We start from the raw sequence: 57,671 nt of genomic DNA, 5'->3' as shown, positions 1-57,671 counted from the left end.
ATACTTAAAAATATATAAATGAATTTTGAGAGTTCAGATCATCGTCAATTTCTATTTAATTGATGATGTTCAATTTTGGTGAAAACTGTCGGATAAATCTCTTCTGGATAGTTGAATAATAATGATTTAGTTGTCATATAGTGGATGATCATTAGTTTTACTTTGCCATTTATTCTTTTTGAGTAATACTGTTAGTGGCTTGCTGTTCCAGGGGCGGATCATTATGGCAGATGGGATGGATTTTCCGGGGTATATACAACTGAAGTTTCGAGTTTGACCAGGAGAAAGTGTAAAATAGTTGTCTGACCATCTGCTATAGGGAACAGGAAGCCCTTTGGCATTAAGTAATACCAATTCAATAAAGAAGGCCAAGTTTTTATCAGAGTTGTGAATCTTTACGCTTATTTCTCCATTATAGGTTGAAGTCGAAATTTTCAGTTGACTTGAAGGCAAAGATAAAAGTGCTTGATAGGATGCATAATGAAGAATAGGTGTAATATACCAGTTTCCCTTTTTCCAATCGTATGTATCACTATCTGCAGGAACCCAATATTCTCCTCGGGATGTTACACCATTTTGGTCTGTCAGTTTCAGAAAAAGTTCACCGTTCATTTTAATGTCATTCAGATCGAAAACTTCTTGGGGATGATGGGGGGACAGGGTTATTTTCTTGACCAGATTCTTTATGAGATGAGAGTGAAGGTCATAAAACTTCATTTGTGCATTGCCTGTTACATCTTTTAAAGATTTATTGACTGCATAGACTTTATGGCAACCATAATTATAAGTTAGCTGAAAGACTTGATTTGCCTTTTTCGTACCATAATAGGCCGCAGTAGGCACGCCGTAGTAGTCATATAGTTGCCAGTAGAAAGATGGCCAGGCTGAATTTAATTTCCATTGTATGATCCCTGTTGTAAGAGGTTCTGCCGTACGGTATGCTTCATACATGGCTTGAGTGCTTTCATAAGAAAGCAAGTTGGCACATTGAAGATATTTCCTGAGATTACCGATTTCCCCGAAACGATTTTGTATTACGGAACTTATTACATTTAAATCTTTCATGGCAATGCTTGATGCAGTGCAATGATAGTTGTAGTAAATGTTGTCTTTCACAGGCCAGTCCTCATCTTTTCCAACGATCCGGTCCACATCTTCTTGTACGGGCATGGATGCACCGATGCTGGTCTCAGTATTAAAGCCGAAAGCTCCCCCGGACTTATGATCGGTGAAGTAGTAAGACGGACCGACATATTCGTAAGGGCCGGTCATCTTCACACCGGATGGCCCTGAAATTTCACTCGTTCTATTGGCGGCACTAATCTGCAGGGGCCGGTCATCAAGGCCATTCAACATTTCATGATAAGATTGTTCCCAAGAGGTGTAAGGGCATTTATCACTACCAATGAACCAACAGATGATTGACGGATGTTGCCGAAGAGCCAGTACTTGATCTCGTAGTGAAAGCGTCAGTAGACGTTTCATCTCCGGAGTGTCAGGTATACTACTATGTTCATTCTGTACCCCGGAATGTAGATCTGCATTCCATTCCCATTGACAACTCCAGCCTGCCATAATCATGAGTCCTAAACTGTCACAGATAGAGAAGGCTTGATCACAGGTACCCCAGAAGCCTTCCATTCTGATGGTGTTAAGTCCCATGTCATGAATCATTATCATTTGCTGGCGGTATGATTCCGGTGTGTCCTGCATGAAAATATCATCTGTCCATCCGCCTCCATTGATCATTACTTTACGTCCATTGAGTAAAAATGCCCGATAGCCGTCTTCTGTCAGATAACTGTCTATTTGTCTGATACCAAAGGTGCAATTCTTGCTATCGAGCGTTTCTCCACTCGCCACGAACCTTAACCGGAGATGATAAAGTTCCGGTTCTCCCATTCCTGTACACCACCATAGCCTTGGATGATCTATATTAAGGATGGGAAGGACAGAAGTATCAAGGGTGATGGTACGTTCCTGGTGAGGTTGAAGAACAACCGGTACCCTGAATTTTCCAGCCTCAAATGAGCCTTCAAGAAGTCCGAGCAGTTTCTTCCCTGTGACGTTCCTGAGGGTGGTCGTTATGGTAAGAGCAGCTTTCGATAGGGTTACTGTATTGACCTTGGAAAAGACTGCTGTATGTTCAATAACTACCCGATCGGCTATTATCAAGTTTATGTTTCGAGTAATACCCATACTTTCATCTGCTGGCCGGATATTCCAGTCTGCATAGCCATAGTTCGGATCTCCGTCTTGGGCGCGGTAAACCGTTATATCGATACGGTTTTTCTTTCTTACGGAAGGTGTAATATCCAATAGAAAGTGCCTGAAGGGACCTTCTAAAGTGTCATGTGAAGCTACAAGGTGCCCGTTAATTTTTATATCAGCCCGATAATCTATTCCTGAAATTTGAAGCAGGATCCTCTGATCGGATGTCAAAGCCGGCAGGTCGAAATTCCTTGAAAAGATCCAGGGGTGATTGAATTCGGTCTTATCAATTTTATTGTAGTTTAAACCGGAAAGAATATTTTGATAGAGCCCATTCTTTATCAGAACCCCCATGGCTGTTGTAGGTATCGTCGCTTTATATTTTTTCTCACCTTCTGTGACTGTCCATCCTTGATGCATGGAAAAAATCCTTGAATGAGAAGAGGCCGGTGTAAGAAAAAGAATGCCTATGATAAGTAAAAGTAATTTTTCATTATATATTTGTTTGTTCATTTCTTGAAAACTTTAAGATCATTCTTTATCAAAGTTTTGAAGCTCCTAATAAATTTGCATTCTGCAATTTTGTAAAGATAATATGTATGTGCCTAAGAGTATTTGGATATGGGAAACCATCTGCTAATGATTCCCTCATCTGGGGCTCATATAAAAAAGCTGCATGACTTAGTCCTCCTCCTAATATGATAGCTTCCGGATCATACGTCAGGAGAACGGCTTGAAGGAGATGCCCTAAATGTTGCCCAAACTCATTCCATATAGACAAAGCTGACCCATTACCTTCTGCAGCTGCCTCTGCAAGTTGCTCTCCTGTCAGTGTGGACCTTTGTGCTAGGAAAAGGCTACTGGTATAGTGCTCAAAGTCAGCATTTAAATAAGGTAAAGCACCGATCTCACCCGCATCTGCATTGTTTCCCCTGTACAGTTCTTTGTTGATGATGATGCCTGATCCCAAACCGGTACCTAATGTGATGCCTATAAAGTTGCTGAAGTCTTGTCCTTCGCCATAATATTGTTCACCTAAAGCAAAGCAGTTAGCATCATTGTCTACATGTGTCTCAATACCGAAATGCTGTTGGATAATATCTTTTAGATGTACTTCGTGCCACGAGGGAATATTTGTGACGTTATAAACGATGCCCTTATTGATATCCACTACAGAGGGGACGGCGATACCTATCTGAGAGACATTCTCCGTGGAAAGACATTCGATAAGATCTTCTATTTGCTTAATAACATCATCAACGTTTCCATCCGAATGACATCTTATCTTTTTTATATTTCCCATAGGCGTGTCGCCATTTATGCGCATGGCACGTATAGATGTACCTCCCAAGTCGATAACTGTTTTCATTGTATTCCTGATTAATAGTTGTTAATTCTCCATACCATCCAATACAAGATAGATCTAAATTTTAATAATCGATTTGTAAATCATTCGTTTTTGCATTTAAATAACCAGAAGGTCCCGCTATCCCAGCCTACAGCGTTAGCAGGAGCTGCACAGAGGGTCATCTTGTTATCGGTAAGCGATAGAATACAAAAACGGTATACAGGAGCCGTATCTCCGTATAAATGTCCATTGAGTACGGTAGCGCCCGATAATGTCAGTTCTCCTGTTGACCATTGTGATCCGTCATCAGTATTATTAATTTTATTGGTCATATCGAATGAGAACGTGCCCTTTCCGATAATTTTCCCTGTACTGTCATAACAAGTAAAATTAGGTCCTCCGTTCAGATCAAAAACCATGTATCCACCGGGATCTTCTGTCTGACTGATAGGGACGGGATCCCAATCGGGTACAAATTCTGCTTCCCAGCCACCGTCACCATAACAGCCGTCAACAGTATCGTCCCATACCCATTTTTTCCCTGTAGCAGTTTCTCCTGCAAAAAGTGCCCAGGTGGAATCTACAGGATGATCTATTCTTGTAATATTGACGGTTCTTGTCGTACTGACAGTGCCACCGTCACAAAGCCCCGTAAATTTAATGTCCTGTTGGCCGAGGAAGGGAAGAGAAGCTGTAACGGAGTCGCGGGAAGATTTGCCCACAATATAGTCCCAATAGGAACCAACTCCTTTTGTCTTATTGACCATGACAATTTGATTTCCCCCCGATGATGTGGCATAAACTTTCAGTTTTAAATCGCTCTCTTTGGTTACACCTCCTAGTGAGGTCTCATCAGTAATTGGATTACAGGCACAAAAGAGGCCAACTATACAAGTTGCAATGATTATTATTTTTTTCATAATGAATCCTTCTATTATCGGTTTTACTTTTATGGTGAATGTTTTTACCATCCTTTATTCTGTTTCAGGACACCATTAGACAGATCAATCTGTGTCTGAGGAATCTGCATGAATCCCCCCGTATCTTTAACCCGCTGCCCAATATCAGACATATCTATTTTTGTCTTGACACCATTTTCCTCTACATCTGTTCCATCTTCTTTTTGTAAAGCATCTGCTGCAATGTGCCATCGCAGCAGGTCATACCAGCGCAGCCCTTCAAAGGCAAGCTCCCAATGGCGTTCATTGCGTAAAGCCGCATCCGTATAATTGGCCACAGGTGCTAAATGTACCCTTGCCCGAACTTGATTGATGCCTCCTGTGGTATGGGTCAGTTCGCTATACATCAAGAGAATATCTGCATAGCGTAGCACGACGATATCCTGAATATTATTGAGTTGATAATCAGTACTCAGATCTGGATATATCCTGCGGGCAAAGTTTTCATAGATTGTATCTCCGTCCTGAACGGTTTTTACATTGATGGCACAGTATTTCTTTTCCCAATAGCCAGTCTCGTCCTGTTGTTTATCCGCTCCCCAGACATAATTTGGCGCTTCTTCAGACACATCGAATACAGAGGCTTTCAGACGTATATCTTTTGGTTCAGCGGTTTCCCATTCTTCGATCATCTTCGGACTGATGGTTCCGGCACCCCATCCTATGCCAAGCGGGAAATTATTTTCTACACTTCCGTCGGACTCTCTGGGTGAAAAGAACAGGTCAACCTGATTACTACGCCAGCTACTTTGATCATCCCAACTGGCTTTCGCGCTATAGCGGATGGAAAATATTGTTTCGAGGTTTCCTCCATCCTCTCCGTACCAGTTGAGGTCATTAGCCATGGAATAAGGATAGTTAGGTTTTGTATAGGAATTTGAATAGGGCCACAGGTTACGGAAGTCTGGCATTAGTTTGTGGCCACTGTTATCAATACAATCTTTCAGGTCTGTGATGACCTCATCTTTTGTAACTGCTCCCTTGTCTGGTGCAGGAAGGGAAGTCTGGCTATAATAACCTGTGTAGAAAAGGAATACGCGGGCAAGCATACCTTCTGCTGCCCATCTCGTGGCATGTCCCAACTGGCTGGCAGGAATATCTGGAGCTTTAGTCGTTGGAAGATCCTTGATGGCCGTAGTTAAATCATTACCAATCTGACTATAGAGTTGTTCTGGGGTAGCCTGTGGAGGATCCTCTTTTGACAAGGATGTTGTGATCAAAGGAACATTACCAAAGGTTTCGCAGAGACAGAAATAGTAATAAGCTCTTAGAAAACGGGCTTCTCCATCTATCTGATTCCGAGAGTCATTACTTGAGAAGCTGATATTAGGGATAGACTCAATAAGCATATTACAACGGTGGATGCCAGCATAGCAATCTTTCCAAATCTCTTCGAACATATTATTCCCATATTTGCTGAGGTGATCCACGGCATGCAGGAAAGCATCATCAGGTCCCCCTCCTGCAAAACGATCATCAGATAATATTTCTGAAACAATCATCTGGTTCTGTGCCTCATTTCCAGAAGTCTGATAGCGCAGCATGGCATAACAACCTGCCAGTGATTGCTGGGCATCAGATTCTGTTTTGGGGAAATTAGCAGAATTTTTCCTAGTAAGGTCGTCTGTATTCAAAAAGTCATTACAGGCGGTGAGTGCCAGCACGGAGAAGATCAGTAATAGTATATTTTTAGTTTTCATAATTTCCTAAAGTTTAATGTCAAAACCAAACATATAAGTACGGGGGCAAGGATAGAATCCAAGGTCTATACCGGAAGACCAGGAGTTAGAACCTCCATATCCGACTTCCGGGTCCATTCCGGAATACCCCGTGATTGTAAAGAGATTGTTTGCTGAAAAATAGAAACGCAATTGCTGAAAAGGAATCTTATGGAAGAGATATTTGAAGTCGTATCCAATAGAGATATTTTGCATCCTCAGATAGTCTCCGTTTTCCATAAACAGATCTGATATCCATTGCCAATTATTTGAGGTTCCGGAAGTTAGTCTGGGCCATCTTGTTGAGGTGCCGTCTCCATGCCAACGCTTTAAGATGTCAGTTGTAAAATTATCGGTAGGATAGTCGACAAAAGACCTATATGATTTCATGATCTGGTTGCCGAGGACTCCATTGAGTGATGCATTCAGATCAAATCCTTGCCACGAGGCGTTGAGATTCAGTCCAAGTGTACAGTCAGGATGCGGATCACCGATCATTGTCCGGTCATCGAGGTCAATCTTGCCATCATGATTGGTATCTACCCAGATGACATCTCCGGGACGGGCATCATCCAGTTTTGCTCCCTTATAGTTGTCTATCTCTTGCTGGTTTTGGAAAATTCCGGCTGTTTTGAAACCATAGAAGAAACCTATAGGTTTGCCTACCTGTGCACGGTACATCTCATCAGTTGCCTGACTCAAGACATTTTCTTCACCATGGATGATTCCTTCTCCATTGGCAATACGAGTTACTTCATTTTTGTTATAGGCAAAATTGAATTCTGCTCCATAATGGAAGGCTGATACATGGTCATTCCATGAAAGAGAAAGTTCGATACCGGTGTTTTTAACGTCACCACCATTAATATAGGGCGCATTTGTACCTGCTGTCGCAAGAATGGGGGCTTGTACCAGCCAATTTTTTGTTTTCTTGATATAGTAGTCAAAAGTAGCTCCGAAACGACTGTCGAAGAATCTGGAATCAAAACCAATATCCGTTTGCTCGGAAGTTTCCCACGTAATATCAGGATTTGCAAGAATATCTGCGTAAGCTCCATTTGTAAGAACAGACTTGTCGGGTCCGAAGGTATAATCTGCGCCACTGAACGCGTAGGTGGAAAGGTATTGGTATCCGGGGATATTCTGGTTTCCGTTTTGTCCCCAACTGGCACGAATCTTAAAGAAATCCATCCATCTTCTTACTTTAGCCATAAAGGGTTCTTCCGTGATGGTCCAACCTGCAGATACGGAGGGGAAATATCCCCATTGATGGCCCTTAGCAAACTTGCTTGACCCATCGGCACGTAGAACGACAGTTGCCATGTAACGATCAAGATAATCATAGTTGATGCGCCCGAAGAAAGAGGCAAGGGTCGTCTTTCCTTCAGGATAACCTGAAAGGGTGGTACGAGAGGAAATGATGGGCGTGTTTTTTAGGTAAGCATGCTTGAAATCATTGAAGATGCTATTGGTGTTTGAACCTTCCATTCCGTCTCCAAGTCCGTCAGCTTCAATGCTTTGACCTGCAAGGACATCAAAATGATGGTTCTTATGGATACTGAAAACATAATTAGCGGTATTTTCCCACTGCAGTTTGTAATCAATACCGGAACTCTGACTGACGATGTTCTGGTCATTTTCCTGATTGGAAGAAAGATCATAAACGGGAATGAAACTGCGGTAAGAATCTGCGCTGAGGGCAAAGCCAAGATTGGTCTTGATTTTTAAATTGTGGATGGGTTGCAGAGTGGCATATAGAGAAGCGCGGATATAATGGGACTTACTCTTATTCTGACCGCTCCGATAATCCATCAAAGCAATTGGATTGGGTTCTCGTATTTCCCAGGGGATAGCATAGTGATAGTTGCCGTTTGAATCTAAGTCGGGTAAGAAGGGGGAGGTCTTGAGCATGTTTCGAATATCATTGCTGAAATTGTCACCCATTTGAATACCTCTGCTTTGGGAAAATGTGTAGGTGAGCCGTTCTCCGATAGACAATACACTGAAGTCGTGATAACGGATTAAACTGTTGTCCGAATTTAGGCGGGCTGTATAACGCTTGAAGTTAGGCTCGCAAGGTTTACCCAGAATGCCATCCTGATAAGTATAGGAGACACCTGTTGAATAGGTATTGTATGTAGTACCGCCTGTAATATTAATAGTATGATTTGTTTCCAACGCATTTTTGTTGCGAATTTCTTCCATCCAGTTTGTCCCGTTCCATTTCCCATTTACAATCTTGTCCCAGTCGGGAACTAATTTTGAAAAATCGTATGGCTCTAGTCCGTCTTCATAGCGTTCTTCATTCATAATCATTGCATACTCTTTGGCATTAAGCAGATCCGGCATTTTATATACGTTCTGCAAGCCGATGTATCCGTCATAAGAGATTTGGGCTTTTCCACTATGTCCCTGTTTTGTGGTTACGAGAATGACCCCATTAGCTGCACGTGAACCATAGATAGCAGCAGTTGCTGCATCTTTCAGAATATCAATACTTTCAATATCGGCAGGATTTAAGGTGTTGATATCTGCTTCAATTCCATCAATCAGGCAGAGAGGTGTAGCATCTCCGGTGGTGCCTAATCCCCGAATGTAGATCTTATAGCCATCGCCAGGCATGCCTGAAGATTGCGTCAGGCTGACACCAGGAGAACTGCTTTGAAGGGCTGTTAAAGGATTGATTACATTTCTTTTAGCAATATCGTCTCCCTTGATTTGTACAGTCGCACCGGTCACCAGCTTTTTTTGTTGGATTCCATAGCCGATTACGACGACATCATTAAGTGTCGTATTCTGATCGACTAATTTAATGGATAAATTTGTTGAGTTGACTTTTACGTTCTGGGTAATGCAACCGACATAAGAAATACGCAGAATGCTGCCTATAGGGATATTAATGGAAAAATGGCCATTAACATCGGTCACTGTTCCTTTATTAGTACCTGTTTGCTGGATCGTGGCACCAATTACAGGACTGTTACCGGAATCCGTAACAGTACCTTGTATCACTTTTTCATTTTGTGCTGAAATGGCAATAGAGATGAATACTGCCAGAAGAATTAATAAATCCCTTTTGGCAAAAAGCCCGAAGAGGGCATTTTTAAGTTTCCTGTTTTTTGTCATAGGTCTTGTTATTATTAGATATGATAATTACTATGGCAAAAATAGTTTGTTTATGATGATCTCTTGTAACGAAATAACGTATTTAAGATATGATTTTGCGTATATTATTTATGCTCGTAAAATGTTTCTTCCTGAAGAAACGAAAAAGATGAATCGATAAAGGGATTCGCAGATGATCGTTCCGATTAGAGAAATCAGTAAAATAAAGATCCTCTAACCGTACTCTTCCTATTTGTTCATACGTTTATTTCTTGTTCGGTATTCGGTAGGGGTACATCCTTTTTCTTGTCGGAAAAGCCGGATCAGGTTACCGTAGTTCTCAAAAGAGAGATCCAGCGCAATTTCTTTGATAGGACGTGAACTTTCCAAGAGTGCAGAAGCAAAGAGATTGAGTCTGTTTGTGATAATGTAATCGTGTATGGTGCTGCCTGTGGCCTGTTTGAACTTGATTTCCAGCAGGCGCCTGGATAATGGCAGATGCTGGAGCAGATCATTTACGCAGATGGCATGTTCCAGATGGCCATGAATAAAGTCTATCGCTTTCTGTATGTAAGGATCATCTGTAGCAAACGTGTTGGTTGAGGCCCGGCTTACAATAGATAAGTTGGGAATGATTACATCTTTCTGATGCCTGGCATGGCAGATTTTTATATTTTCAATCATTTCTGCCAGTTCATATCCTCCACGTTCTATATCCAAGTTGACTGAAGATAGTGTGGGTTCACAAAGTTCGTCCCGCAACTCATCATTATCAACGCCCAGTACGGCTATTTCTGAGGGAACGTTGATGCCTGCTTCGTTGCATGCCTCCAAGACCATCGAACCTTGTCGATCATCACAGCAGAAAATGGCAGTGTGACGGGGCAGACTACGCAACCACTGCATTAATTTGCTGTCATCAGGTTCCCAGGGCTGGTCAGCGTTATAGTCAAAGAAAGCACTGAACTGGCAGTCGGGATTAATGGAGAAGATACGAGATCTGAATCCTTTGTAACGTTCGTCGGACCAAATGGTAGAATAGTAGCCGGTAAAAGCGAAACTGCGGAAGTCCCGATTGAGGAAAAAGTCTGCGGCCATCCTCCCTGTAGCCAGATAGTCGCTGGTTACATTGGGTACAGAGTCAAACTGTTGCTTATGGTCCTGGGCCAAGGTCACGATACCGGCCTGGACAAATAAGGAGAGGTCATCGCTCTGGTCGAATTTACCTACGATAGCATCAGCATTCCAGTTCTCTGCCCAGTCAAGGACACCTTTGATGCCATGCTTCTCCTTAAACGAAGGGGGCATGCGGCAAACAACCCAGCGTTGCTCCTGGCGTTCTTTGGAGTATTGGAGAATTCCATACAGGAGCCGATGGGAAAAGGCCTCTGTAAAATCAGTCAGCATAATAAGACGTATCATATCATGATCATTTTATAATGGGGGCAGGTTATAATGGGGGCAGGCGGAGAGCTCGGACGTTTCAGATTATGCCTGTCCTTCTCCTTTCTGCTCCTTGAAATCTTTAGGAGAGCAATTATGTATTTCCGTAAATTTCCTGTAAAAGTATGCCCGGTTCCGGAATCCACATGCAACAATGATTTCAGAAACGGTATGGTCGGACTGAATGAGCATCCTTTCTGCCTGTTTCATGCGATAAGTGCGGATAAAGTCTCCCGGCGTCATACCTGTTAATCTTTTCATCTTCCGGTAAAGTTGTGTGCGGCTTATGGTAAGATCCTTAGAAAGGGTGTTCTGATCATAATCTTCATCGCTGAAATTTCTGCTGATTACTTCTATGCTCTGTTTAAGGAATTTTTTGTCCTGTTCTGTGACAGAGATATTGTCATACTTCTCACGAAAAGCCAATGGCGAACTGGAAAAGTTCTTCATCAGATCATTCTCTTGAAGAATTCTTCTCACTGCCGCCTGCAAATAACTGGGATAGAAAGGTTTTTGTATAAACATACTGGCTCCATTTTCCAGGATCTTAATATGGTTTTCCGTACTGGGGTCTGATGATAAGACGATGATCGGAATATATTTCGTGTCGTTGCCATTTTTCACGTCATTGATCAATTCCTCTGCCTTCACGTCTGAAGATAGATCATAAATGATCAGATTCATGGAGGTCTTTTCTATGAGGTCTTTTGACTCTTTGTCCGTTGAGGTTACGAAGACATCATATCGTTCCTGAAGAGCGTCTTTTATTAAATCCGCCATCTCTTTTTGCTTTTCGACGATCAGTATCTTTTTCAGTTTTTCAGTAAAGATGGTCGCAACGGTGTCTTTTCTGCTCTCTTGCATCAGCACCGGAGGATTAGAAGAAGCCTTCATCTTCCGGGGAAGTGTTAACGTGAATACCGTACTGGTCCCCTTTGTATCTATGGAAAATGTTCCATCCAATATCTTGATTAAGTCATTGCAAACGGCTAACCCGATGGAGTCGTAAGATTTGCTGCCGTTTGACATATCCTTTTCAAATTTATCCAATGCTGTATATTTGTTATATATATTTGCCAGATCTTCCGGATCCGGCCCCATACCTTCATAGGTACATTCGATGATGAGCTCTTGTTTATAAACTCTTGATAGGATGATCATCTGACCGTTTTTGATGGTCGATTTCACTGCGTTTGAAAAGATAATGTAAGTGATTTTTTCCAATATGCTCCTGTCTGTGGACCAGCACAGCACCGGAGGTGCAGCCTTGAAAGACAGGTTGATTCCTTTGATTTGTATAGGATCAATGAAATTGTCTAATATGTATTTTTCAAGTTCTGCTATATTAACTTCTTCGAGGAAAATCTCTATGCTTTTGGTCTCTATATCTTGAAATTCGGTAAGTTGCTGGATCTGCTTATCCATGATGTTCGTGTTTTTATCGATGACACTGATCATGCCTCTGTCAAGCTTCGACATGATCTTGTTCTTCTTTAATTTTTCTACTGCTCCATAGATTAAGGTAATTGAATTAGAGAAGTCATGTGTGGCATTGGTGAAGAATCTTAACTTTGCATGGTGGATGTCCTCGCGTTGCTGCTGCTGTTGCTCCTGCATCTCCAGTTTATGCTTGATGATGAGCTTTGCTTTTTTGGAATGATAGACCCATCGGATTATTCCTGCACCAAGCAGGATATAAATGAGGATCGCCCACCATTGCAGCCATAATGGAGAATGGACGACAATGCGTAAGGTATATGGATGTGAGGACCATTTCTGATTGGCGTTGCTTTGTATGACACTTAGCAGGTACGTCCCGGGAGGGAGTTTGTTCAGTATAATTTCCTTGTTGTTGTTATTCAGGAAAATCCAGGGTTGGTTTTCTTTTCCAAATAGAGTCTTGCGGGTTAAATGGTAAGCAAGCCGGCATTTATCATTGTCAATATAGTCCAATATTGAGAATGAAAGCCGTATGGATCCTGTATTATAATTTGCGTCTATCGTTTTTGAGAAACATTTTATTTCATTATCGATCCAGACTCTGTCTGGAACGATCCGGGGCATAAAATTGTCCTTTTCCATTAGAGAGGGATAGATGACGTTCAGTCCGTTGGTGCCCCCGAAATATAATTGCTTGCCATCTTTCGTCCCATAGCTGGCTCCATCTGAAAATTCATTCCCCTGTAATCCGTCTTTATAATTGAAATTGATTACTTTGAAATTGCGCCTGCTGATTCTGGCTAACCCTTTGCTGGTGCTCACCCAGATATTTCCGGAGCGATCTTCTTGGATGCCATGGATATTTGCGTTTGCTAGTCCGTTGCGTTTGTCAATACATCTGAATCTTATCTGTCCGTTTCTTATCACCATCAGGTTCAACCCTTGAGTGGTTCCTGCCCATATTCGTCCCTGCCGGTCTTTTAACAGGGATATTACGTCATCACTGCTTAGGCTGTTGCTGCTCATGGTGTTATAGAATGTCGTAAAGGTTTGTGCTTTCTTATCAAACCGTTCAAGGCCTCCACCACGTGTCCCGATCCATAAATAATGGCCATCATTTATGATCGAGTACACAATATTACTTTCTATGGTGTTCCTTCTTCTGTCGTTAAGATATTCTTTCACCTGTATGACCGATTCTCCTTGAGGATCAAGGAGTAGTTTCAGGAGTCCTCCTCCGCTGCTGCCAACGTATAAGACCCTTTCGCCGTCTTGGATAATTGCGTATATAGAATAGACTTTTTCTCTGTCTGCCGCCGAGCGGAACTTTACCGGCCTTATTCCCGGCAGCCCCTCTTTACCCATCAGAAGGCCATAGCCATCTGTGCCGATCCATATCCTTCCCCTTGTTCCATTACAAAGTGATAATACTGAATTATTGGTTTTGCCCGGTCCTACGTTATAATCTCCTCTTTTTTGAAATTTCTTTTCTTTGTTGATCGTCATGCATGCCAGCCCTCCTCCTTTGCTTCCTATCCATAGGTTGTCTTTTCGGTCGAGGAGGATGGATCTGACCGGGAAATTGACAGGTACTTTTCCATCGTTTAGCGTTATTTTATGGATAAAGGACGAGTGCCGGTAATATTCATATATCCCGTGACCATCGGTACCGATCCACAGGATGTCCCTTTCCCCGGCATATAAGGATAAAACGGATACTCCCGTGATCAGACCCTCTTTCTTGTTGCCGGATAACTGCCAGCATCCGTCAGTCGTTCCTGCATAGATGGCCTTCGTAGTTATGCATACGGCATTTAATGTGCCCTCTATGCTCCACGGGGTGACCGTGAAACCCTTGCCTTTTGTGAACGTGTCATATTTATAAAGCCTTTTTCCGGCTTGTGCCCATATATACCGTTTCCCGTCAAAATGAACCCGTTCTGTCCCCTTCGCTGGATTTATGATGTTTATGAGCCTACAAGATCCATTCCTTCCGATGTTGACCTTGTATAATCTTTTATTGCCTTGAATCCATAAAAAGCCGTGGGCATCGAAAAACAGATTTTCTATTTCACTGATATGCAGATAAGGCATTCTTAATTTGTCGAAATGCTTGGCTTGGGGATTAAATTTATAAAACTTATTGCTTTCTAAAGTTGCGATGATCCCCTTTCTCTTGTTTGCCACACATTTGAATTCATTTTCTTTGTAAATATAATTTTTCCTGTTCTGAAGATAATATCTGTCAACATTCCCGCTTTTGATATTGAAACGGTTTAGCCCACGGTCGGTTACTATCCATAAATAGGTGTTGTCTTCCTCTGCAATATTCCTGATTACCGGATGTGATAAAGAATGAGGATTGTTATGCTCCGGCCCGTATTGCCGGAACTCATTGCCATCAAACCTGTTCAAGCCGTCCCAGGTGCCGAACCACATCACGCCGGTATGGTCCTGGAATATCGTATTGATGGAACTATTACTCAACCCGTTGTCATTATCCAGGTGGTAGTATTTCCATTCCTTAGCATAGAAAGTCAAGCTGAACAGGATAAGGATACAACTTACTGATACATGCAGTTTACCGCATAAACTCCTTTTCATAATATGTATATGGTGTTTTCATGTCAATGTTCTTAGAGGGTACAAATATATAAAAAAAAGTACGGTTATTTTATTTATTGCTGATATTTTTGCCTTGTATTCAGGTGGAAAGGTATAGAGTTGTATACTATAATACCAAAACTATATGCTTTTCTGTCGGATCGAAAATTTGGTTACGCTGTATACCCTTTTGATGTTTGCATAGACATAAGCTGTTTCTCAATTTCTTAAATTTGTGAGCGGAAAGCAGAATATTGATGATAAACACAATTAAATAGTATACAATGGATATAGCTAAAAGATGTAAACAAAACCCTATTTTACGTCCATCTGATTTGCAACCTTATATTAAGGGAATGGAAATCTCTTGTTTGTTGAATCCCGGCGTATTTAGGTATGGCAATCGTATCGGATTACTTTTAAGGGTCGCCGAGCGTCCTCGCCAGCAGACGGGGAAAATAAGTTTCCCGGTGTATGACAAAGGCTGTTTTAAGGTCTTGGAGTTTGATAAGGATGATCCTGAGTTGGATGCTTCTGATCCACGGGTAATTAATTACCGGGGGACGGATTATCTGACGACACTTTCTTATTTGAGGTTCGTATGGAGTGATGACGGAGTGCATTTCCGGGAAGATCCCGACTATCCACCGATCTTTGGCAGCCGGCCTCTTGAATCCTTTGGGATAGAAGATTGTCGTGTGGCGACGATGAAGGATGGCTATTTCCTCACCTTCACGGAGGTTTCTCCTGTAGCTGTTGGTGTCGGTTTGATGCAGACGACAGATTTCCGGCATTTTAGCCATAAGGGAATGATCTTCCCGCCTCATAATAAGGACTGTGCTTTATTTGAAGATAAGATAGGGGGGATGTATTATGCCCTTCATCGTCCGAGCAGTCCCGAATTAGGCGGTAATTATATGTGGATAGCTGAAAGTCCTGATCGTGTTCATTGGGGAAATCACCGTTGTCTGGCTACAACACGACCACGGTTGTGGGATTCTGAAAGGATAGGTGCGGGTGGTCCTCCTATTAAGACAGATAAGGGATGGCTTGAAATCTATCATGGCGCCGATGCTTCTAATTGTTATAGGCTGGGTGCTATGTTGCTTGATGCCGATCAGCCTTGGAAAGTCCTGGCACGTACAACCGGTCCTATTATGGAACCCACTGCTTCCTACGAGAAGAACGGATTTTTCGGGAATGTGGTCTTTACAGATGGCAGTATTGTGGAGGGTGACAGGGTTACTTTATATTATGGGGCAAGCGATGAGGTCATTTGCTCTGCGGAACTGTCGGTCAAGGAAATCCTGAAAGCGTTAGAGGCCTGTTGAATGTCCTTTCATATAGATAAAAGAGAACACAGATGTTTGAAAAAATAAAAAAAGAATATCTCGTATTTGAGTCATGTCCGTATGATATGCGGGTGTTGCTGATTACCAATCTGCTGTATGCTTTGGTACAACCGGTGGTGGAAATCTTCGTCGGGGCTTATATTATGCGTAATTATGGAAAGCCTTCTTATGTCGCTCTTTATCAGTTAGCCATGTATTGTGGGATTGTGCTGACATCCATCATCAACGGGAGTTTGCTGAAGTACATCAAAGTAGCGCACCTGTATTGTATAGGGATATTGTTTTCTTCCGTCGCGATGGTCGGCATGATGTCAATAAGAAATCTTGACCTTTTTGAGCTTTTCATAATTGGCATGATCATGGGAGGGGCATCCGGCTTTTTCTGGACTAACCGCTATCTGATCGCCTTGGATTCAACTAATGACGACAACCGTAATTATTTTTTTGGATTTGAGAGTTTCGGCTTTACGTTCGGCCAGATCGTTGTCCCTCTTGTTGTAGGAGCCATGATTGCCCAGTTGCAAGGGGAAAGGATAATGGGCTTCACTTTTGATGTTAATTCTGTCTATATCCTCGTAGCCCTTCTGTCTACGATCATATCGATTATTGCTTGTGTGAATATTCTCAGGGGACATTTCAGAAATCCTGAGGCAAGGAGGTTCTTGTATTTTCGGTTCGATAAACTCTGGAACAAAATGTTAGGTCTGGCATTCCTCAATGGGATGGTGCAGGGCTTCCTGGTAACCGCTCCGGCTATTTTGGTCATGAAGTTTGTCGGGGGAGAAGGAATTCTGGGAGTGATCCAGAGCATCAGCGGAGGATTAACTGCTATTCTGGTCTACGTCCTGGGACGTACGGCTAAGCCTCAGCACAGGATTTATATCTTTGCCGTAGGACTGTTGATATTCTTCATGGGCACCCTGGCGAATGGTATTTTATATTCAGCTCTTGGTGTAATCTTGTTTATATTATGCAAGGTCATTTTCCAGCCCCTTCATGATCTGGCATATTATCCGATCATGATGCGTACCATAGATGTGGTGTCGGCAAAAGAGCACAGGAATGAATATGCTTATATCCAAAGTCATGAGGTCGGCCTGTTCCTTGGACGCAGTTTCGGTCTTCTCCTCTTTCTGGCCCTGGCCGTCTATGTGTCAGAGGATTTTGCGTTGAAGTTTGCCATTCCGATTGTAGGTGGAATCCAACTATTATCTATACCTTTGGCTAAGAATATCATTGCTTCGTGCAATGGTTGTAATCTCAAATAAATTAACTATGAAAAAGACATTAATATGTATTTGTGCTTTCGGACTTATTTTCAGCAGGCCGTTGAGTGCTCAGAATTATGGTGATCCTGTCAAACAGATTCCTGTCAAGAGGATTGAACTCATGCCAGATGTCCCAGAGCCTTATAAGATGCTTGACTGGAAAAAGAAAGCTTTGGATTTTGATGCCTATGTGTTCAGTGAGAAAACCCGTGTTGAGGGAAGTCCGCTTATTTGGTTTGACGACTCTCATCGCAATGTCGCGCAGAGAACTTTTGGGTTGTATACGGCAGTGGGTGATGCTCGCCAGGGACCTCATCATAATCATGGCGAGTTCCATGAAAGTTTGAATTCTCTCTCGGCATTAATCGGGGCTACACTGTGTGGCGTGGATAAAAGTTGCCAGAACGGATACAATTATGTGAAGATGGAGCAGAATTATTTTAACAGCGACAATGGATGGAATATCGTCATGAATAACACGAATGCCGGGTCTGGCAAGAATGGCGGGGGATATGGCCGTGACTGGTGGTATGATGTCTTCCCTAATGTCCTTTATTATGCCCTGTGCGACCTTTATCCGGAGATACCTGGCAATGACCGCATCCTGCGGTCTGTAGCCGATCAATTCTGTAAGGCTGATTCTGTCCTGGATGGTGATTATGACTATTCCTATTTTGACTATAGCAAGATGAAGGGCGGACGTAATGCGATTCCTTTTGAACAAGATGCGGCCGGCGGCCATGCGTGGGTGTTGTATGCTGCTTATAAAAAGTTCGGTGACAAACGATATTTGGTTCATGCGGAATCTGCCTTGAATGCACTCCTGTCTCAGAAGGAAAGTCCGTTTTATGAAATCTTACTTCCTATGGGGGCTATTGTTGCGGCTCGGATGAATGCAGAGCTGGGGAAATCGTATGACGTCGGGAAGATCCTCGATTGGACATTCGATGGATGCAAGAAGAAAGACGGGCGGACAGGATGGGGCGTGATCGTCGGTCGCTGGGGGAAATATGATGTGAGTGGTCTTCAGGGAAGCATAACCGATGGGGGAGGGTATGCATTCTTGATGAACAGCATTAAACTCTCCTGGCCTCTTGTTCCCATGGTTAAGTATGAGCCTCAGTATGCACGGGCTGTTGGAAAATGGATGCTGAATATGGCAAATGCGTGTCGTCTGTTCTTCCCGGATCAGATAGATGCAGACCATCAGGAGCTTCCAGAATTAAGGGATTTGACTCATGGAATCATTGCATACGAAGGTCTCAGAAAACAGGATGATTATGGAAAAGCTTCATTGAAAGGGGTGTCTCCGGTCGCCTTGGGGGATGGACCTAAGTGGACCTCGAATAACCCCCCATGCACGATGTTTAGCCTCTACAGTACGGCTCCGGTGGGTATCTTAGGTGCCATAGTCCATACTACTTCGGTTAAAGCGATTCTACGGCTGGACTGCAACGCTACTGATTTCTATGCTGCCCGTCCCTGGCCTGTGTATTTGTTGTATAATCCCTATAAGACGGAAAGGAAAGTGGTCTATCATGCCATCCACCCTGTGGATCTTTTCGATATTGTCTCTAAAACCTATTTGGCTAAGGATAAAAGTGGGTATTTTGAAATTGTGCTTCCTGCTGACAACGCCGTCGTCGTGGATGAGTTGCCAGCCGGTACTCTGATCAAGAAACAAGGCTCTCATTTGGTTACTGAGTTTGGTTCTATCTTAACATATAGATAATTAACCTTTATGCTTACTAATTATGAATAAACGAATTCTTTTATTATGTATCTTGCTGTCGGATTTCCTGTGTATTTTCGCGCAGCATCAATTCAGCGTTTCTGGAACTGTGCGTGATGCGAAGACGGGTGAGGCTCTCATCGGGGTTACCGTGCGTGATGCTGCTTCTTCTTCGGAAGGGACGGTTACGGACCTGAATGGTAATTATGCTCTGAAAACTTCATCAGGAAACATCTTGTTTTCTTATGTGGGCTATCAGTCTCGTTCTCTAAAGGTCAATGGTGACGGGGTCTTTAATATCACCTTGGACGAAAATGCCCTGTCTCTTAATGAGTTGGTCGTCATCGGCTATGGTACTCAGCGCAAGAGTGATCTTACCGGTTCTCTGGCATCGATCAGCAGCAAGGATATCAAGGACTACCCTGTGTCCAACGTGTCTAATCTTCTTGCGGGGAAAGCTGCCGGGGTCTATGTCTCTACAAGTTCCGGACAGCCGGGAGCATCTGCCGTGGTACGTATCCGTGGCTTGGGTACGGTGAATGATAATACTCCCCTTTATGTGGTTGACGGACAATTTATGGATAATATCAATAACCTCAATCCTGATGATATTGAACATATTGAAGTGTTGAAAGATGCCTCAGCCTGTGCAATCTATGGCTCACGGGGGTCCAATGGAGTGGTTTTGATTACTACTAAGAGTGGTGTGAAGGGGAAGACGATCTTGTCTTTTGATGCCTATGTCGGAGTGAAGGATAGTTATAAGACGCTCAAGATGATGAATAGTGAACAGTATTACAATTTCATCAATGAGGCGTATGCGGAGGATGCTTCTTTTCAGTCATCAATGAAGCAGAAATTTATGAATCAGTATAAAAAAGGTTATAATACTGATTGGTGGAAAGCAGTTACCCGTTCTGGTTTTAATCAGCATTATAATTTAAGTATCCGGAAGGGTAATGATAATTCCCGTTCTGCTTTGAGCGTAGGCTATGTCGGAGAGCAAGGATCAATTATTGATACTGAATTTAACCGGTTGTCTGTGAGGTTAAATCAAGAATATGATATTAATAAATACCTGACCCTTGGAGTAAATGTTAATGGGGTAACGATGCGCCAGCGTGATACGGGCAATTTGCCTTCGTTTGATTTTATCCTCAAGGCTGATCCTTTTACTCCTGTTATCAGTCCGTTGGTTGATCCGTCATCGGAAAACTATCGTTATAATAAGTATGCTCCCACAGAATGGTCTTTTGATCCTAACCCTGTTTCCTTGCTTGAACTTCCTGACCGGTATGATGACATCTTCAATGTGTTCGGGAACGCCTTCGCACAACTCAAACTGGCTAAAGGGCTGACTTATCGTGTCCAGTTCAGTTTTGAACGTGATCATGATACGTTTAAGAATTTTATCCCGGTGTATACTGCTACTTTCTCTGATGATAATCTTGCCAATATGGAAAGTAAATACAATACGGATACGAAGTTGACTGAAAACAGTTCTGTGGTTTCCAATTATCTTACGGAACAGCGGTTGAATTATCAAGTTGCTTTCGGAAAAGCCAATCTTGATGCAATGCTTGCTATGACGTATGAGAAAAATACCACTGAGGGTATTAATGCCTTTAAGCGTGCGGCTCTGGGGAATGATGCGATATACCGGATCCTGAGTGCGCAGACTACGGGGGATCAGGTGTCTGGTGACAAGACCCAGACGGCTATGCTGTCTTATCTGGGGCGGGTTAATTTTTCCTATGATGAGCGGTACCTGGCGACTGTTAATTTCCGTGCTGACGGCTCTTCACGCTTTGCCCGGGGGAATCGCTGGGGATATTTTCCTTCTTTCTCTTTAGGCTGGAGGATTAGCAGTGAAAAGTTCTTTGAACACTTGAATCTGGATAAGGTCATTTCCAACCTGAAACTGAGAATAGGATGGGGACAGAACGGTAATCAGCGTATTGATGACAATGCGTCATTGACACTGATAGGAACAGATAATGAGAAGCAATGGTACTTTGGTACGGGCTATTTACAGGGGTATGTCCCGATATATGCCGGGAACTCAAAGGTAAAATGGGAGACCAGCCAGCAGTCTAACCTGGGCTTGGATATGACACTGTTTGGCAACAGCCTTGATGTCAGCATGGACTATTATATTAAGCGGACTCAAAATATGTTGCTTACGATGCCTGTGCCGTCCTTTGGTGGTTTTGCCAATAATCCATATTTCAATGCCGGTGATTTACGTAATACAGGCTTCGAGTTTACTGGTAATTACCGGAATACAATCGGCAGGGACTTTAATTATCATTTTGGATTGAATTTCTCTACGTACAAGACTAAGGTCACTCGTCTGACTTCCGAGTATCTCAGCGGAGACGTCAGCCGTACGTATGTGGGTGGCCCCATTGGACGATTCTGGGGATATAAGGTAATTGGCATCTTCCAGAATCAGTCGGAGATTGATGATTATGTGGATAAAAATGGTGTGAAGATACAGCCTAATGCCAAACCTGGTGATTTCAAATTCGCTAAACTCGGAGATTCTGGTGTCTTGAATGCGGATGAAGACCGTACGTTTATAGGTGATCCTAATCCGGATCTGATTTTTGGCTTTAACCTGGGCTTCTCCTGGAAGTCTTTTGACTTCAATATGGCTTTTCAAGGAACTCTGGGCAATGATATCTGGAATGTCTCTAAAGGCAGTCTGGCTATAGCTGGCCGTCAGAATGCCCTGGCCGTTGCATATACGAAAGCTTGGACGAAGGAGGGGGATACGGATGCCGAATACCCTCGCATTACAAACTCGGATACGAACGATAACTACCGGAATTCTTCTTTCTATGTCGAGGATGGATCTTATCTGCGATTACAGAATATACAACTTGGATATACGGTTCCAGCATCTCTGCTGACAAAAATAAAATTTATTAATAGTTGCAGAGTCTATCTCTCTGGGGAAAATGTCCTGACGTTTACTAAATATAGTGGCCTTGATCCCGATATAGGTATCAGCAATCCTCTTAATATGGGTGTGGATACATTACACTATCCTTCGTCAAGGGCTTTTACCTTTGGTGTTAATTTACAGTTTTAATTCGTATTAAATTGAATGAAATGAAACATCTATTAACTGTATGTTGTTTGGCCCTGGCCGTTTTTGGACTTTATGGATGTTCTATAGAAGTACCTACTTATGGCAAAACAACAAGTGAAAATTTTTATAAAACGGAAAGTGAAATCAAGGAGGCGCTGACCGGCGCTTACTTACAACTCCGGCAAACCTGGAATGAATATGCTCTTGACCATTACTTTATCGGTGACTGTACTACGGATGACGCGCTGAAGGGCGGCAGTGGTGACGGTGACCGTGCAGAGGTTCAGCAATTATCTAACTTTATCGTTTCTACTGATAATTCTGAAGTTTATCGTCGCTGGACCATCCTTTATGACTTGATCGACCGTTGCAATGAGGTCATTTACTATGCTCCGTCTGCCACGGGTGATAAGGATCTTCTGACGCGCTATGTCAATGAGGCTAAAGCTCTTCGTGGTTTTGGATATTATTGTCTCGTCACTACGTTTGGCGGCGTACCTCTGCTTACACAGCCTATGAAGCCTGAAGAGGTACTTAAAGTTCCGCGCTCTTCTTCGGATGCGGTCTATGCCCAGATCATCAAGGATTTGACCGATGCGGAATTCCTTCCTGCTAAGGGCAGTTATTCCTCTGACGATGCTTACAGGGTAACGAGAGGGTTTGCTAAGACGATGCTGGCCAAGACGTATATGTTCCAGGGGGACTATAAATCAGCTGAAGAGGTCTTGCACGAGATCGTCGAGGTGGACAAAGATTATGCCTTGCTCGATGATTATGGGAAGAATTGGCGGCCTGCTTATGAAAACAGCTCGGAGTCTGTATTTGAAATTCCTAATAAGGTGTATGACAAATCGATCGCTACGGGCACCAATGTACCACATTATTTCACCAGCCGGCGTGTCTCGGGGTACCAGGGCTATGGATTTCATTGCCCCTCTAAGGATCTCTATAATGCCTTTGATCCGGATGATCCCCGTATCACTTATGTCTTCACCCAGACGGGTGACCGTTATGTGGGGGATTCCTTGTCTCAGGATAATTCGGAATCTCCAACGGGATACCATGATTACAAACTTACGGTTCCTGCTATCGAAAAGAAGGGCATGGATGTATGGATGATCAGTTATAACATCCGCATGATCCGCTATTCTGATGTCCTGCTCATGTATGCTGAGGCTCTGAATGAAGATGGAAAACCTGAACAAGCGCTGGTTTACCTTAATCAGGTGCGGCGCCGTGCACGGAATACTAATCCCGTAGATCCGCGCCGTGACCGGCAAACTTATATTCCTCCTACCACCCAGAATACTTTACCGGATATTACGGAAACAAACCAGGATAAGTTGCGCCAGATTATCTGGCACGAACGCCGTTGTGAGTTGGCTATGGAAGGCTGGAGACGGGATGACCTGATGCGCCAGAAACGTTTCGGTGAGGTCATGCGCGCTTATGCAAAAAAATACAGTACGACAAAAGGGGCAAATTTTGAAGATAACCGGGATTACCTTTTACCTATTCCGCAATCTGAAATAGATAAAAGCAATAATGTGCTGAAACAGAATCCTGGTTACTGATAACTTTGGGAATATTCATCTGTTCCAGGATGAATACTCCTGAAAGGGTGTAAATCCGGTTTGTTGAATATTGTAGACCCTTCTTCGTTTGTGATGCTTTGTATGGTTCTCTATGATGTGGGGAACTGTACAAAGCGTGACATACAGATGTAAAATATGGACTTGAAAAAGAGAAATGCTTCATAGTCATATATCGTAATGTACCATTGGGGGGATCTCTATGCACCATTGGGACCATCTATATGCACCATTGGGACCATCTATATGTACCATTGAGGCCATCTCTATGCACCATCGGGGTAATTTTAATGCACCGTCGGGGGGGCTGTTGGCTGAAATCGTGAAAGCCAGGTAATTATTTCCGTGACCTTAATTTAGCATCTAATTTTATCCACATGATTCGTCACAGTTGGCTACAGCCTTGCTATTCCGCAACAATTTTTTCTCTTCCACTTTTACAATAGTGATGCTGATTTCATATAGAAAGTACATTGGAACGGAGACGATAAGGAGGGTGAAAGCATCACTCGTGGGAGTGATGATCGCAGCAACGACAAGAATAATGACTATGGCTTGTCTCCGGTATCGTCCCATGGCCTTTGAATGAAGAAGGCCTAATCTTCCTAATATCGCGCTTATGACAGGTATCTCAAAAATGATTCCAAAAATGATGCTCATCATGATCAGCGTGTCAGCATAACTGTCCAGGGTGAGAAAGCTATGGACTGTGCTGCTGACATTATATGTGGTGAGGAAACGAAGGGTGATGGGGAAGATGAGGAAATAATTGACTAATATTCCTATGATGAACATGCAGTAGGCACTTGATACCAGCATCTTGGAGAATCGTCTCTCATTGGTATAGAGCGCCGGAGAGATAAATTTATAGAGTAAATAGAGGATATAAGGAGATGCACATAGAACCCCTAAAGTACAAGCCATTTTCATGTGGACAAGAAACTGCTCCGTGAGTTGTGTGTTGATCAGTTCGATGGAATAAGGCTTTGCTCCCATCAGGCGATAGATGATGAAATCAGAACGGCTTGGCGCAAGAATCAAACTAAAGAGTTGCCTTTTGAAGACAAAACCTATGACGCTGAATAATATCGTTGCTCCAAGAGCCCGTAGAAGACTGCTCCGGAGGACGTCCAGGTGATCCCAGAAATTCATTTCTGTGTCATCACTCTGCTTATTATGATTCATTCTTGTTCTTTCTTTCAGAATCCTCTTTTTTATCCTCCTTTTCAGAATCATCCAGATCGATTTTTTCATTCATGCCTTCCTTGAAGCTCTTGATACCTTTTCCTAAACCTTTCATCAGTTCAGGGATCTTTTTCCCTCCAAAGAGCAGTAATACTACTAAGGCAATCAGTAAAATTTCAGGCATTCCTAAATTCATAGTTGCAATGGTTTTAATGGTTATTTTTCTATAAATAGTATGTCAGCAAAGTGTGAGAATAATGCACTCTTGCTTTCAATCATCGAATATATGTGTCCGGGCCAGCATGCAGGCTCCAGTGATTCCTGCTTTTTCCTTCAGCTTGGAAAGGACAATAGAGGTGTCTTTATTAACTATATTCAACGTATATTTGCGTACGGAGGTTTTTATGGGTTGCAAGAGATAATCACCGGTCAAGGACAGAATGCCGCCAATCACCACCAGTTCCGGATTGAAGATATTGATGAGGCCTGCCAGCGATTCCCCTAATTTCTGCCCCATCTTTTCGACAATATCTATACATAGCAGGTCTTCATGATTCGTGGCGTCAATAATTTCTTCGAGCGTATAGGGCTTTTCCTCGGAGTGCTTTTTTGACAGGATGGATGATTCTCCGGCCTTGATGTGCTCATTGACTATCCTGCACAGAGCCTGTCCGGATACTTCTGTCTCGAGACATCCTTTTTTCCCGCATTTGCAGAGAATCTCGTTGTCGAAGGTATGAACATGCCCCAACTCTCCGGAAAAACCGGATTTTCCTTTGTAGAGTTTTCCATCAAGGATCATGCCCATGCCGAGTCCCCAGCTTATATTGATGAAAAGCACATCCTTCTCCCCCTTTACACATCCCTTGAGGTACTCACCGTAAGCCATTGAGCGCGAGTCATTGTCGATGGATACGTGCATATTTATCTTGTCAGAAATGATCTTGGTAAGCGGACTCTCTGAAAAGTTAAAGATGCTGTAGCAGTATCCTGTCTCGGGATTTACTCTTCCCGAGAAATTAATGTTAATGTTGATGATCTTGTTCGCGTCAACTTCCGATTCCTGGATGAAATTAGTGATCAACCCGCAGAGCTCATCCAGCGAACTCATCGTGTTGTCTATAGAGTAGGGGATTTTCATCTTCAACTCCTCCATATCACCCTTGAAATTCATCATCCCGATGTTCACGGAGAATTCATTGATATCTACCCCGAGAAAATATCCTGATGTTGGATTGAGCCCGTATAAATTAGGACGTCGCCCTTCATTGGTTTCAAGTTTGCCAAATTCGTTGAGAATTTTTGTCTTACACATTTCATTGACGAATTTAGTAGTTGTTGGAATACTCAGGTTTAATTCTTGAGCAAGGTCGGTAATCGTTGAATTTCCATTATGGATGAAGTAAGTGATAACATTTTTCTCGATGAGAGACATCTTGCTTCCTTCTATGATTTCTTTTATTAGATTCTCGGACATATCATCAAAAAATTATTTAATAGATACAAATCTAATTATTTTTTTTGTAAGTCTTGTGAATCAAAGTAAAAAATAAGGTAATTTGATAAGATTTAATATCATTTATTCGAAGGTCTCGCGGACTCGTTCAAGCTTTTCCCAAGTATAATGGGATTATCTTGTCCCCTTTCTTTCCTTCCAGTTATCCTTGGTATAGCTTGCGGGGTAGGAAGTCCTGTTCAGTACCTGTCCTCCTCTTTCATGAATCCAGGTATCAAAGCTCCGTGATCCTTCCTTCAGCACAATCACCCTGCCCCCATTGCGCAGATGGTTATATTCAGTATTGCCACCCGAGAAACGTCCATAGGCCAGAAGGATGCCGTAATACATCATGGAACAGTCATTGTCATGATCGTGTCCGCAAAACACCCCCATAATATCTCCACATTGTTTCATGGCATCGAACATTCCGGAATTAAGATCTGAGGAGCAGCCCGTTTCCATGCGGGTACCGTTCATGATGATCTCCGGATTAGTCATGGCATAATTATATTCAGGCAGGGGATAGTGCATGAAGGCGACAGCCGGCAGGGGCTTGCCGCCATTCTCCAGGGCATAGTCAGCACTGGTCTTCCGGTACCAGTTTACTTGTTCAGGGAAGAACTCCTGATAGGTCCCCGTGCCCTTTATCTTGCTATAGTCATGGGTGTCCATACCGTAAATTACGGCTTCTGTTTTGCTGCCATCTTCTGATTTTACCGGCAGGGTATAGTCAAACAGGGCACTTTCTCTGTGGGGCTGCACACTATAAGGCGCGGCCTGCATCATATTATATAGCGTATCTAGGGGAGTGCCTTCTCCCGGGTCATGGTTGCCAAAAAGCATACAGAATGGCGTCTTTGTGTCTCTGAAGATGTCAAGCACGGTTTGCAGGGCAACTTTTCCAGGCTGAGAGTACACGATATCTCCTGTGACGACTATCAGATCAGGTCTTTCTGACTTGACGACTTCTTTTATACATTCTGCAGCTTGTTGTGAGGCCGGATTATCCTGCTGGTAATGAAGGTCTGTAAACTGTACGATTTTAAATTGTCCGTGATGGAACCTGAGATCCTGGGCTGGTAGGGATATTACCAGACAGAACAACACACAAATTAAACTAATTTTTTTCAACATAAGCATCCGTTTATAAATTCAGTATAAAGTTTTCAGGATAAATTGAGGGGCAAGGATGTAAATTAACCTGTTGTCAATGGATCAGCATAAGCAGGAAATTATTTTACGATTTTATCCTCTAATCTCCAGTTCATAATGGTAGAGATGGTGGGGATAAGATTCATTGCTATTTTCTGATGTCCTAGATAGTTAGGGTGATCATCAGCTCCTAAATTACCGGAGGATAATATTCCGGGCATAGGATTCGACATATACACTCCTTTCATTGTCCGTATCCTCCTCCTGACCTCATTGAGACCACAATTAAGATAATCATTTGCCGTATGAGGAATAATGCAGAGTATCGTTATATTCCCATAGTGTTTCCTGATTGAATGAATGAGATGGATATATGTTTCTGCATATTGCTCTACGGAGGGTGTCACTATTGGGGAATAATCATTCGTGCCTAAATTGATCATTACCAAATCTGGATGGTAAGCTGAAAAATTATAGGTCAATGTGTCGAAGTCATCATAAACATGGCTGGATCTTGTGTAAATTGTGTTTTTGGATATTTGGCGGTTCTCTCCATAATTGCGCACGAGGCCCTTTCCTGAATGAGCGATCAAGACATAGTCAGCATCAAAATAACGGGCAATGATACAGCCATAGGACAGATCACAATTTTCAGTGTTCAGTTTGAAATGTTCTTGCGGGCCTTGTGCTTCACTTCCATAGCCGCAAGTATAAGAGTCACCATAGATCTCAATCAAGCGAGTTTTTCTCTTTACGGTACGTAATGGCCCCTTCTTGGAGGTATAAAAGCCATGAATAGTGGTACATCCAAATTCGCCTTCTGTACACTTCTGCAGCTTCAGTACATGGAATCCTTTAGAGAGTCCACGGGCTAAAACGACAGTATGGTTCTGTTTGCCCGTTATTTCGATTTTGCGGATCCATTTCCCATCAATGAAAATGTTGTGAAAGCTCCTGCCGGATTCAGATATGGAAACAGCAATGGAACTGCCGGGGAAAGAAGTTTGCAAATAGGTTCCTACCCAATCATAGCGTACTGATCCATCCTGAAGTTTTTCGGTTCTGCCTGTGTAGGTTATGGATGGATCATCAGCCTTGATGAATTGCCCGGAATCATGATAAGCCATGATGTATCCAGGAAAGAATATGGATAGAATGACGAATATACTGAAATTAAGAAAATATTTTTTCATCTTATGATCCTTAAAAAATCCTTTTAGTTTTAATGGTTCATTAATTTTAAAAGACAAGTTGAGGGATGAGGCCTGATCAAGTTTTCCAAAAGATTTTCTCCCTTGTAAATATAGAGGTAAGTACCATACATAAAGCGGTCAGGATCACTCCCTTTAAGAAGCCGGACCATGGTGCGGTATCCATTATGTTCATCCACTGATAGATACCCGAAAATTCCAGCAAGGGAATAACGACCATAGATCCCATCACGTAAGCGATCATAGGATTCTTGCCTACCAATTCAAGAGGCAGCGAGATCCATTTACATTGGTAGTAATCACTTACAAGTGCGAAGAACAGTAATCCAAAGAAAGCTAAGCCAGAAGTCGTAAATAAATAGCTTATGGTCACATCATCTTTGCGGATTCCTCCTTCAAAAGGCTCAAAGCAGAGTCCGATCATTAAAAGCCATGCCCCCCAATGATAGAGTTGTGACCATGTTTTCATTTCTGTGTCATCTGTGCGCAACAGGAAGTAAAGTGCTGCTAATAGAATTAGTGAGAAAATGACGTTAATCACTAAAAGACGGTTATATAAAAAGCAAACATTCCCAATAATGAGTGACAGAGAAATGAAAAGAATAAACGGAGAGCGGATCTTTTTTAGTCTTGTCTGATATTTGTCTTCGGTCTCATTATGGTTCAGCCAATTGAAAAGAATGTCACCCGCAAATGTGCCGGGAATAATAATCAACAAATATTCTATATAAGAAAAGCGATAAAGCCATGGGAATGGTGAGTAGTCATGCAATGCCTTGGGCCATGACCCTGTTGTTTTTGCAGAGACGAATAATGCAATGACAACAAGCATGATGAATAAGCGCGCCATGGTGTTTTTCCGGGTTAATAAATAAACGATTGAACCAAATAATGCCATATTCGATAATATAAGGATAATCGCATCACTATCATACAAGGAAAAGGCCTTCCCTTCAGCTTCTGGTTGAAACAACATCCATAATGCTGCTATTACATAAGCTGCTGAATTGATGATTCTCGCCCAGATCTTGGAAACTTTAAAAGGGTTTTTCATATAGATGAAAAACATCAGGACAAAGGCTCCCACGGGGACCAGGTATTTGGCATTCCCCCCTGCCAGCATGTAAGGGAACATGTGGGCAATGAAAATTGCGAAGAAGGCCAACTTGAGCCAGCGTATTACACTTTTATAAGCTAAATGCAAAGAACTAACCCCTTCGGCTATATGATGCCGGAAAGAAAGAGGTATTGCTGCTCCCATGGAAAAAAGGAAAAAAGGGAAGATTAAATCCACCCATGTGATCCCATAAATATGAGGGTTAAAAATATGCGAAGGGGGCGGCACCTGGCAGTGATACATCCATGCAGGTAATATGGAGAAAGCTTCAGTTGCTGACAGTATCATAGTCATGATTGCATACCCTCTCAAAGCATCTAAAGAGAAAGCTCGTGTCTGTTTCATAGAATTAATAATTATAATTTTAACATTCCGGACATTACCATGCCCTTCTTGACTTCATCCCAAAGACTGCCCTGGAGGATGAGATGACTAATATCAAAGATCATCACACCATCGGAATATTTTAAATTCATTTCTATGGATTGCGATAATTTATCAGGGCAATTGTAGAATTGGTCTGCTAATAGGCCACCATAAAATTTTCTACCACAGAGCACGTTACGCAAATGTTTGCAAGAACCTTCTACCGAATACCAGGATCCGAATTGTGTTTCTGAGTCTGTTTCATTACGTACTCCCTCTTTATTATGCATCGCATCCGCAATTGAAATGTCAGTATAGTAATTGCCAACCATATAGGTATCTATTAATTCTGCATATCCTGTCTTCGCATAATGGGGAGTAGCCCAATCATAGTCCTTACTTGGGTCATAGTTCCTGCTTGCGAAATTCACGCCGACTTCATAATAGGATGGATACCATGCACCGGTATATGTGCCGAAAGAAATAGAAGGATTGATCGCTTTAACAGCTGTCCTAAGGTCATTCATTACATGATAAATTACAGAGGACCGGTATTCTATCCATTGATTAAAATATTTGCCCCTTTGAACGCTATATTGTCCATTAGAATCTTTCTTCCATATAAAAATATCATCAGGGAAATGTTTTACGTTTATGCCGGAGTATTTCTGAAAATCTTTCTTAGACAATGATGAGAAATCAGCATCAATACCATCATATCTTACTCTATCGAGGACGATCCCGTCTAATCTGGGATATTGTCTCACCAAGTCACACAAGACTTTGACGATGTACCTGCGATACTCCTTGTTGGCGGGATTGACCATTGCGGAATATTTCTCTTTTTGTTCCGTAATTGATTTTAATCCCTGTGGTGTGTATACCGTCGAAGCCCATTCCGGATGCCCGGAATAGATGAGCCCTCTATCAAAATAATTGTGTCCGGCAGAGAATATATTCAATGATGCATGTACTCTCATGCCTAGACGGTGTGATGTCGCAATAAAGCGACCAAGATAATCAAAATCAGGGCGTACAAAATGACGCCATTCTCTCATACGTGGTGCGTACTTCGTCGTAAACAGGACTTCTCCTGAAATAGGCCTTACATCAACGACAACATCTGTGAACCCCAACTGTTTAATCTTGTTTAAATAGAAATCAATGCTGTCAGGATAGCTGAAACGCTGAAAATTAGCTTCAGCATCGAACCACATAAAGGCCCTTTTAGTTTTTGATATACTCTGGCTACTCGTTAATAAAGGGTATCCGATAATGAATATGATCACAAGAATTTTCAAAAGTAATTTTCCCTTTTTCATTGTTTTTTTGTTTTAGTCCAATACCGTTCAATATCTTCTAAAGACATACCTGCCGTTTCGGGAACGAGTTTCCACATAATGAGGAGATAGGGGATGCACATGACCGCAAAGAGCAGGAAAGTTCCCGCAGGAGCAAGATTCTGCAACAGCCATGGAGTGAGCTGCCCGATAAGATAGGTGCCTATCCATAATGCGAAACCAGCTATAGACATTGCCAGTCCCCGTATACGGTTGGGATACATTTCAGAGAGCAACACCCACACTACTGCACTGATGGAGACGGCACAGCAGAAAACATATAGTAAAAAGAACGCAAGCATAAAATATACGGACAGGTGCATGGGATCTCTTTCCGTGAAATAGAAAGAGATGAAGATCAAAGACAGGATCATACCGGACACCCCGAAATAAACAAGTCTCTTCCTTCCCAACTTGTCAATGATGAACATCGCAATAATCGTAGCGACAGTATTCACGATGCCGACAAGTACCTGGCAGAATAAAGGATCGGACATCCCTGCATCCTTGAAAATGGAGGGGCCGTAATACAATACGGCATTGACCCCCATGAACTGGCCTAATATAGCTATGCATACCCCGATGACGACAGCCTTGAATATGCCAGGCTTGAAGAGGTCCCGCCATTCGGACTTGGAGGCAGAGGAAATTGTGGATTTCGTGTCCTCAATCTGGCGCGTAACTTCTTTGCCGGAAAAATAGATACGACTGAATATACGGGATGCCAGGTCCTCCCTATGGTGTACGATGAGCCACCGTGGACTTTCAGGAATAAAAAACAAGATAATGAAGAAGATCAGGGCGGGGATGGATTCCATGCCGAACATGCTTCTCCATACTTCATTGACGCATACCAGTTGCAAGACACCTGAAGTAAAAGAAGCGGTCTTTGAGATATATAGAAGAATGTAGTTCATGAGGTATGCTGCCAGAAAACCGAAAGTTACAGCTAACTGGTAGAGCGATACTAGCCGTCCTCGGTATCTTGTTATTGCTATTTCTGAGATATACATTGGAGCAACAATAGAGATGACCCCGATGCCGATCCCTCCTGTGACACGGGCCAGGACTAGACTGTTAAAGTTGTAGCTCAAAGCACACCATATCCCAGAGACGGTAAACAGGAAGGCCGCAATGAACATGGCCATACGCCTTCCTAGCCGGTCACTGATAATCCCGGCAAAGGCTACTCCAATAATGGAGCCGATCAATGCACAGCCGACGAACCATCCCTGCTCCATAACGGTTAGGCTGAACTGTTCCGTGACCTGGTCAACGGTTCCCGAAATTACTGCCGTATCATATCCGAACAGCAGTCCTCCAATGGCTGCAACTAAGGATAGAAAAACGATGTATCCTAATCTGTATTCCGCTTTCATGTCTTTATCTCAAATGAGTTGTATGAAAAATAACTAATCATGCCTATCTGATATTAAAGTATTCTTTATAACGGTCATATAAATGATGGGCTTGTATGTATGCCGATTGCGGACTCATAAAATGGGAAAATTCAAAAGTGATGGCCTTGTCATAGTGACAACGCTTGGCTGCTTCTAATTTGAGACGTAGTTTATCAAACTTGATAGGCAGGAAATGTATAGGCATATCACGATCAAAACTTTCAGCATTCGTCCAGCATTGCATGTGATATTTATCTGCAAGTTTTTTGTTTACTGAAAAGAAAGCATCCAACTCGTCATAATCTATATGTCCGTCTTGAAAGGCACAGGCATCTACGACTTCGTGGATTCCGTCAAATATTTCATTCCATTCTCTCTCATGCTCCTGCACAGAGATAGCCTGGTCATTCGTCATCTTACCCGTTCCCATAACCGCTTTTTTCCCATCTATCCAAGGGGATATAAAGACAGGCAGTCCTCCTGATACATCCTTGCATTGTTTACCCATTGCATAGAAAGAACTGATGGCACCCTTTGTTCGCCGGCTGATTTCTGTACTGATGTACCAGCCCTGAAAACTCTTATATTTGTTTCCATACATTTTCCAAACCTCATCAATGACATACTTGTTGTCTTCTACCTCCTGGCTCATGTCTCCTGTATCCCAATAATGCCCCGAATCATAAAGGCCGAAATAGAACTTCATCCCATATTTCCCCGTAAGACGAAGGAACATATCAATAAGATCCACAGAAGGCATATAGCATCCCTTCTTTAACAAATAAGGAGAAGGATAAGTGATGAATTTCCGATAGCCGGAACGAATAACGATTACCGTATCAATGCCGATAGCTTTCATGTAAGCAAAATCCTGGTTCCATTCTTTTTCCCCCCAGTTCTGATGAGGTATATCATGGGATATTTCGTCTAAGAATGTACCGGTAATCCGTATACCGTTGTTCTTTGGGACGATCAGATGTGATTGATGATCTCTACTATTAATATTCAAAAAAGGTTTACTGCTTGGTGATGAACTTTTCTTCGCGTTCAGCAAAGAAGGTGCAATGATAGCTGAGGCACTTGCAAGTAATGCTTTTTTTATAAAATCTCTTCTGTTAATCATAATATCTGAAATTTATTAAACTGTTCTGTCTACAAACAATCGTGAAGATCATCAATTCTTACCCCGATCGTGATAAAATAGATTATCTGCCTTAGGATTTACTATATTATTCTCTTTATATCAATGGGACAAGACGGAATGATTATTTCTATCCTGTTTGTTAATTCCTTCAGATGGATATAAATACGTCATTGGCTTATCCCATTGGCAAAGTTAATCATAAATTTTATATCATGAGCCACTTTTACTCCAGAGTTTCTACAGTGTCTTTAAAATATCCTGACATAAAGTATAACCTTTTATCATCATCCTGGGGATATGGAAAGGTCCTTTGAACAGGTTCCCCTTGGCCGGCTGTGCAACCGTTCCGTCACGATGCAGGTAACCGTACCATTCCCCATATTTCTTGTCTGGAAAATGAGCATACGTCCATTCGCTGATCTGCCGGTGCAGATACAGGTATTCTTCATCCCCGGTACCCAGATAAGCATATAGGGAAGAAATGATGGCTTCACATTGAGGCCACCAGAATTTCATGTCCTGTGAATAGTCCTGTTGGGGCAAGTTGCGACAATCCCTGAAATTAATAATTCCACCGTACTGTTTATCCCATCCCCAGTTCCATGACCAGTTGAAAATAGTCAAAGCCATATCCATCAAGTCTTTATCCCATCCACGCAGGCGAGATTCCTCCATGATGAACCAGGAAGTTTCAAGGCAATGTCCGGGATTGATGGTACGTGTCATGTTGGTATCAATGAATTCTCCGTTCGGCCCAACCATCTCAAGCAGAGCCTTAAATTCAGGATGCATGAAATATTTTTTCAATGCAGCGATAGACTGGTCTATTTGCTGTGTAACTTTCGGATCGTCAATCACAGTGCGAATTCGTGATCCGACATTGATCAGAATCATAATGATGGAATGGCTTTGCAAATTGACAGAAGATTCATACTTTGGCTCAAGAAATCCAGGAGTAGATAGAAAGCGTTGTGTGTCTTCAAAAATCTTCATGGCTTTCTTGGCGTATGACATGTCTTTCGTGGCCAATGCATATTCCGACATGGCTATAGCTGCGAAAGTTTCCGAGAAAACATAGCGGCGCTTGCGCAAGGGGCGTCCGTCAGCAGTTATAGAAAAATACATGTGTCCATCTTTATCAAAACAATATTTTTCCATAAAGTCCAGAGTACTTTTTGCTGCTTGCAGCCATTCCGGATTGGGCTCGATGTTGTTGTATGCGAATGAACAGATAAAGGCAAAGCGTCCCTGAAACCAAACCGATTTCGTTGAGTCCATCAAGGAACCGTCGCGGTTTACACAGGTATAAACGCCTCCGTATGTTTTATCCCATCCGTGTCTCATCCAGAAAGGCATGATGTTTTTCGTAAGGTCTTCTTTGTAAGATTTTGCCCAAAATTCCAAGTACTTTTTTTTATCCATAATTATAATTGATTATTATTAATGATCGATGATGTAGAAATTCTTTCGTTGTAAAGGTGAGAAATATGTGGTATTGATCAGTGTTCGCATAAGTAGTAAATTATGTTAAATTCCCCGTGTGATCTTATTTTGGTCTGAGAAAATAGATAATAACTTTCAGACTTAATAACTCTGGAGTTTTGATAATTTTTAATGGTATGACAATATGTTTTGATGGAACTTCTGTCAGCTCTTAGTATCATAATTTTATATATATTTTTTTCTTAAATAGAATATAACCTACATACCAACATAAGCAAACACAAAGGATTGCCCAGACCAGTGATGCAGCCTTCATCCCTACGGCGGGCAGAAGGATATGGGTATAAGTCATAATCCGGATGGATGAGCCTCCGAACAGAATGATCCCGAATGGGATGATCAGTAATTCGGAGAGGATGAAAAGGGCCAGCGGGTTCACTCCGAACACATGGAAGAAGTTGGTCAGGGCATCCTGGTGTTTCTTCTTGTCAATGAGCCATGTGAGCAGGGCCAGGATGGTGGAGGCCAGTCCGCAGCTTACCATTGAGAAAGTGGGAGTCCATAATTTCTTGCTGATAGGGCAGGCGTAGGCTAGCAGGAACCCTGCAAACGTAAGCAGGGCTCCGATGATGAAAAGGCGTTCTATTTTATCATTCAGATTGCTTAGTTTCATAATGCTTTCCCCCACGCAAAAGCCGATGAGCACATGTGCCAAGGCGGGGAATGTACTCAGGATACCTTCAGGGTCTGGATGGTCTAGTTTGTAGACATGTCCTGTTCCCAGGATATAGTTGTCTACGACGGCCAGGATATTGGTGTTGTCGTGGGCATATCCGTTACAGCATTCCAGGAGGATATAATAGCCGATGAATATTCCTGCGATGATCCATGGAATGAATTTGTGCCTGACTGATAGGGCGATGACTGCTGCCAGTCCATAGCAGATGCCCAGTCGTGGCAGGACGCCCAGGATGCGTAACTGACCAAACGTGTTGGCGGAAACAGAGAGGCGTTGTGCAAATGATAATTGGGCATTAATGGGATTTTCCATCCCTCTGAAAAACATGACGAGCCAAGTGATGGCCAGGCCGATGAACCAAAGCAGCAGGGCTCTTTTAAGAATCTTCCGTGCACACTTCCAGGACCATTTAAACTCGAATTTGCGGAGAGACAGATAAGTAGTGATCCCCATGATGAACATGAAGAAAGGAAACACTAAGTCTGTCGGGGTCAGTCCCAGCCATTCAGAATGCTGCAAGGGGGCATAGGTCTGAGGACCGCCCGGATTGTTGACGAGGATCATCCCAGCTATGGTGACCCCTCTAGATATGTCGAGAGCCAGAATTCTCTGATTGTGTTGTGTGGTACTTTCATCCATTTTATTTATGACTTGATTGTAAGTGACATTTTGGGGATATGGCTTATTAATTATAGGTCTGTTTTTTTATGATGTGATATTTAGGGTTGTAGTGGTTGTGTGGTTTCTGCTTTCTCTTAACCGATTAGGCTAAGAAGAAAGCAGAAATTCACGATTCACTTTATTTATAACGACCAGTATCCCACCAGACACGCACGTTTGGACCATCTCCCTGACCGTTATTTAATTTCGAACTTGTAGCGTTTTCAGCGTTTTCTCTTCTTTCGGAATCAGGATACCGAAGTTTTTTTATAAACTGTCCCTTTGAAGGATCTATTGTGGTTTCTTCGCTGTGTAATACAGGGATTAATTTAGGATAGCCGGTTCTTCTACATTCTGCCCATGCTTCAATGCCATTAGGATAAAGAGCTATCCATTTTTGTGTGGCAATTTTTTCTAATTTTTGTTCATAAGTATCATTATCATCCCATGCAACGTCACCAGTAGTCATATAAATCTCATCGTTTGTTGTTGGAGAAAGCGCTGCATTAGAAAGGAATGAACGCTCGTCAGCTAGCGATGCTGTTATTCCTGAATAATAGTTTTCTTTTGCATTACCTGCACCTGACCAACCTAATAAGGCCGCTTCGGCTTTTAAGAAACAGACTTCACTATAAGTCATAATCTTTAAAGGTAAGGTTACCGTAGTATTCAATACGTCTGATGTAGGTGTATCAAGACTATTCCATTCAGGATATGCTTGTAAGCCTAAGCAAACGGAATGTCTTGTTGCTGCATTGTCTGGTAAGCCGATTTCGGTAGAACTCATTCCATTAGGTAAACCTGCAAATTGTTCTCCCGTATAGTTAGACAAGGTCCCGTCCTTTTTTGCTGCAACATAATCTTCGGCTTGACCGAACCATAAACGCATTCGTGGATCTTCTACAGTACTTAGATGCTTTAATATTTTTTCCATCTCAGCGCTCATTGTAAATTCATGCCATGTGCTCATCATGTAGAGTGGATTCCCCCATCCCCATGCACCTTTACCGTTGCATGTCATATATGCATTATCACTGTTACTTTCCATTATTCCAGCTTTTAATGCCGCTTCTCCTTCTGTCTTAGCCCAACTGGGATCTTTAAAAGATATACGCAGGGCATATCGCAATCTCAGAGAGTTGGCAAAACGAATCCATTTTTGAATATTTCCTCCAAATACTAGGTCATTGTCACTCGTAACGGTTTCCTGTTCACTATTGTTTTGATTAAGGACTTCTACCGCTTCTGTGAGTTCTTTGAAAATGTCTTTGTAAATAGAGTCTTGTGGGTCGTATTTATTTTGACTTTCTCCTAATCCTGCTGTGGTATAAGGTATATCGCCATATATATCTGTCATACTTGCAGTTTCATACGCTAATGTAATGCGCATCATTTGATATAAATTAATCTCAGAGGACTCTTTGCTTGCAATTTCCTTTGCCACTTTCAGGTGCTTTAATGTCGTATAATATGGAGTCCAAAAACCACCAGTAGACCAACTGTCATTATATCCATATCGATCTGTGGAAAATGCAGTTTGAGTATTGGCAAAATATTGGCAATAGCGTTGTGCATATAGATTGTCTCCAAGTTGGTAAGGTGTCGCACTTAAATGTGCACCGACTTCTTGTACATAAGGTAATATATATTTAAGACTTGCGTTGGTTACAGCCCCAGGGTTAGTGTTCATCGAATCAAATCGTCCTGTACAACTGGAGAAAATAACAATACTAAAACTTATGGAAAATAGAAAAAATAATCGCTTCATAATTTAAGGATTTTAAAATTTAACATTTAATGAAAATCCAAATGTTCTTGTCGGTGGCATAGAGCCATATTCAAATGCTTGGGCATAATCTGCATTTGAAAGTGCTGATTCTGGATCAACCGGAGCCTTTTTGTAAATATAAAACAGATTCCGTCCTACAACAGAAATCTTTGCAGATTGTATCTTTAAAGGTTTTAGCCACATTTGAGGTAATATCCATCCTAAGGATATTTCTCTCATTTTTATATATGTGCCTTTATACATAAATTCCTCAGCAACTCCTGATGAACTGCCTACTTTTGTGTAAAATTCCTGTGCAGTTATTTCTTTCTCGTTCTTTTCTCCTGTAGATTCTACTATTCCATCTACAACCATTTTATCACGACCTTGCAATGTCCTTTTTGATGTTCCAGAAGAGCATGCATTGGCGTCTGTCATAGAGATAAAATCTCCACCATAGCGCATATCAATTAACGTGTTAAAAATTATTTTCTTCCATTGCAATGTCGTAGTCAAAGAACCTGTCCATTTTGGCATCATATTTCCTATGATTTTATCGGTTTCGGTTAATGGTAAGCCGTCATCTCCGATGAGTATTTGCCCGCTTGAATTTCTTTTATAGGCATTCGTTGCAACAATATCTCCATATTCATGCCCTTTGTCTACCACTACGGAAGCAATACTTGTACTACCTAAAGTGTATCTTGTTACTCCTCCACCTAGAGATATACATTTTGTTCTATTTAGCCCCCAATTCAACGTTATATCCCATTTCCAATCTTTTTTCTGAATAGGTGTTCCACTGAGAGTTAATTCATAACCATAACTCTGAATCTTACCTGCATTGATAACTTTGGATGTGTATCCTGAAGGGATTGGAGTGTCTATTGCTAAGATCTGATTTGTAGTGATACTTTTATACCATGTAAAATCTCCACTTAACCGATTATGAAATAGACGCCATTCTAAGCCGGCTTCATAAGAATTTGTACTTTCAGGTTTTAAATTATTTAAAGGCATTTCGTCTGGTAGTTGCATCTCCAGAATAGTTCCTCCATTAACTAAACTCGAATATTTAGTATAAGTATAAGAAAGTCTATAAGGATCAGTATCATTTCCAACTTTTGCCCAAGATGTACGAGCTTTTAAGTAATCGATCCAATTTGGCAATTTCATCATTTCAGATAATATCCCACTTAAACTAATTGAAGGATAAAAGTAGGAACGGTTGGCCCTGGGTAAGGTTGATGACCAATCATTACGTCCTGTTAAATCTAGATACATCATACTTTTAAATCCAATTGAAGCATTTCCAAGAACTGATTGTATTTCTTTCTTGTAAAAAGATTCTGATGCTTCGCGTGTATCTCCGTTACTCATCCATGCAAAATCTTGGATTAAAAATTGTCCAGCGCTTCCGGATAATCCTTCATATTGCTGATTTTCAATGGATGTTCCTAAATTTGCAGATGTGGAGAATTCTCCAAAATTTTTATTGAAATTCAAAATTAGATCACTCGTAAAATCTTTATGTGTTGTTTCACTATGTGCATACTCTGAAGCCACTGAGCCGTCCGTTTGATGTAAAGCATAATTTCTGTATTGATCATTATACCAATCAATTCCTACTCTTCCAGTAAGATTTAAGTAATCTGTAATTTTGATTGATGTTCGTATTAATCCTAATATCCTGTTCCTTACATTCTTGTTACCATTGGAGGGTAATATCATTCCATAAGGATTAGAATAATTCTCAGAGGCACCAGCCCAATTCTTTATTTGACCATTAGATTTATATATATCATTACTTAAATCTGATAAGCGAATACTACGAGGCATAGTTATAAACTGTGACATCAAACCATAGCTGCCTTGTCCCGGAGTGTTGTTCGTAAGTTCTCTAATGTAATTTACTTTTGTGTCAATTGTTAAATATGTATTTTTAAATTCAGTATTTGAATCAAAATATTGTCTGTTTATAGAATGGTTGGGAACAATACCCTTATTTCGACTATCTGTGAAAGATAAACGTCCTGTTAGATTTTTACTACCTGCTGTAGCTGTTAAAGAATTAGTGTACATTACTCCAGTATTAAAAAAATCAGAGATATAATCTTTTTGAGGTAGCATCTTGTACTGTTCATAATTATCTCCATAGAGTGTTTTATGCCAATTATCTATTAATTGTCCCTGCATTTTAGGTCCCCAACTGCCTTTTGATGAAATATTGAATTCTCCTCCAGAACCTTGCCCATATACATTTTGAAATTTATAGGGATTATAAACAGTGTTAAATTGTATGTTGCCAGTATATTCCAAATGTAAGGGTTGTCCTTGTACTCCTTTTTTTGTGGTAATCACGATTGCTCCGTTTTCAGCTCGTGAACCATATAATGCTGCTGCATTGGCACCTTTCAGAATTGAAATATTCTCAATATCTTCCGGATTAATTTGATTTGCTGCACTTGCGAGATCACTTCCACCATATTCTGTGACATCTCCAGATGAATCATCATTAATGGGCATACCATCAACAACCCAGAGTGGTTGGTTCTTTCCACTCAATGAATTGAGACCTCTTAATATAACTCGTGTTGATCCTCCTAAACCAGAACCGGATTCTGAAATTTGAACTCCAGCAATTTTACCTTGTAACATATTACTGAGGCTAATAGATCTGTTTTCCGTAAAGCCTTCAGTATTAACTTCCTGTACGGCATATCCGAGAGCTTTTTTCTCGCGCTTAATGCCTAAAGCTGTAACAACGACTTCATTGAGGGATGAAGAAGCTGGACTAAGTGTTATTTTTAATTTATTTTCTTTTCCAATATAGGCAATCTTGTTTTTATAGCCTATATAGCTAATAATGATACTATTAACGCTTTCTGGAATGCTAATAGTAAAAAAACCATTCTGATCAGAAATAGTGTGAAGGTTTGTCCCTTGGACTTGGATAGTGGCTCCAATTACTGCGGAGCCTTGTTCATCTAGAATAAATCCAGAAACATTTTTGTAATTTTGTTGTTGTAATGCTTGAATATTAATGCTTTTTGCTTTAATTGGAGATACAATGAATGTCACAAACCCTGTGACCATGCATACTAAGAAAAATCCAGCGAACCTTCTACATTGTGTAATGTTCTTTTTCATAATAATAATAATTAGAGCACATGACTAAATTTGTAGCGAGTAAATCTTTTATTTATCAGGCAATGTTCAAATGATATATTGGTCTTATATTTTGCCGTTAAAGACAACTTGAGAGGATTTTTGGCAGTTTCATAAAAGGCTTGCCAATTTTAGAATGATTCAAATCGTTGCACTTCTGCAGGTGCCGTATTAGTGAAAACTTATAACTTTCTCCCAATCTTCTGGGTTAATAATTAAATATATTATTATAGGGTTACTAATTAATAATTTTGTTATTATATAGCTGCAAATATATATATTATTTTAATAACTAGATAGGATTTAGATGTATTTTTTGCTTTAGTGGCGATAATTTATATGATGTTAACATTCTGAATGAATCATAAGGGCATTTGGTTCTGATAAGTGCTTTGCTGGTTTACACCTATTTATATTATTAAATATGCTATTTGACCCTTTATATTGATTCTCGGATTTCATCAGATTGATTTTTAAATTCACATAAATGCTTTTAAATTTTTCAGATTCACGAATAATGTTTATCTTTGTAAGATAAGATAATCAGACCGTTTGTTGAAGACGATTTCTTTATTTTTCTATAATACCGAAAAATATTAACAATAACAGATATGAAATATAAAGCCCTTTTTCTTCTGGGTTTATCCCTGTTTACTTCAGCTAATATTATGGCTAAAGATATTAATTATACGAAAGGAATAGGTGTTTATCCTGGTGATCCTGCTGAGAATAAAGCTCCAGTACTGGAAAAAGATTTTGTTTATAGGAATGTTGCTTTGAACAGGGCAGCTTATGCTTCTTCGTCGTTTGATTACAATCTGACGGCGCAGTTGGTTACGGATGGAATTATATCTTCGGGTGAACCGGCTACGATTACAGTCTCGACGGATAAGGGCGTGCTTGATTTACGTGATCAAGCCAAGACCTTTGATGGAAATGTTCACTCCAGCAATGTTCTTATGGGAGATCATTCGTTCATCCAGTATGATTGGACCGGAATGAAGGTTGATGTGACATCCTTACATATTTTAGGTGAGGTAGCTTTTGATCCGCAAATTTCTAAAAGTGGATATCAGATTCAGGTTATGGCTTCGAATGATGGAAATCATTGGAGAGAGATAGGAAAGTTGGAAGGAACTGATTTGCCTGGTGAAGCCACTCAGCAAATGGTAAGTTCTGATCCGAACAAGCAGGAAGCGGTTGAAAAATTGCCATTGAGAGAATTAAATATGGAATTGCCCATTGACTCTGCCGGAGAGTTTAGGCATTTAAGATTGAATTTCCTGATGCCTGGTTGTGCCTATTGGCGTATCTATGAGATTGGATCCATGCAGAATGGCCATTTTGTCAATGAGAGTTGGATGCCTTCTTATCATTTTAATAGTGTCTGGATCTCAAAAAAATTAACAGGTCTCACTGATCAGGCACAATGGTTGAAAGTAGATTTAGGGACAGAGGTCAACTTTGATAAGGTAAGGCTATACTGGCTTCATCGTCCATTGTCTGGCAGGATTGAAGTTTCAAAAGATGGCAGAAACTGGACGAATGTGGCTGATCTGCACCAGGGGAACAGCCTGACGGACAGTTTGTCCTGTAATGGATACGGTCGCTATGTGCGGCTCCTTATGGAGAAGCCAGATGAATCACAATGTTACGGGCTAAAGGAGATTCAGATTATGGGGAAAGGCGGGTTGAGTGTAGCTGAGAAGTCTCCTATGTCTTTGACCGTTAACGCCTTACGGTTGAATCAGTCTGATTTCCAGTTGGATCGGGATTGGATCTTGTGGCGTGATAAAAATTCACAATGGGTTCATGCCACGGTGCCGGGAACAGTTCTGACGAGTTATATGAATATTGGGGCGGTTCCAGATGATCGCTATGACAATAATATGCGCCAGATATCCGAATCCTTCTTTAACTCTGATTTCTGGTACCGTAATACTTTTAAGATTGCTAATCTGAAGCAATCAACAGGGGATACCAGGTATTATCTGAATTTTGATGGTATTAACTGGAAAGCTGTCGTTTTTCTGAATGGGAATCGTTTAGGAAATATTGATGGTGCTTTTATCCGTGGACGTTTCGATGTGACGAAATATTTGAAAAACGGTGAAAACAAACTTGAAGTCAAGGTAATTCATAATGCTCATTTCGGGCCAGTGAAAGTGAAAAATGAGGAAAGTACCGACTTGAATGGAGGCATTTTAGGTGCGGATAACCCCACTTTTCATGCATCAATCGGGTGGGACTGGATTACCAGTACTCCTGGCCGGGATGTGGGTATCTGGAATGATGTATATCTTTCTGCGGATAAGGGGATTCATCTGCATGATCCGGTAATTACTACAACGCTGGATCATCCGGATACTCTGGCTACAATGACACCGAGGGTGTTGGTAAAAAATGAATTGAATACTTCTCGTACGATAATGCTGAAGGGATGGATAGGTCCTGTTTCCTTTGAGAAAAAGGTGGATATTCTTCCTCTTGAAGATAAAGAAGTGAGTTTCTCTCCGGATGAATTTTCACAGTTGAAGAACCGGAGGATGCATTTGTGGTGGCCTAATGGCTATGGAGAGCCCTATCTGTACCGGGCGGGCTATGTGATATCCGTGATTGACGGAAAGAGACCTGATCCGATCAGAAATGATTCCCTGACGTATCAGGGAGGTATTCGTGAAGTTGCCTATAAAAATATGAATACCGTCCTTACTATGTATGTCAACGGAAAACGTTTCGTTCCGCTGGGGGGAAACTGGGGCTTTTCGGAAATCAACCTTAACTATCGTGGCCGTGAATATGACACGGCTGTAAGATACCACAAGGAGATGAACTACAACATGATTCGTGACTGGGTAGGTCAGATTGGTGATGATGAGTTTTATCAGGCTTGCGACAAATATGGTATCATGGTCTGGCAGGATTTCTGGCTGGCAAACCCGTGGGACGGACCTGATCCCTATAATGATCAAATGTTCCTGGCTAATGCGAAAGACTATATCTTGAAAATTCGAAATCATCCGAGCATTGGACTTTATGTCGGACGTAACGAAGGAGATCCTCCTGCTTCTCTTAATGAACCTTTGCAAGAAGACGTAAAAGCACTGCATCCTCAGTTGGGTTATATCCCCAATTCTGCTGATCATGGGGTATGGGGGCATGGACCTTATGGAGTGAAACCAGCGTCTTTCTATTTCTCACATTTAAATGATAAACTCCATTCTGAAAAGGGAATGCCGAATGTGATGAACTATGAGAGTTTATGCCGGACTTTGAAACCGGATCACCTTTGGCCGCAAAATATTGCCTGGGGACAGCATGATTATACTTTGCGTGGAGCACAGAATGGACAATCCTTCAATGAAATACTGCTCAAGCATTTTGGCCCTGCGAAGAGTGCAAAACAGTTTACGGAACAGGCCCAATGGCTGAATTATGATGGCCATAGGGCAATGTATGAAAGTGCCGAGGAGAATCGTATGGGTCTTCTTATCTGGATGAGTCATCCTTGCTGGCCGACAATGGTGTGGCAGACCTATGACTATTTCTTCGAACCTACAGCAGCTTACTTTGGCATTAAAAAGGCGTGTGAATCCTTGCATGTTCAGTTTAATCCGGTAAAAAAAGTTGTAGAAGTGGTCAACTTGTCAAAAGGCAACCAAAATCATCTTATCGTAAAGGCACAAATTCTGAATATGTACGGGAAACAACTCTTTGAGAAATCGATCCCTGTAACTATTATGGAGGATGAGACGAAAGAGGTATTACCACTTGATCTTCCTGATGAAGACGTGTATTATATCCGTCTGACCCTTTCTGACCAAAAACGTCCGATCTCGGAGAATTTTTATGTCGAAGGAAAAGTGGAGGATGACTGGAAGGCTTTGAATACACTTCCTGCAGTGCGTATAAAATCGAATGAAAAGTTTAGGAAAGTAGGGGATGAATACCAGGGGATCGTAACTGTCAGTAATCCGAATCCTACCCCTGCAATGATGATCAGATTAAATCTTGTAGGTGCAGATGGCGTTCAGATCCTTCCGGTAATTTATAGTGATAATTATTTTCATTTAATGCCTGGAGAACGGAAAACGGTTCATGTCAGCTACCGGATAGCTGATGGCAGGGGAACCACTCCTTATGTGAGAATCAGTGGATTTAACCTTTTAGGCAATACAGTGAGGTAACAACCTGTTCCGTTCGACATGCTATTTTATTATCCCCCGGTCATTTGGAGTGTCAGATGACCGGGGGGTTCGTTGTTGGGCGTAGCGAGGTTAATTTAAACGGGGCTGCATCTTTCGACACAGCCCCGCAGCAAACTTTAACAACCCATAGAAATGATGGGTCATTAACTGAGTTTTATCTTATAAAGAGTAACTCTCGATATTTAGGCAAAGTCCAAAGTTCATCACTTACGAGAAGTTCAAGGTGGTCAATCTGATAGCGGATTTCTTCCATCTTAGGAGCAACTGTATCATGATAAGAGACTGCTTTTGTGCGTGGATCCTCGATCTTGTTAGCCACTTTACGCGCATTGATCAGTTCTTCCACACCCGTTTCTATTTTCTGGTTTCGTTCAGCAATTTCCTTGATGAGTTTGACATTGCGAGAGGTGAGTTCTTTTCCTTCTTCGCGTCCGAAAATGTCAATCATGCTTTCTACATTTCTTGCCAGTTGACTTTGGTAATGGGTGGTAACCGGAAGAATATGGTTCATGGCAAGGTCTCCCATGACACGGGCCTCGATCTGAATCTTTTTAGTATAAGTCTCCCATTTTACTTCATCACGTGCCGTGAGTTCATTCTCACTCAACACCTTCTGGCCTTCAAACATCTTGATGCTGTCTGCGTCCAGATAACGATCGAAGCATACCGGGCAGGAAGGTTCACAGTCCAGTCCACGTTTTTTAGCTTCAGTAATCCACTCGTCGCTGTAACCATTACCCTCAAAATGGATGGGTGTTGAAGTCTTAATATCCTCGCGGATAATATCAAGTATGGCAGATGTCTTTTCTTCCCCTTTGGCAATCAGTCCGTCTACACGATTCTTGAAATTTGTCAAGGCCTCTGCAACAGCTGTGTTAAGTACGATCATGGCAGAGGCACAGTTGGCCTCTGATCCTACTGCACGGAATTCAAAACGGTTACCAGTGAAAGCGAAGGGTGATGTCCGGTTACGGTCAGTATTATCCTTGAAAATTTCAGGAATTTCCGGAATGTCCAGAGTTACCCCCTCTTTGCCCTTGAGTTTGAAAAGGTCCTTCTTGTCAGAATTCTCAATATGGTTCAACAGATCACTTAATTGTTTGCCTACGAAGGCAGAGATGATGGCGGGAGGTGCTTCATTCGCTCCCAGACGATGAGCGTTGGTAGCACTCATGATAGAAGCTTTGAGGAGTCCGTTGTGTTTGTATACGGCCATCAGGGTTTCTACGATGAAGACTACAAAGCGAAGGTTATCCATAGGTGTCTTACCGGGCTTATAAAGTAAGATGCCCGTATCAGTGCTCAAACTCCAGTTGTTATGTTTCCCACTGCCATTGATGCCGTCAAATGGTTTTTCATGCAGGAGAACCTGGAAACCATGTTTGCGGGCCACCTTTTTCATGAGAGACATTAGCAGCATGTTATGATCGACAGCAAGGTTACATTCTTCAAAGATAGGAGCCAGTTCAAACTGATTGGGAGCTACCTCGTTATGACGGGTCTTGCAAGGGATACCGAGTTCTAAGGCCTGTATCTCCAGGTCTTTCATGAATGATTGGACACGTTCCGGGATACTCCCAAAGTAGTGATCATCCATTTGCTGGTTCTTGGCGGAGTTATGTCCCATCAGTGTACGTCCCGTCATGATCAGGTCAGGACGAGCTGCGAAAAGATCTGAGTCAACAAGAAAATATTCCTGTTCCCAGCCTAAGTTTGCATGACACTGTTTGACGTCAGAGTTGAAATACTGACACACATTAGTGGCGGCTACATTAACTGCATGTAAGGCACGGAGCAGGGGAGCTTTATAGTCCAGAGCCTCACCTGTATAGGAAATGAAAATGGTAGGAATGCATAGGGTGTCATCCATGATGAAGACAGGTGATGTAGGATCCCATGCCGAATAGCCTCTTGCCTCAAAGGTGTTGCGGATACCACCTGATGGGAAACTGGAAGCATCCGGTTCCTGCTGGACCAGAAGTTTGCCGGAGAATTCTTCGATCATTCCACCTTTGCCATCATGCTCAATGAAGGCATCATGTTTCTCGGCTGTACCTTCGGTCAAAGGCTGAAACCAGTGTGTATAGTGAGTAACACCGTTTTCCATAGCCCACTCTTTCATGCCTCCGGCAACTGCATCAGCAATAGAACGGTCCAGACGAGTTCCATGGTCAATGACATCAGTAAGTTTCCTGAAAACATCGGCAGGAAGATATTTGTACATCTTAGCCCGATTGAAGACATACTTGCCGAAGTATTCGGCTGGTCTTTCGGCTGGAGCTTTTACTTCCAGAGGCTTTTTGCGTGATGCCTCTGCGACTGCGTCAAATCTTAAGTTCATGTCTTTTAGCATTTTTGTGGTCCTTCCGTCCTTTTCAGATGGATGGGGTGTCCCATTATTAATAATCTCTCTTTATAGAATGACAGTTTGATAACTGTACTTTTAAAGTTTATTAGAACAGCATCCTGGCTTTTACTCGTTCCTCAAGGCCGTAAAGTAAATCCAAATATAAAGTATGCTTTTTCATTACTTGGATTGGCTGTTATCTGTGCGAAAACCGGCATCGTAAAAGATGGCGTAATGGTAATCACTTTTGAAGCCCTTAAACTGATATTAGTCACGGAAACCCCTTTTGAGTCAGCATAGAAACTTGTTCGGTAGGGTACCGCTCCCAACGTAGTGTTCCAGTCTAAATCTGCGAAGGTAAAAGGTGCATTAATTTCCACGTAGGAAGAGTATGCACGATTGCCTTTCTTGTTGATTCCATCATTTCCGGCAAAATTAGTATACCACTGAAATGTTACAGGTCCAAAATCGTAACCGATATTTGCCTCATATACATGACTGGTCTTGTGGGCTGCATAGCAGAAATACTGTTCATTGGGCTTGTTGAACCAGTAATTCGTAATTCCTGCATTGAATTTTCTGGTAGTGTAAGTTCCAACTATGTCGATTTCTTTAGTATCGTCCTTGTTGGATAGTCCCATATTCCCAAATACCGTCACCGATAACCCTTGATATGCAATTCTCAAAGTCGGCTGGACGGAGACATCACCTAAATCCTGACCACGCCAGATGTACCGGTTTACGAAGTCTGTAACAATTGTTCCGCTTACTCTGTCCTGTGCGTTTGCTGTTGTGGCAAGTGCTATCATTCCGATGGTCATCAAGCCTGGTACTTTCGAGCTTCTCTTCATTTTCCCTCCGATTAAGCATTTCTGTATCTTAAAATAAGAAGTTTTGAATTTCGAGAAACCAGGCAGAAGGCTACATGACGGACACTTTCAAAGAGTAGATTCCGTTAGGATGGAATCCTCTTTTTTATAGTTTGCCGGTATTCATGCAGTCAGCGATCCTTTGCATGGCCTCTTCTACATCTTCACGTTCTCCGAAAGAAGTCAGGCGTATAAATCCTTCTCCACTTGGTCCGAAACCTACACCAGGGGTACAGACGATAGATGCTCCAAACAGGAGTTGATCGAAGAATTTCCATCCTGGAGTATTTCCAGGTGTCTTTACCCAAAGGTAAGGAGCATTTACTCCACCATAAACTTTGAATCCGAGTTTTTTCAGTGCTTCGCGCATAATGCGTGCATTTTCGAGATAATAATCAATCGTTTCGCGGGTCTGTTTTTTACCTTCAGGAGTGTAAATGGCTTCTGCCGCACGTTGACTGATATAGCTTGTTCCATTGAATTTCGTACTCTGACGACGCATCCAGATCTGGTTGAGGCTCACTCGTTGCTTGCCATCTTCGGTGGCAGCTGTGACCTCTTTGGGAACTATTGTAAATCCACAACGAACACCTGTAAAACCGGCGGTCTTGGAATAGCTGTGAAATTCTATAGCACATTTTCTTGCTCCTCGTATCTCATAGATAGAATGGGGAATCTCGTCTTCTCTGATAAATGCTTCGTAAGCTGCATCATAGAGGATGATGGAGTCATTTTTCAAAGCATAGTCAACCCATTTCTTTAATTCCTCTTTTTTAAGTACTGTACCTGTAGGATTGTTCGGGTAGCAGAGGTAAATCATATCTACACGGTGGTCAGGAATCTGGGGGATAAATTGATTCTCCGCCGTACAAGGCATATAGGTGATGTCACTCCAAACACCATTCTTCAATTCTCCGGCTCTCCCCGCCATGACGTTAGAGTCAATGTAAACCGGATAGATCGGGTCGGTGACTCCTATTGTGTTGTCTCGTTGCAGAATATCCTGAAAGTTTCCCGTATCACTTTTGGCACCATCATTGATGAATACCTCACTTGGATCAATATGTATTCCTCGTGGGGCGAAATCATTTTTTACTATAGCTTCCCGCAGAAAGCCATATCCTCTTTCCGGACCATAGCCCCGGAAGGTGTCTTTATGGGCCATTTCCTCTACTGCTTTGTGAAGTGCGTCAATGACAGCAGGACACAATGGACGAGTCACATCTCCAATACCCAGACTGATGACCCGCTGTTTGGGGTGTGAAACTTTATAGGCATTGACCTTTTTGGCAATGTCGGCAAACAAATAGTTACCTGGTAATTTTAAAAAATTTTCATTTACTAATGCCATGATCGATTTCTTTTGTTGTTATAGTTTGCTGTATAATAGACAATCTTCTTCTCGAGGACAAATGAATTATAGATTAATATCGCCTTCAAAAACAAATTCAGCAGGTCCTGTCAAATAGACATGATTATTTTCTCTGTTCCATGTTATCCTGAGTGTCCCGCCATCCATAATAATGTCATTTTCTCTCATATCTCCGGAAGAGAGTGCTGCTGCAACAGCTGTCGCACATGCTCCCGTTCCGCAGGCTTGTGTAATGCCACTTCCACGTTCCCAGACCCTTGTCCGAAACTGTCCAGGCCCTGTCTTTTGTGCAAATTCAATATTGCATCTTTGTGGAAAAGCTGCGTCCCGCTCCAGTCTGCTGCCATATCGGGTAATATCCAACTTCGAAATGTCTTTGACAAAAATCACATAATGGGGATTGCCCATTGAAACAAAAATGCCATGGTCTTCGCATAGATCATCTTCAAGTTTGGGTTGATTCTTTGTGAACTGTTCAGGTACTTCCGTCTGTGGCTCTCCCATGTCAACAGTCACACTGTCCACTATACCAGATTCCTTTTTAGAAAGATGTAACAGTAACACCTTGATGCCTGATTTGGTCAAAAGACGTATAGAGGTTTTTTTTGTCAGTCCTTTTTCATAAAGGTATTTCCCAACACAACGACTGCCGTTTCCACACATCATCGCTTCAGAACCATCGGCATTGAAAATACGCATAGAGAAATCCGCACCTGTTTTTTCGTCGGGTTTACCAATTAGGATTAGTCCGTCACTACCGATCCCTGTGTGGTATGAACTCCATTTAATTGCCTCAGACTCCGGATTTGGGATGGTATATAATATGGTGTTTACGTATATGTAGTCATTGCCCGCACCTTGCATTTTGGTAAAATGAATGGATTGTGACATAATGTTATCTTTTTGTCTTAAAATATTAATGATCATTTATATCTCGATGCAAATATATAACGTTTTGTTTAAATATAAAATAAATCCAGCACAAAAATGATTAATTTTTTAATCAACTTCCTATTTGTTATTTATTATCGTTATTTGGTTATATATTGATACGTAGATAATGCATTTGTGTTACGATATGTAACTATAGTAAAAATATTTATATCAAAAAGACGTTTACTTGCTTATTTTTATAACAAAAAGTAATAACTTTGCACAAGTTACTTATCACTATGACTATAAAGTGGAAGCTAATATGTACTATAAGTAATTTAAGGTAAAGATGATAAAATTTGAAAAGAGAGGTTAAACATGAAAAAGATTGAAGCAATCATCCGTAAGACTAGGTTTGAGGAGGTAAGGGAAGCATTACTTGCAGCTGACATTGAATGGTTTTCCTATTATGATGTGCGTGGCGAAGGAAAAATGCGCCAGGCTCGGATCTTCCGTGGTATTTGTTATAAAACGAGTTGTATAGAACGAGTTTTAATTAATATTGTAGTACGTGACAAGAATGTGGAGAAAACCATAGATGCAATCCAGAAAGCCGCTTATACTGGAGAGATTGGTGATGGACGAATCTTTATTATTCCGGTAGATGATGCTATCAGGATCAGAACTCATGAGCGTGGTAATATTGCTCTCTATAATGCTGAACAGGAAAAGTGATTGACAGATCAGGATATTCATCTTAAAAAAGATAAGTGATATGAAACAGTTGAAAAAGAAAATATCAGCCTTGGCCATTTTAATATTTGCTATACCTATGACTATTTGTGCCCAGGGAACTATGCCAGAGATAAACAGCGGCAATACTGCTTGGTTGACTGTAGCGACCATCTTAGTGATGCTGATGACCATTCCCGGACTTGCCTTGTTCTATGGCGGGTTGGTGCGTCAGAAGAACGTTTTAAGTATTCTCATGCAGTGTCTCATGTGTACCGCTGTGGTCAGTCTTCTCTGGATATTTTTCGGATATAGCTTCGTGTTTGGAAAAGGATTGAGTGGAAGTCCATTGGGATTCTTTATCGGAGGATTTGATAAGATATTTCTGCATGGCGTAACTACGTCTTCCGTGGTATCTCCTGCTCATGTCCCGGAAATTACTTTTGTTTTATTCCAATGTATGTTTGCTGTAATTACGCCCGCATTGATTATTGGCTCCTTTGCAGAAAGAATACGCTTCTCGGGATTCCTCCTCTTTACTATTTTGTGGTCTATCTTTTCCTATTATCCTATGGCCCATTTTGTATGGGGTGGCGGCTGGATGCAACAGTTGGGTGTTATTGATTTTGCAGGTGGTACCGTCGTTCATATCAATGCTGGTATTTCTGCTCTTATAATGGCTTTGATGCTGGGCCGGCGGAGGGATTATCATCCCGGCAAGCCTATTCCAGGACATAGTGTGCCATTTGTGTTTATTGGTGCTGCCTGTTTATGGCTTGGATGGTTTGGCTTCAATGCCGGTAGTGGTCTGACTGCTGATGGATTGGATGCAAATGCTTTTCTGGTCACTCACGTAGCCACTTGCGTAGCTGCTCTTACCTGGATGGTTATCGACTGGATCGTCAACCGTAAACCGACGACAGTGGGTGTGTGCACAGGGGCTGTAGCAGGGCTTGTCGCCATTACGCCTGCGTCAGGCTCAGTAGGTCTTTTGGGAGCAAGTGTCATTGGCATGACAACTGGTATAGTATGTTTCTTTATGGTAGCAGTGGTCAAGACAAAATTGAAATATGATGATTCTCTTGATGCTTTTGGCGTCCATGGTATCGGAGGAATTGTCGGTTCTATCTTGACAGGTGTTTTTGCAACCAGGACTGTGACCGGTGGTGCTGAAGGTGCACTTTATGGTGATTGGCATCAACTTGGCGTGCAGTTAGTCGCTACTTTGTTTACGATAGTCTATAGTGCCATTATTACATTCATTCTATTCAAGATTGTTGATAAACTCGTTGGTATTAGAGTCGCTCCGCGTGAAGAGGAAGAGGGCGTAGATATTTATGAGCATGGCGAGTCGGCATATAATTATTAGACTCAATAATATTGACAGGATAAATAATCTTTATTTATGTTTGGATGAATATATCCTGTCTGACTGATCTGAATCTCCATCTGATGCATTGACTTTTGGTGAAGGTTAAATAAAAATTCTCACGGGATTCTTCTGGGTTAGACTCTTCCAGGAGTATCCTTTAATCCTGATTCGGTTTACTCTTCCGAGGAGGGAATTCCCTTGAGTCTTCTCCGAAATTTCATGATTGCGGGAGGAAACGATAATTAAAAGGTTTAGCAAACTTTAATAACTTAAATAGATTGATATATGTGTGGTATTGTATCCATTTTTAACATTCAGGAACAGACTCCTGAACTTCGACAGAAAGCATTACGGATGAGCAGAAAGATCCGTCATCGCGGGCCTGACTGGAGTGGTATTTACTGTGGTGGATCAGCAATTTTGACCCATGAACGGTTAAGCATCGTAGATCCGGAATCGGGTAAGCAACCATTGTTCTCTCCAGATAAGAAGCAAGTTCTCGCCGTAAATGGGGAAATTTATAACCATCAGACAATTCGCAAAGAATTTAAGGATCGGTATCCGTTTCAGACGGGTAGTGATTGTGAGGTAATTCTGGCCCTTTATCGTGAGCTGAAGAAAAAGGAGGTAACAGAGAAAGGTATTCAGAATTTATTAGAACAACTCAGTGGCATTTTTGCTTTTGCCCTGTACGATGCAGAGTCTGACAGTTTCTTGATAGCACGTGATCCTATTGGCGTAATTCCTCTTTATATCGGTTATGATTCTGATGGAAAAGTGTATGTCGCCAGTGAATTGAAGGCATTGGAAGGACAATGCGATCATTATGAACCCTTTTTGCCAGGCCATTATTACTGGAGTAAGGATCCTGGCATGAAACGCTATTACGCCAGAGACTGGTTCAAATATGATGCTGTAAAAGACAACACATCTAGTGTAAAAGCAATTCATGATTCACTTGAGTCGGCTGTCAAACGCCAGTTGATGAGTGATGTACCTTATGGAGTATTACTCAGTGGCGGACTAGATTCATCTGTCATTGCGGCTGTCGCCGAGAAATTTGTCAACGACAGGGTAGAGGACAACGGCAGATCCTTGGCCTGGTGGCCTCGATTACATTCTTTTGCCATTGGGCTGAAGGGAGCTCCCGATCTGGCTAAAGCCAAACTGGTTGCTGATAGTATCGGTACGGTACATCATGAGATTAATTATACAATACAGGAAGGCTTAGATGCCATTAGGGATGTCATCTATTTTATAGAGAGCTATGATGTTACTACTGTCAGGGCTTCAACTCCGATGTATCTTTTAGCCCGGGTGATAAAGTCTATGGGAATCAAGATGGTACTCTCTGGTGAAGGTGCTGATGAAATCTTTGGAGGATACCTCTATTTTCATAAGGCTCCCAGTCCACGCGCGTTCCATGAGGAGACTGTCCGGAAATTATCTAAGTTGTACCAGTATGATTGTCTGAGGGCAAATAAAAGTCTGGCTGCATGGGGAGTTGAGGGACGTGTACCCTTTTTGGATAAAGAATTTCTGGATGTAGCCATGCGCACGAATCCAAGGGCTAAGATGTGTCCTGGGAAGACGGTGGAGAAGAAAATTGTGCGTGAAGCTTTTGCAAATATGCTGCCTGATGAGGTGGTCTGGAGACAGAAAGAGCAATTCTCGGATGGTGTCGGCTATTCCTGGATTGATACTTTAAAGCAGATTACGGCTTCGGCAGTCAGTGATGACCAGATGTCTCATGCTGCAGAACGTTTCCCGATCAATCCTCCCCGTAATAAGGAAGAATATTATTACCGGAGTATTTTCGCCGAGCACTTTCCTTCAGATAGTGCTGCCCGTTCTGTACCTTCGGTGCCGAGTGTAGCTTGTTCTACAGCTGAGGCTCTTGCATGGGATGATCATTTCAAAAAAATAAATGAGCCGAGTGGCCGTGCTGTTATTGATGTACATGAGAATCAGGAATAGGGTAGATAATCAGTCGTTTTCGAATAATAGAACCGTTAAAATAACCTTTTGTAATAATAAATATTCTTGTGTCGTTTTCAAAACAGGCGGCACGCGAAAGTAATCAATCTATCTTTCAATATTCTAATAAGTAGCGCTCGCGCCGTCGGTAGACGCCGCGGCGTTTTTTTTAACGATAAGAAAGAATCATAGTCTTTGATTCTCACGACGATAGTCAATTGTGGGCGATATGGTGCATATTGGGGGGTCAAAATGCACCATTTCGATACCCCAAAATGGTGCATATTGCTCCCTCCATGACTATATTGCCCGGAATCAGGCGTCAAAGTCAGTGACTTCAAGGCCTGAAGATCATATACTGTAAAAAAGCGACCCTATTATTTGAGCCACTTTATTCCTGAAACATAATAAGAGGGTTATCCCCCAACTTTATAAAATGATTCATAGATCTTCAAGAAATCGTGTGCCAGTCTTAGTCTTGAAAATCGTTCGTTTGACATTTTCAATTGCAGCAATTCCAAGTTGGTCTTCGTAGATGTTCACAAGAAAGTCCGCTTCTACAAGAATCTGGTAGTCAATGCCTTTTATGTTCGTATAAGTATGGTGATGTCCGATGAGGAATTTGACCCGTTCTATCTGTTCGGGAGTATATCCTCCAACCTTTTCAAGGAGTTTTTGTGCTTCTGCAGGACCTTCCTTTTCTTGAAGTTTTCCATTGCTGTCCCCATATTTCTTTTCAGCAACATGAATGCCAATATCGTGGACTATGGCTGCTGTTTCAAGTATAAACAGGGTATCGGGATCAATATGTTCTAATGTTCCGATGGCAGTGGCAAAGTCGTGAACTTTTATAAAATGTTGGATACGCCTAGCATCTCCCTGATCATAATTCATCATTGCGGCAATAAGTTGAGCGTGCTGTATATTCATTGGTGTAGCGGATAGATTTTTCAAAGAGGATGCAAGTCCTTCCGATTCAGTTCTCCATAAATTTCTTTGCTGCCCTGAGTTGATGCCTCATTACACTTAAGAATTCCTGGCTTTCCTGAAGTACATTGAGGTACAGCAGATTAATCTGCATCTGACTGTTATCCCCTTCCTGCATGCGGTTAAGATGTTTCTTCCTCAGGATGGACAGTTCATCTTTACAGTCATCAGCCTCAGCCAGGATTTCCCGGTAGTTGTCATAGCTGCCCGTTGAGATTTCAGCTTCTGTACTTTTCATGAGATTATTGATGCGTTGCTGCATAGGCTGAAATTCTTTTACATAACCTGCCGGAAGAGGGCTGAAGCTGTTATCTACGTGTTCTTTAATAGGGTCCAGCATACGCCGAAGGCTATAGAGAAACTGCTGGTTGGCATTAGCACCCAGATGAAACCAGGTGTTCCGTTCAACGGCAATATCTAATGGGCTCTTTTTCAGTCCGAGCATTTCCTGCCGGCGGTATTTCTTCTGATTATTTTGTTCATTCTTTAATTCTCTATTTGCATGACGGAGGCTCCTAACATCCTCATAGGCTAATCCATTCAGGATCTGATTATATTCCTTCAGTGCAAACTGATTCTCATAACTCTGCGTGTGGCTGACATGCTTCTTTAAGAGATCCCAAACTAATTCTGGGTCTCTTAAACGCATCATCAGACGGAAGGAATCATCTTCTTCATCTTGCTTTTTTTCTTTTTTAGCATATCTGCGATTAGAGCGAATCAACAGGAATATGACCAAAGCCATAAAAAAAGTAATTGGACCGGAAACCCTCCAAAGTACATGATCAGACAGACTATTCCGCAAGTTATGAAAGCTACTCCGGCAGTAATAAACCATCCCCCGATCACGCTTAAGACTCCTGTCACGCGGAAT

The 57,671-nt window shown here is 41.8% G+C and carries 34 protein-coding genes and 1 pseudogene; 9 read left to right on the top strand and 26 right to left on the bottom strand.

Annotation, left to right across the window (positions count from 1 at the left end):
* Window positions 1-126 precede the first annotated feature (126 nt).
* The 7 genes from ACYRYG_RS08840 to ACYRYG_RS08810 all read right to left on the bottom strand — a co-directional run bounded on the left by ACYRYG_RS08840 (window position 127) and on the right by ACYRYG_RS08810 (window position 14,828).
* Window positions 127-2,631: a glycoside hydrolase family 2 protein gene (locus ACYRYG_RS08840; protein ID WP_293432704.1), complete on the bottom strand. Its 2,505-nt coding sequence runs from the start codon at window positions 2,629-2,631 to the stop codon at window positions 127-129.
* Window positions 2,632-2,752: 121 nt separating this feature from the next.
* On the bottom strand, window positions 2,753-3,580 hold the full coding sequence (locus ACYRYG_RS08835; RefSeq protein WP_293416487.1) for an ROK family protein: 828 nt from the start codon (window positions 3,578-3,580) through the stop codon (window positions 2,753-2,755).
* Between the two features lie 80 nt (window positions 3,581-3,660).
* The gene (locus ACYRYG_RS08830; RefSeq protein WP_293416485.1) at window positions 3,661-4,479 is read right to left on the bottom strand and encodes a hypothetical protein; all 819 of its coding nucleotides are present in this window, start codon (window positions 4,477-4,479) and stop codon (window positions 3,661-3,663) included.
* Window positions 4,480-4,523: 44 nt separating this feature from the next.
* Window positions 4,524-6,218, bottom strand: a complete 1,695-nt coding sequence (locus ACYRYG_RS08825) for a RagB/SusD family nutrient uptake outer membrane protein (protein ID WP_293416483.1) — start codon at window positions 6,216-6,218, stop codon at window positions 4,524-4,526.
* A 6-nt stretch (window positions 6,219-6,224) separates the two neighbouring features.
* Window positions 6,225-9,362 (bottom strand): SusC/RagA family TonB-linked outer membrane protein, encoded by a 3,138-nt coding sequence (locus ACYRYG_RS08820; protein WP_293416481.1) that lies wholly within the window; start codon window positions 9,360-9,362, stop codon window positions 6,225-6,227.
* Between the two features lie 228 nt (window positions 9,363-9,590).
* Complete coding sequence (locus ACYRYG_RS08815) at window positions 9,591-10,763, bottom strand: DNA-binding transcriptional regulator (protein ID WP_293416479.1); 1,173 nt, start codon at window positions 10,761-10,763, stop codon at window positions 9,591-9,593.
* Window positions 10,764-10,829: 66 nt separating this feature from the next.
* Window positions 10,830-14,828 carry a two-component regulator propeller domain-containing protein gene (locus ACYRYG_RS08810; protein ID WP_460198012.1) on the bottom strand — a complete coding sequence of 1,333 codons (3,999 nt, stop codon included), beginning with the start codon at window positions 14,826-14,828 and terminating at the stop codon, window positions 10,830-10,832.
* Between the two features lie 284 nt (window positions 14,829-15,112).
* Here ACYRYG_RS08810 and ACYRYG_RS08805 point away from each other — a divergent pair, with 284 nt between their 5' ends.
* From ACYRYG_RS08805 to ACYRYG_RS08785, 5 genes are read left to right on the top strand one after another with little or no spacing between them, the layout of a single operon-like run.
* Window positions 15,113-16,159: a glycoside hydrolase family 130 protein gene (locus ACYRYG_RS08805; RefSeq protein WP_293416476.1), complete on the top strand. Its 1,047-nt coding sequence runs from the start codon at window positions 15,113-15,115 to the stop codon at window positions 16,157-16,159.
* A 32-nt stretch (window positions 16,160-16,191) separates the two neighbouring features.
* Window positions 16,192-17,448, top strand: a complete 1,257-nt coding sequence (locus tag ACYRYG_RS08800) for an MFS transporter (protein WP_293416474.1) — start codon at window positions 16,192-16,194, stop codon at window positions 17,446-17,448.
* A 7-nt stretch (window positions 17,449-17,455) separates the two neighbouring features.
* The gene (locus ACYRYG_RS08795) at window positions 17,456-19,180 is read left to right on the top strand and encodes a hypothetical protein (RefSeq protein ID WP_460198011.1); all 1,725 of its coding nucleotides are present in this window, start codon (window positions 17,456-17,458) and stop codon (window positions 19,178-19,180) included.
* 22 nt (window positions 19,181-19,202) lie between these two features.
* A complete protein-coding gene (locus ACYRYG_RS08790) occupies window positions 19,203-22,277 on the top strand; it encodes a SusC/RagA family TonB-linked outer membrane protein (protein WP_293416472.1) in 3,075 nt (1,024 codons plus the stop codon).
* 20 nt (window positions 22,278-22,297) lie between these two features.
* On the top strand, window positions 22,298-23,851 hold the full coding sequence (locus ACYRYG_RS08785) for a RagB/SusD family nutrient uptake outer membrane protein (protein WP_293432710.1): 1,554 nt from the start codon (window positions 22,298-22,300) through the stop codon (window positions 23,849-23,851).
* 387 nt (window positions 23,852-24,238) lie between these two features.
* Here the strand turns inward: ACYRYG_RS08785 and tatC are convergent, their stop codons facing one another.
* The 13 genes from tatC to ACYRYG_RS08720 form a co-directional block, all read right to left on the bottom strand.
* On the bottom strand, window positions 24,239-25,054 hold the full coding sequence (gene tatC / locus ACYRYG_RS08780; RefSeq protein ID WP_293423942.1) for a twin-arginine translocase subunit TatC: 816 nt from the start codon (window positions 25,052-25,054) through the stop codon (window positions 24,239-24,241).
* On the bottom strand, window positions 25,044-25,250 hold the full coding sequence (locus ACYRYG_RS08775; protein ID WP_293423940.1) for a Sec-independent protein translocase subunit TatA/TatB: 207 nt from the start codon (window positions 25,248-25,250) through the stop codon (window positions 25,044-25,046). Before ACYRYG_RS08775 ends, tatC begins: the two co-directional genes overlap by 11 nt.
* Before the next feature lie 75 nt (window positions 25,251-25,325).
* On the bottom strand, window positions 25,326-26,531 hold the full coding sequence (locus ACYRYG_RS08770) for an ROK family transcriptional regulator (protein ID WP_293423938.1): 1,206 nt from the start codon (window positions 26,529-26,531) through the stop codon (window positions 25,326-25,328).
* Window positions 26,532-26,684: 153 nt separating this feature from the next.
* A complete protein-coding gene (locus ACYRYG_RS08765; RefSeq protein WP_460198010.1) occupies window positions 26,685-27,686 on the bottom strand; it encodes a metallophosphoesterase family protein in 1,002 nt (333 codons plus the stop codon).
* 98 nt (window positions 27,687-27,784) lie between these two features.
* On the bottom strand, window positions 27,785-28,897 hold the full coding sequence (locus tag ACYRYG_RS08760) for an SGNH/GDSL hydrolase family protein (RefSeq protein ID WP_293425246.1): 1,113 nt from the start codon (window positions 28,895-28,897) through the stop codon (window positions 27,785-27,787).
* 76 nt (window positions 28,898-28,973) lie between these two features.
* On the bottom strand, window positions 28,974-30,377 hold the full coding sequence (locus ACYRYG_RS08755; RefSeq protein ID WP_293423932.1) for a DUF5009 domain-containing protein: 1,404 nt from the start codon (window positions 30,375-30,377) through the stop codon (window positions 28,974-28,976).
* 11 nt (window positions 30,378-30,388) lie between these two features.
* Window positions 30,389-31,615 carry an alpha amylase family protein gene (locus ACYRYG_RS08750; protein WP_293425244.1) on the bottom strand — a complete coding sequence of 409 codons (1,227 nt, stop codon included), beginning with the start codon at window positions 31,613-31,615 and terminating at the stop codon, window positions 30,389-30,391.
* A gap of 101 nt (window positions 31,616-31,716) precedes the next feature.
* On the bottom strand, window positions 31,717-33,117 hold the full coding sequence (locus ACYRYG_RS08745) for a sugar porter family MFS transporter (RefSeq protein WP_293425242.1): 1,401 nt from the start codon (window positions 33,115-33,117) through the stop codon (window positions 31,717-31,719).
* A gap of 43 nt (window positions 33,118-33,160) precedes the next feature.
* Complete coding sequence (locus ACYRYG_RS08740) at window positions 33,161-34,261, bottom strand: DUF4434 domain-containing protein (protein ID WP_460198009.1); 1,101 nt, start codon at window positions 34,259-34,261, stop codon at window positions 33,161-33,163.
* Window positions 34,262-34,519: 258 nt separating this feature from the next.
* Window positions 34,520-35,704: an AGE family epimerase/isomerase gene (locus ACYRYG_RS08735; RefSeq protein WP_293425240.1), complete on the bottom strand. Its 1,185-nt coding sequence runs from the start codon at window positions 35,702-35,704 to the stop codon at window positions 34,520-34,522.
* Between the two features lie 238 nt (window positions 35,705-35,942).
* Window positions 35,943-37,103, bottom strand: coding sequence for an acyltransferase family protein (locus ACYRYG_RS08730; protein WP_293423922.1), 1,161 nt, complete (start codon window positions 37,101-37,103; stop codon window positions 35,943-35,945).
* Window positions 37,104-37,263: 160 nt separating this feature from the next.
* Complete coding sequence (locus ACYRYG_RS08725) at window positions 37,264-38,892, bottom strand: SusD/RagB family nutrient-binding outer membrane lipoprotein (protein ID WP_293423920.1); 1,629 nt, start codon at window positions 38,890-38,892, stop codon at window positions 37,264-37,266.
* A gap of 12 nt (window positions 38,893-38,904) precedes the next feature.
* Complete coding sequence (locus ACYRYG_RS08720; RefSeq protein WP_293423918.1) at window positions 38,905-42,042, bottom strand: SusC/RagA family TonB-linked outer membrane protein; 3,138 nt, start codon at window positions 42,040-42,042, stop codon at window positions 38,905-38,907.
* Between the two features lie 629 nt (window positions 42,043-42,671).
* On the opposite strand from ACYRYG_RS08720, the gene ACYRYG_RS08715 reads away from it, so the two are divergent.
* On the top strand, window positions 42,672-46,247 hold the full coding sequence (locus ACYRYG_RS08715; RefSeq protein ID WP_460198008.1) for a glycosyl hydrolase 2 galactose-binding domain-containing protein: 3,576 nt from the start codon (window positions 42,672-42,674) through the stop codon (window positions 46,245-46,247).
* A gap of 175 nt (window positions 46,248-46,422) precedes the next feature.
* Here the strand turns inward: ACYRYG_RS08715 and ACYRYG_RS08710 are convergent, their stop codons facing one another.
* The 4 genes from ACYRYG_RS08710 to dapF all read right to left on the bottom strand — a co-directional run bounded on the left by ACYRYG_RS08710 (window position 46,423) and on the right by dapF (window position 51,747).
* Complete coding sequence (locus ACYRYG_RS08710) at window positions 46,423-48,609, bottom strand: glutamine synthetase III domain-containing protein (protein ID WP_293419478.1); 2,187 nt, start codon at window positions 48,607-48,609, stop codon at window positions 46,423-46,425.
* Between the two features lie 143 nt (window positions 48,610-48,752).
* Window positions 48,753-49,466 carry a hypothetical protein gene (locus ACYRYG_RS08705; RefSeq protein WP_293419481.1) on the bottom strand — a complete coding sequence of 238 codons (714 nt, stop codon included), beginning with the start codon at window positions 49,464-49,466 and terminating at the stop codon, window positions 48,753-48,755.
* A gap of 124 nt (window positions 49,467-49,590) precedes the next feature.
* Entirely contained in the window at window positions 49,591-50,835 is a 1,245-nt protein-coding gene (locus ACYRYG_RS08700) for an LL-diaminopimelate aminotransferase (RefSeq protein ID WP_293423914.1), read from the bottom strand.
* A gap of 66 nt (window positions 50,836-50,901) precedes the next feature.
* Window positions 50,902-51,747 carry a diaminopimelate epimerase gene (gene dapF, locus ACYRYG_RS08695; protein ID WP_293419493.1) on the bottom strand — a complete coding sequence of 282 codons (846 nt, stop codon included), beginning with the start codon at window positions 51,745-51,747 and terminating at the stop codon, window positions 50,902-50,904.
* Between the two features lie 360 nt (window positions 51,748-52,107).
* Here dapF and ACYRYG_RS08690 point away from each other — a divergent pair, with 360 nt between their 5' ends.
* The 3 genes from ACYRYG_RS08690 (at window position 52,108) to asnB (ending at window position 55,810) form a co-directional block, all read left to right on the top strand.
* Entirely contained in the window at window positions 52,108-52,464 is a 357-nt protein-coding gene (locus ACYRYG_RS08690) for a P-II family nitrogen regulator (protein ID WP_293419487.1), read from the top strand.
* Between the two features lie 97 nt (window positions 52,465-52,561).
* A complete protein-coding gene (locus tag ACYRYG_RS08685; RefSeq protein ID WP_293419496.1) occupies window positions 52,562-53,830 on the top strand; it encodes an ammonium transporter in 1,269 nt (422 codons plus the stop codon).
* Window positions 53,831-54,118: 288 nt separating this feature from the next.
* Window positions 54,119-55,810 carry an asparagine synthase B gene (gene asnB, locus ACYRYG_RS08680; protein ID WP_293419490.1) on the top strand — a complete coding sequence of 564 codons (1,692 nt, stop codon included), beginning with the start codon at window positions 54,119-54,121 and terminating at the stop codon, window positions 55,808-55,810.
* A 441-nt stretch (window positions 55,811-56,251) separates the two neighbouring features.
* Here the strand turns inward: asnB and ACYRYG_RS08675 are convergent, their stop codons facing one another.
* Together ACYRYG_RS08675 and ACYRYG_RS08670 are read right to left on the bottom strand one after the other, a co-directional pair.
* Window positions 56,252-56,740 carry an HD domain-containing protein gene (locus ACYRYG_RS08675; RefSeq protein WP_293417562.1) on the bottom strand — a complete coding sequence of 163 codons (489 nt, stop codon included), beginning with the start codon at window positions 56,738-56,740 and terminating at the stop codon, window positions 56,252-56,254.
* A 46-nt stretch (window positions 56,741-56,786) separates the two neighbouring features.
* Window positions 56,787-57,671, bottom strand: a pseudogene (locus ACYRYG_RS08670) (hypothetical protein); the annotation flags it as partial.

Source organism: Segatella asaccharophila (genome assembly GCF_054687055.1).
Note: the sequence above shows the minus strand (reverse complement) of the source record. Positions and strands in the feature narration are given on the sequence as shown.

Excerpts from the sequence above, each read along its gene's own strand:
- ACYRYG_RS08720 (WP_293423918.1), bottom strand. The coding sequence starts at position 42,042 with ATGAAAAAGAACATTACACAATGTAGAAGGTTCGCTGGATTTTTCTTA.
- ACYRYG_RS08685 (WP_293419496.1), top strand. The coding sequence starts at position 52,562 with ATGACTATTTGTGCCCAGGGAACTATGCCAGAGATAAACAGCGGCAAT.
- ACYRYG_RS08790 (WP_293416472.1), top strand. The coding sequence starts at position 19,203 with ATGAATAAACGAATTCTTTTATTATGTATCTTGCTGTCGGATTTCCTG.
- ACYRYG_RS08690 (WP_293419487.1), top strand. The coding sequence starts at position 52,108 with ATGAAAAAGATTGAAGCAATCATCCGTAAGACTAGGTTTGAGGAGGTA.
- asnB (WP_293419490.1), top strand. The coding sequence starts at position 54,119 with ATGTGTGGTATTGTATCCATTTTTAACATTCAGGAACAGACTCCTGAA.
- ACYRYG_RS08770 (WP_293423938.1), bottom strand. The coding sequence starts at position 26,531 with ATGTCCGAGAATCTAATAAAAGAAATCATAGAAGGAAGCAAGATGTCT.
- ACYRYG_RS08745 (WP_293425242.1), bottom strand. The coding sequence starts at position 33,117 with ATGAAAGCGGAATACAGATTAGGATACATCGTTTTTCTATCCTTAGTT.
- ACYRYG_RS08705 (WP_293419481.1), bottom strand. The coding sequence starts at position 49,466 with ATGAAGAGAAGCTCGAAAGTACCAGGCTTGATGACCATCGGAATGATA.
- ACYRYG_RS08785 (WP_293432710.1), top strand. The coding sequence starts at position 22,298 with ATGAAACATCTATTAACTGTATGTTGTTTGGCCCTGGCCGTTTTTGGA.
- ACYRYG_RS08765 (WP_460198010.1), bottom strand. The coding sequence starts at position 27,686 with ATGTTGAAAAAAATTAGTTTAATTTGTGTGTTGTTCTGTCTGGTAATA.
- ACYRYG_RS08735 (WP_293425240.1), bottom strand. The coding sequence starts at position 35,704 with ATGGATAAAAAAAAGTACTTGGAATTTTGGGCAAAATCTTACAAAGAA.
- tatC (WP_293423942.1), bottom strand. The coding sequence starts at position 25,054 with ATGAATCATAATAAGCAGAGTGATGACACAGAAATGAATTTCTGGGAT.
- dapF (WP_293419493.1), bottom strand. The coding sequence starts at position 51,747 with ATGTCACAATCCATTCATTTTACCAAAATGCAAGGTGCGGGCAATGAC.
- ACYRYG_RS08710 (WP_293419478.1), bottom strand. The coding sequence starts at position 48,609 with ATGAACTTAAGATTTGACGCAGTCGCAGAGGCATCACGCAAAAAGCCT.
- ACYRYG_RS08835 (WP_293416487.1), bottom strand. The coding sequence starts at position 3,580 with ATGAAAACAGTTATCGACTTGGGAGGTACATCTATACGTGCCATGCGC.
- ACYRYG_RS08755 (WP_293423932.1), bottom strand. The coding sequence starts at position 30,377 with ATGAAACAGACACGAGCTTTCTCTTTAGATGCTTTGAGAGGGTATGCA.
- ACYRYG_RS08825 (WP_293416483.1), bottom strand. The coding sequence starts at position 6,218 with ATGAAAACTAAAAATATACTATTACTGATCTTCTCCGTGCTGGCACTC.
- ACYRYG_RS08805 (WP_293416476.1), top strand. The coding sequence starts at position 15,113 with ATGGATATAGCTAAAAGATGTAAACAAAACCCTATTTTACGTCCATCT.
- ACYRYG_RS08840 (WP_293432704.1), bottom strand. The coding sequence starts at position 2,631 with ATGCATCAAGGATGGACAGTCACAGAAGGTGAGAAAAAATATAAAGCG.
- ACYRYG_RS08700 (WP_293423914.1), bottom strand. The coding sequence starts at position 50,835 with ATGGCATTAGTAAATGAAAATTTTTTAAAATTACCAGGTAACTATTTG.
- ACYRYG_RS08715 (WP_460198008.1), top strand. The coding sequence starts at position 42,672 with ATGAAATATAAAGCCCTTTTTCTTCTGGGTTTATCCCTGTTTACTTCA.
- ACYRYG_RS08760 (WP_293425246.1), bottom strand. The coding sequence starts at position 28,897 with ATGAAAAAATATTTTCTTAATTTCAGTATATTCGTCATTCTATCCATA.
- ACYRYG_RS08800 (WP_293416474.1), top strand. The coding sequence starts at position 16,192 with ATGTTTGAAAAAATAAAAAAAGAATATCTCGTATTTGAGTCATGTCCG.
- ACYRYG_RS08830 (WP_293416485.1), bottom strand. The coding sequence starts at position 4,479 with ATGAAAAAAATAATAATCATTGCAACTTGTATAGTTGGCCTCTTTTGT.
- ACYRYG_RS08750 (WP_293425244.1), bottom strand. The coding sequence starts at position 31,615 with ATGTGGTTCGATGCTGAAGCTAATTTTCAGCGTTTCAGCTATCCTGAC.
- ACYRYG_RS08815 (WP_293416479.1), bottom strand. The coding sequence starts at position 10,763 with ATGATACGTCTTATTATGCTGACTGATTTTACAGAGGCCTTTTCCCAT.
- ACYRYG_RS08810 (WP_460198012.1), bottom strand. The coding sequence starts at position 14,828 with ATGAAAAGGAGTTTATGCGGTAAACTGCATGTATCAGTAAGTTGTATC.
- ACYRYG_RS08725 (WP_293423920.1), bottom strand. The coding sequence starts at position 38,892 with ATGAAGCGATTATTTTTTCTATTTTCCATAAGTTTTAGTATTGTTATT.
- ACYRYG_RS08740 (WP_460198009.1), bottom strand. The coding sequence starts at position 34,261 with ATGATTAACAGAAGAGATTTTATAAAAAAAGCATTACTTGCAAGTGCC.
- ACYRYG_RS08775 (WP_293423940.1), bottom strand. The coding sequence starts at position 25,250 with ATGAATTTAGGAATGCCTGAAATTTTACTGATTGCCTTAGTAGTATTA.
- ACYRYG_RS08675 (WP_293417562.1), bottom strand. The coding sequence starts at position 56,740 with ATGAATATACAGCACGCTCAACTTATTGCCGCAATGATGAATTATGAT.
- ACYRYG_RS08730 (WP_293423922.1), bottom strand. The coding sequence starts at position 37,103 with ATGGATGAAAGTACCACACAACACAATCAGAGAATTCTGGCTCTCGAC.
- ACYRYG_RS08795 (WP_460198011.1), top strand. The coding sequence starts at position 17,456 with ATGAAAAAGACATTAATATGTATTTGTGCTTTCGGACTTATTTTCAGC.
- ACYRYG_RS08820 (WP_293416481.1), bottom strand. The coding sequence starts at position 9,362 with ATGACAAAAAACAGGAAACTTAAAAATGCCCTCTTCGGGCTTTTTGCC.